A 54,374-nucleotide genomic window follows, 5' to 3' on the forward strand; every position below is an offset into this window, starting at 1 on the left:
TGTGACCCCGCCCTCAATACCTATGGCCCCCCGCCCCGGGCCTGACTATAGACCGACCCTGATTCTGACCCTGTCCCGTCTGCCCCGCCGAACAAAGGTGACCCAATGACCGACCAACCCGCCAACGAACAGTTCCACGCCTCTTCCTTCATGGAAGGCGAAAACGCGGAATATCTTGAGGCGATGTACGCCCGCTATGCCAACGACCCCAACACGGTCGACGAGGCATGGCAGACGTTTTTTGCGGCGATGGGCGATGACGCCGAAACCGCACAGGCCGAGGCCGCTGGCCCCTCTTGGGCGCGGCCCGATTGGCCCCCCGCCCCCCAAAGCGAGGTGATGGGCGCGCTGACCGGCGTTTGGCCCGAACCGACCGAAGCACAGGCCGCGGGCGACAAGATCAAGGCCAAAGCCGCCGAGAAGGGGGTTGAGGTTTCCGACGCACAGGTCAAACAAGCCGTACTCGACAGCATCCGCGCGCTGATGCTGATCCGCGCCTACCGCATCCGGGGCCACTTGTCCGCCGATCTCGACCCGCTGGGCATGCGCGACACTGGCAACCAGCCCGAGCTTGACCCGAAATCCTACGGTTTCACCGATGCCGACATGGACCGCCCGATCTTCATCGATCAGGTGCTAGGCCTCGAAGTGGCCACCATGAAGCAGATCGTCGACATCGTGCGCTCCACCTACTGCGGTACCTTCGCGCTGCAATACATGCATATCTCCGACCCTGAGCAGGCCGGTTGGCTGAAGGAACGGATCGAAGGCTACGGCAAGGAAATCCACTTCACCAAGGAAGGCCGCAAGGCGATCCTGAGCAAATTGGTCGAAGCCGAGGGCTTTGAGAAGTTCCTCCATGTCAAATACATGGGCACCAAACGCTTCGGCCTTGATGGCGGCGAAAGCCTTGTTCCCGCGATGGAGCAGATCATCAAACGCGGCGGCCAGTTGGGCGTCAAGGACATCGTTATCGGCATGCCGCACCGGGGCCGCCTCTCGGTGCTGGCCAATGTGATGCAAAAGCCCTACCGGGCGATCTTCAACGAATTCCAAGGCGGCAGCTTTAAGCCTGACGATGTGGATGGTTCGGGCGATGTGAAATACCACCTCGGCGCCTCGTCGGACCGTGAGTTTGATGGTAATTCTGTCCACCTGTCGCTGACCGCGAACCCCAGCCACCTCGAAGCGGTGAACCCCGTGGTTTTGGGCAAGGTCCGCGCCAAGCAGGACCAGCTGAACGACAAGGACCGCACCGCCGTCATGCCGATCCTGCTACACGGTGACGCGGCCTTTGCGGGCCAAGGCGTCGTGGCGGAATGTTTCGCGCTCTCGGGTCTCAAAGGCCACAAGACCGGCGGCACCATGCATATCGTGGTGAACAACCAGATCGGCTTCACCACCGCGCCGCATTTCTCGCGCTCCTCGCCCTACCCCACTGACAACGCGCTGGTGGTTGAGGCGCCGATCTTCCACGTCAACGGCGATGACCCCGAAGCCGTGGTGCACGCCGCCCGCGTAGCGACAGAGTTCCGTCAAAAGTTCCACAAAGACGTGGTCATCGACATCTTTTGTTACCGCCGCTTTGGTCACAACGAAGGCGACGAGCCGATGTTTACCAACCCGGTGATGTACAAGAGCGTCAAGAAACAGAAAACCACGCTCAGCCTTTATACCCAACGTCTGGTGGCCGACGGTCTGATCCCCGAGGGTGAGATCGAAGACATGAAGACCGCCTTCCAGAACCATCTGGGAGATGAGTTCGAGGCCGGTAAGGACTATCGCCCGAACAAGGCCGACTGGCTGGACGGCAAGTGGTCCGGCATGGACAAAAAGAACAAGTCCTACCAGCGCGGTAAAACCGCCATCGCGCCCGAGACGCTGCAAGACGTCGGCAAGGCGATCACCACCGCGCCGGACAAATTCCCGCTGCACAAGACCATTGGGCGTCTGCTCGAAGCGAAAAAGCAGATGTTCGAAAGCGGTGAAGGCTTTGACTGGGCGACGGCTGAGGCGATGGCCTTCGGTTCCTTGCTGACCGAAGGCTACAAAGTGCGCCTCTCGGGTCAGGACAGCACGCGCGGCACCTTCAGCCAGCGTCACTCCGCTTTCGTGAACCAAGACAACGAAGACCGCTACTATCCGCTGAACCATATCCGCGAGGGTCAGGCCGAGTATGAAGTCATCGACTCCATGCTCAGCGAATACGCGGTGCTGGGCTTTGAATATGGCTACTCGCTGGCCGAGCCGAATGCGCTGACGCTCTGGGAAGCGCAGTTCGGTGACTTCGCCAACGGCGCGCAGATCATGTTTGACCAGTTCATCTCATCAGGTGAAAGCAAATGGCTGCGCATGTCGGGCCTCGTTTGCCTGATGCCGCATGGCTATGAGGGTCAGGGGCCTGAGCACTCCTCTGCCCGTCTGGAGCGTTTCCTGACCATGTGCGGCGGCGACAACTGGATCGTGGCGAACTGCACCACGCCCGCCAACTACTTCCACATCCTGCGCCGCCAGCTGCACCGCAGCTACCGCAAGCCGCTGATGTTGATGACCCCCAAGTCGCTGCTGCGCCACAAGCTGGCCGTCAGCAAGGCCGAGGATTTCACCACCGGCTCCAGCTTCCACCGCGTGCTCTGGGATGACGCCGAGAAAGGCAATTCCGACACCAAACTGCTGGCAGATGACAAGATCAAGCGCGTCGTGATGTGTTCGGGCAAGGTCTATTACGACCTGCTGGAAGAGCGTGACGCCCGCGGCATCGACGATGTCTACATCCTGCGGTTCGAACAGTTCTATCCCTTCCCCGCGCAATCCGCGGTCAGAGAGTTGGAGCGTTTCAAAGGGGCCGAGATGATCTGGTGTCAGGAAGAGCCCAAGAACCAAGGTGCATGGTCCTTTATCGAGCCCAACATCGAATGGGTTCTGGGCCGCATCGACGCGAAACACGGCCGCGCCTCCTATGTGGGCCGCGCCACTTCGGCCTCGCCCGCGACGGGTCTGGCCAGCCAGCACAAAGCACAACAAGCCGCCCTCGTCGACGAGGCGCTGACCATCAAAGGAAACTAAGACCATGACAAGCGAAGTACGCGTACCCACGCTGGGCGAATCCGTCACCGAAGCCACCGTTGCCACATGGTTCAAGAAACCCGGCGATACCGTCGCGGTGGATGAAATGCTCTGCGAGTTGGAAACCGATAAGGTCACCGTCGAAGTGCCCAGCCCCGTAGCTGGCACCTTAAGCGAGATTGTTGCTCAAGAGGGTGACACCGTCGGCGTCGACGCCCTGCTGGCCAATGTCAGCGAAGGTGACAGCGGCTCTGCCGCCGCGCCCAAAGCCAAAGAAGCCGCAGAAGACCCCGATGCCGCCTCCCAGTCCGACCGTGGCGGCGATGCGCCCAAAGCCATCGACGCAGGCGCCGCCGAAGTCGCCGCCCGCGAAGGCGAAAGCATCGACGTACAGGTGCCTACTTTGGGCGAGTCCGTAACCGAAGCGACCGTAAGCACTTGGTTCAAAAAAGTCGGCGACAAGGTCGAAGCCGATGAGATGCTCTGCGAGTTGGAGACCGACAAAGTCAGCGTCGAAGTCCCCGCACCCGCCGCTGGTGTCTTGGCCGAAATCTTTGCCGAAGAAGGCAGCACGGTTGAAGCCTCAGCCACTCTGGCCGTTCTGACCTCCGGCGCAGGCGCTGCCGCTCCCAAGGGCGAGGACGCGAAATCCGGTGCTGGTGCTGCGCCTGAGACCAAGCCCGCCGACGGCAAAGATGTCGAAGACGCGCCTTCCGCCAAAAAGGCGATGGCCGAAGCGGGCATCAGCCGCGATCAGGTCACAGGCTCGGGCCGCGATGGCCGTGTGATGAAGGAGGACGTGGCCAAAGCCGTGGCCGCTGGCACCTCTGCCGCGCCCAAGGCCGAGGCCAAGCCCGCCGCACCGCGGCCCGCTTCCGCCCCCGACGATGCGTCGCGCGAAGAGCGGGTCAAGATGACCCGTCTCAAGCAGACCATGGCGCGCCGTTTGAAAGAGGCCCAGAACACCGCCGCGATCCTGACGACCTTTAACGAGGTCGACATGACCGAGGTCATGGCGCTGCGGAACACGTACAAGGCTGATTTCGAAAAGAAACACGGCGTGCGCATGGGCTTTATGTCTTTCTTCACCAAGGCCTGCTGCCACGCGCTGAAGGAAATCCCCGAGGTCAACGCCGAGATCGACGGCACCGACATCATCTACAAGAACTACGTCCACATGGGTGTCGCTGCAGGCACGCCCACGGGCCTTGTGGTGCCGGTGATCAAAGACGCCGACGCGATGTCCTTTGCCGAGATCGAAAAGGCCGTAAACGCCATGGGCAAAAAGGCCCGTGACGGCAAGCTGACCATGGCCGACATGACCGGCGGCACTTTCACCATCTCCAACGGCGGCGTCTACGGCTCGCTGATGACCGCGCCGATCCTGAACCCACCACAGTCCGGCATCCTCGGTATGGCGAAGATTCAGGACCGCCCGATGGCGATCAACGGTCAGGTCGTGATCCGTCCGATGATGTATATCTCGCTCAGCTACGACCACCGGATCATCGACGGCAAAGGCGCGGTCACGTTCCTCGTCCGCGTCAAAGAGATGCTCGAAGATCCGCGCCGTCTGTTGATGGATTTGTGATATGGTGGGCGGGGGGCAACCCCCGCCCTATCTACCTGTTGAACGATGGGGCGTTTCCCCGAAGTGAAAGGGCCAGATCATGACCGAAACAACCCTCCTCGCCGCCTATGGCCTTCTGGTCATGCTGACGATCCTGCTGCAAGTGCTGGGCGCGACCCGGCAGTTGTCGATGGGCTACCTGATGTCCTCGCGGGATGAGACGCGGACCACCACCGGCATGACGGCCCGTCTGGGCCGCGCGGTTGATAATTCCGTCGTGGCCATGGCGCTTTTTGCCCCCGCCGTGCTGCTGATCGAGATGCTGGGCCGCAACAACAGCGCCACGCTGCTGGCCGCGCAGGTCTTCCTGCTCGCACGCATTATCTACGTCATCGTCTACGCCCTTGGCGTGCCGACGATCCGCACGCTGGCATGGCTCGCGGGCTATGCCGCCACCGCCGTTCTCTATTTCCACGCGCTCTGAAAGGCACTCCCATGCAGATGATCTGCCACTTCGACGTTACCGACTTCGCCGCTTGGAAAGACGCCTTTGACGCCGATGCCGAGGCGCGTCGCAACGCAGGGCTTTCGGTGCTGCAAATCTGGAAACACGCCGACAGCAGCACCAAGGCTTCCGTCCTGCTTGATGTGAACGACCGCAAGAAGGCCGACGTCTGGCTCGCCCGCTCCAACGCGCTCAGCAGCGATGACAAGGGCACCGTGACCGGCTCCACCGCCTATTTCGTGAAATCCGCATGAGCGTCGAACTCACCGTCCTGACCCTTGCGGCCTTGCTGCAAGGGCTGCAATTCGTGCTCTACGCCGTCCCCGCAAACCGCGAGATCGGCCCCGGCTATACCATGTCGGCCCGCGACCGCGAGCCGAGCCGCAAGCTGTCGGACCGTACCGCCCGTCTGGGCCGCGCGCTTGATAACCATTTCGAAGGGCTGATCCTGTTCGGCATCGCCGTGGGCGTGGTGCAGATGTCGGCGCAGAACACCGCCTTCACTACCGCCTGCGCTTGGGTCTATCTGATCGCGCGTATCCTCTATGTTCCCGCCTATGCGCTCGGCCTGCGCCCGCACCGCTCGATCATCTGGATCATCGGCTTTGCTGCAACCATGTTGATGCTGCTGGCGGCCCTTATTTAACCCTTTCCCCCACACCCGCAGGCAGCGGCGCTTGCACCTGAAAACCGCGCCTCCTACCTTGCCTGTAACACCCGACTGCTAAGGAGACCCCCCATGTCGAGCTATGATGTCATCGTGATCGGCTCCGGCCCAGGCGGCTATGTCGCCGCCATCCGTTGCGCGCAACTGGGCCTGAAAACCGCCTGTGTCGAGGGCCGCGAAACCCTCGGCGGCACCTGCCTCAACGTGGGCTGCATCCCCTCCAAGGCCCTGCTGCACGCCACGCATATGCTGCATGAGGCCGAGCATAACTTCGAAGAGATGGGTCTGAAGGCCAAAGCGCCGACCGTCGATTGGGAGCAGATGCTGACCTACAAAGACAAGACCATCGAGACCAACACCAAGGGCATCGAATTCCTGTTCAAAAAGAACAAGATCGACTGGCTCAAAGGTTGGGGTTCGATCCCCGAGGCGGGCAAGGTCAAGGTCGGCGATGAGGTCCATGAGGCCAAGAACATCATCATCGCTTCCGGCTCGGAAGCGGCCTCCCTGCCGGGCGTTGAAGTCGACGAGCAAACCGTCGTCACCTCCACCGGCGCGCTGGAACTGGGCAAGATCCCTAAGAAGATGGTGGTGATCGGCGCGGGCGTCATCGGGCTGGAACTGGGCAGCGTCTACGCGCGTCTGGGGACCGAGATCACCGTCGTTGAATTCCTTGATGCGATCACTCCGGGCATGGACCCCGAGGTGCAAAAAACCTTCCAGCGGATGCTGAAAAAACAAGGCATCAACTTCGTCATGGGCGCCGCCGTGCAAAAGACCGAAGTCGCCAAGGGCAAGGCCACGGTCAGCTACAAGCTGCGCAAAGACGACAGCGAGCATGAGATTGAGGCCGATACCGTTCTCGTCGCCACGGGCCGCAAGCCGGTGATCAAAGGCATGGGGCTGGACGATCTCGGCATCAAGATGACCGAGCGTGGCCAGATCGCCGTGAACGAGCATTGGGAGACCTCCGTCAAAGGCGTCTATGCCATCGGCGACGTGATCGAGGGTCCGATGTTGGCCCACAAAGCCGAGGACGAAGGCATGGCCGCCGCAGAGGTGATCGCGGGCAAACATGGCCATGTGAACTACGGCGTCATCCCCGGCGTGATCTACACCCATCCGGAGGTCGCCTCCGTCGGTGAAACCGAAGCGACGCTCAAGGAAGCGGGCCGCGAGTACAAAGTCGGAAAGTTCTCCTTCATGGGCAACGCGCGGGCCAAGGCAGTCTTTGCCGGTGACGGTTTCGTCAAGCTGATCGCCGACAAGGAAACCGACCGCATCCTCGGCTGCCACATCATCGGCCCCGGCGCGGGCGACCTGATCCACGAGGTCTGCGTGGCGATGGAATTCGGCGCCTCGGCACAGGATCTGGCCATGACCTGCCACGCGCACCCGACGTACTCCGAAGCCGTGCGCGAAGCCGCACTGGCCTGCGGCGACGGGCCGATCCACATGTAAGACCGAGGGGGCGGGCCAAAGGGTCCGCCCTTTTTCGTTGCGCAGGGTGCGCGCGGCGAGCGCATCAGACGTTAACGCCCCTGCTCTACAACCTCCCCCGTCGCGACACACACGGAAGACGAGGCCCTTCGCGGGTCATGTCGATACGTAGAGACTGCAGGGTGACGCCTGTCTTTTCCACCTCCCCAAGGCGGCGGCGCCACTTTAACGGCTTCCTAAATATCTGAGATTGCGTCCCGCGAAGCCATCGTTTCAGTGGGCACTACGGCATGCCGATAAATCGCGAAGGGCAGCGCCGCCCCATGGGGGCCGGTCGGCGCTGCCCGGCCTGCGGCCGGGCGGAACATGTCAACTCTTGCTCTGCACAAACAAAAACGGCCCGCCTAGGTTAGGCAGGCCGCTCAAGACTGGCTGTATAAGCCGAAAGGTCTACTCAGCTTTCGCCGGAGCGACCCGCCGGAAAGTGATCCCGCAATTTTTCTGGATGCTCATTTTCTCCAAGGCTTCCAGCTCACCTTTCAGGCGCCCCAGTTCCGCCGCGGTTTGTTTGTCCCCCTTGATAAAGAAGGCGGCGGGCCAGAACACGACCAGCGCCACACCGGTGGCGACCGCGTCATCGCTGGCTTTTTTGTTTTGAACGCCAGAAAGTTCGCCCACCTTAGCGCTCACGCGGTTCGCTTCGGCCACCAATTGTTTGCAAGAGTAAGACTGGTAAGTCACTGGCGACACGTAGGACGGAGCAATGGTGTCGGCCTTTTGAGCACATGCGCCGACAGAAACCGCCGCCAAGGCAAGCGATGCTACAATTTTCTTCATTTTAAAGTCCTTAACGAAAAATACGCTTCTTCGTAGACTTATGAGCATGTAGATTCCAGAGAAAATTCAATCCAAACGCGAATTTCGTGGCGTCACCTATACGCCTACCCCGCCTCCGTAGGCCGCCACCCCGCCTCGCGCAGCAGCGCATCAGAATGGCTCTCCACCTCCTGCTCCAACCGCGCCATAAAGCTTCGCTTATCCAGCCCCGGCTCAATCGGCTCAAGAAACTCGACCACCGCCAAACCCGGTTTGCGGTAGAGCCCCCGGCGTGGCCAGAAGTGGCCCGCATTGGTCGCTACCGGCACACAGACTTGCCCCATCTGGTCATAAAGCACCGCCGTACCAACCTTGTAAGGTGCGCTGAGGCCCGGTGCCACGCGGGTGCCTTGGGAATAGATCACCAACTGCCCCGGCTCGACCCGACCAGCGTTCACGTCGGCCATCATCTTGGTGATCGCCTGCCCGCGCTTGCCACGGTTGACGGCAATCATGCCCATCCGTTTGGCGTATTGGCCAATCACCGGAGTCCAAAGCACCTCGCGTTTCATAATGAATTTTGCACGCGGCAAAGCGTGAAAGATCATCAAGATATCCAGAAACGATTGGTGTTTTGCGGCCACCAAAACCTCGCCATCCGGCACCGTACCACGCACTTCGCAGCGTAGGCCGATCAGCCAGCGGGCCGACCACATGGCCCAAGCGGCATAGGTCTTGCAGGCCCGATAGGCCCCGCGTTTCGAAAACATCGCCCAAGGCGCAAAGGCCAGCCCGAGCACCGGCATCGCCACGGTCACCTGCACGATATAGAGGATCGACCGGACCCATTGCAGCAGCTTCATGTCAGTTCCCTCAATGTACGCCGCGCGGCTGCCCCGGTTGCGGCAAAAGCCACCGCCCCGACCAAGATCGGCACCATAAGCGGCACCACCCAGTGCCAGCCGCGAAAGCCCAAGCCGGTCAAAAAGCCGCCCGCCTCGCCGGCATCGGGCAACAGAACGACCGCCACCATGCCAAGCACCGTGCCCGCCGCCGCACCCAAAAGCGCGCGCAGGGTAAAGCGCCGAATGAAGGCTCGGGCGATATAGTCATCGGTCGCCCCCACCAGCCGCAGCACCGCGATCACCTGCGCATTCGCCGCAAGGGCCGCCTGCGCGGCCAGCGTCACCATGGCCGCCACCGCAGCCCCGATCAGCAGCGTAGAAATCCAACCCAGCAGCCGCAACCGGCTTGCCGCGGCCACTAACGGCGCGCGCCAGCGGCTGTGGTCATCCAGCACCGCGCCCGGCACCTCGGCAGAGAGACGCAGGCGCAGGCCCACCGGGTCCAGCCCCTCGCCTTCCTCAACCACTTCGATCAAGCGCGGCACCGGCAGGCTCTCCATCGCCAGTTCAGGGCCAAACCACGGGGAGAGCAACTCTTCCTGCTCCGCATCCGTCAGCGCACGGGCCGAGGCCACGCCCTTGGTCGTCTGCAACACCTTCAACGCGGCCTCGGTCTGGGCCGCGCGTTGGTCCAATGGCGCGACGATGCGCACCGTCGCCGACTGCGCCAACTCCTGCCCCCAGACCTGCGCCAAGCGGCCCGAGGCGAGCGACAGCGCCAAAGCAAAGACCGCCAGAAAGGCCATTGCGGCCGCCGCAAACAAGGTCAGCTGCGCGGTGAACCCCGAGGGCGGCACCACGCGGTCTGCCTGCCTGTCGCCTTTGAAAATCGCGCGCAGCGCGCCGATGTCGAACCCCTTCACAAATCCGCCCCCGCCAATTGAATGCGCCGATTGACGATGCGCAGCACGCGGGCCTGCACATGCGCCTTGGTGGCGCGGATCAGGCCAAGATCATGGGTGGCGATCAACACGGTCTTGCCCATGCGGTTCAACTCGATCAACAGGCGGAGCAACCGTTGCGACATCTCCCAGTCGATGTTCCCGGTCGGCTCATCCGCCAAAATCACATCCGGCGACATGATCACCGCGCGCGCCAGTGCTGCCCGCTGCCGCTCCCCGCCCGACAGCTCAGGCGGCAGGGCGTCGGCGCGGTTGGTGAGCCCGACCCATGACATCAGCTCTTCCAGATCGGTGCCCCCCGCCTCGGCCTGACGGCCAGAGACGTTCAGCGGCAGCGCGATATTCTCGGTCAACGGCAGATGGTCGAGGAATTTCACGTCCTGATGCACCACGCCAACCCGGCGGCGCATCAGCGCGATGTCATCTCGGCCCAGCCCGCGCACATCGGTGCCAAAAATCCGCAGATGCCCCGCCGTGGGCAGCAAGGCCCCGTAGCAGAGCTTCATCAAGGTGGTCTTGCCCGCGCCCGAGGGGCCGGTGAGGAAATGAAACGATCCAGGGGCGAGTTTCAGCGTGATGTCGGACAGCAATTCGCCCCCGCCATAGCTGTAGGCCACATTTTCGAGCTCTATCACGCAACCACCTTAAAACACTTCGACCTGTTGTGCCTCAGCACCGGAAAGGATTCAATCACTCAGAACCCCAGCACCCTGCCCAGATATCACTTTTCCTACGTTATTCTAGGACATATGCTGTCCGTTACGATCCGAGAGCACCGAACGAACCCAGGAATGACCATGCGGCTGATCTGCCCCAACTGCGACGCGCAATACGAAGTCCCCGATGAGGTGATGCCGGTGGCAGGGCGTGACGTGCAATGTTCCAACTGCGGGCAGACGTGGTTTCAGCATCATCCCGACAATGCGCCCGAAGAGGACGACAGTGAATTCGACGACCCGGATTTCGATGACGACGTGATGCATATGAAGCAACGCGCGTCGGATGACACTGGCGAAGAGCAGTCCGCGGCCAATAGCCTGCCTGATCTCCAGCCCTTCGGGGATGAGGATTACGAGGACGAGGGCTTCGAAGACGACGGATTCGAAGAGGGCACATTTGGAGGGGGCAACTTCGAAAACGACGCTTCTGAAAACGACGCCTTCGAAAACGATGCCATCGCGCCGCAGGAGGAAAACGCGCGCCCGGCCCCCGCCGCCGCGCCCGTCAGACGCTCGCTCGACCCTGCCATCGCGGAAATCCTGCGTCAGGAGGCCGCGGCCGAGCAGGAAGCCCGCCGTCGCCGTCCGTCAGAGCCGTTGGAAAGCCAGCCGGACCTCGGTCTAGACGACGCGCCCCGTCCCGCGCCCAAACAAGCCCCCAGTCCCGACATCGCCGAAGATGACCACGTGACCGAGGACGAAGACGCCCGCCGCGCCCATGAGGCCCGTCTGCGCATGGCCAAAATGCGCGGAGAGCCGGTTCCCGAACGCGAGAATGACGCCTACGGCAGCGCGTCGCGCCGGGATCTGCTGCCCGATATCGAAGAGATCAACTCAACCCTGCGCCACGACCGCACGCAGGGCCAGCAGGCAGGGCCAACGCCCACCGCCGCGCTCGACCGCCCTGAAAGACCGCGCAAATCCGGGGGGTTCATGCGCGGCTTCACCGTGATGATCGCCTTGGCGGCCATTTTGGCGGCAGTCTATGTCTATGCGCCGCAGATCGCGCAATCCTTGCCGCAGGCCGATCCTTACCTATCGTCCTATGTGGCATGGATGGACGACGCGCGAATTTGGCTCGATGGGCAGTTGCAGGATCTGCTGGTCTGGCTCGACACCGTGGCGACCCAATCGCAGGGCTAACCCCGCCTAGAACCGATCCAACAGTCTGTTGAGGTAATCCCGCTCGACCTCTGGCCGCTCCGCCTCGCCCGAGCGGCGGCGGATTTCGTCCAACAGACGCCGTGCGCGGCCCTGATCGTCGGGCCCCTGCGCCAGCGGCGCGTCCGAGCTATTGGCCCCATTGCCGCCCTGCTCGCGCCCCAGCGGATCGCGCGCCTCGGCCCGGCGGTCGCCTTCGGCAGTGCCTTGACCGGGCTGGCCCTCGCCCTGTTCTTGCTCCATCGCATCGCCAAGCGACCGCATCCCTTCGCGCAATGCTTCCATGGCCTGTGCCTGATTGTCGATTGCCTCGGCCAACTCATCGCGGCGCAGGGCGTCTCCGGCACGGTCCATCGCCTCACCGGCGCGGTCCAGTGCATCACGCGCGGCATCCCCTTCGGGCGTGCCTTGCCCCGGTAGACGGCCTTCCTGACGGCGCAACTCATCGCGCAGCGCTTGCTGACGCCCGGCCAGCCCCTCTTCGGCGCCCTCTTCGCCGGATTGGCCGCCCTGCCCCTGCTGGCCCTCATGGCTCTGACCGCGGCCCTGACCGCCGTTGCGGCCTTCGTTGCCCTCATTCTCGCCCGCCCCGGTGCCGGGGTTGAACTGCTCTTGCAGGTCGCGGAAGGCCTGATCGCTCAGCCCCTGTTGCTCGCGCAGCGTTTCCGAGAGCCCCTCCATCGCCTGCTCACCCGGTGAATTGCCGCCCTCGCCGGGCTGGCCTTGGGTGACGCGCATGTTCTCCATCATTTCCTGCAACTGACGCAGCGCCTCTGCAGCCTCGGCCATGCGGCCCTGCTCCATCAACTCTTGAATGCGGTCCATCATGCGTTGCAGATCATCTTGCGTCATCTGCATGGACTCGCCTTGGGGCTGCTGGCCTTCGCCCTCGCCCCCCTGCGCCTGTTGGCGCTGGAGTTGCTCCAGATACTCTTCGGTGGCGCGGCGCAATTCCTCCATCAGCTCGGCAATCTCTGCCGACGAAGCACCGTTCTTCATCGCCTCGTTCAGCCGATCCTGCGCGCGGCGCATCCGCGCCAGTGCATCGGCCAGCACGCCTTCTTCCAGCTCGATCGCGAGCGCCCACATGTCTTCGGCCATCTCGGCCTGCACCTCTTCGTCCAACCCATAGCGCGCGCGGATTTCCAGACGGCGGATCAACTGCTTGAGCCGCAGAACCGTCACATCCGAGCGCAGATCCTCCCCCGGCGCATAGGTCACAGCGCGAAGCACCTGCGCGATGCGCGGCGCATTGGCCCGCGACCACAAAAGATCGCGGCGCATCTCGATGACTGCTGCCGCCGCGGGATCAAAAAAGCGCCGCCCCGGCAGGGTCAATTGGCTCACCTCGGTCACGGCTTGCTGTTCGGCAGCGTCGAGCACGGAAAGCTCTAGGGACACCGGCAGATTGGCCCAAGGGTGTTTCGAGAAATTCTCGATCAAGCTTTCTTCAAAATCGCGCCGGTCACCGGTGATCGGCATGGGCAGCGGCACGACGATCTCGGGCCGTGTGTCAGGGTCGATGGTCAACCCATAGCGCCGGTCGACAGAGGCCAGATCAAGGCTGATCCGCGCCTCGCCCGCTTCGACGCCGTAATCATCCCGCGCGGCAAACGGCAGGCTCATCTCGCCCAAGGCAGTCACCTCGGGCGGGCCCAACCGCTCAATCTGCGGGGCGGCGTCGGGCAGCATCGTGATCTGCCATGCCCGCGCGCCCGGACCCTCAATGCTGATCTCGCCGCTTTGGCGCAGGGTGAAATCCTGCGCGGGTTCTGACGACGCCGCCCCCTCCCGGCCCGAGACGTTTTCCGCGACCGTCAGCGCGCCCAACTCGCCGTAAAGCCGCAGGGTGATCAAGGTGCCCGCAGGCAGCGACAGTGCCCCGGCCTCAAGGTCGTTCAAATAAAGCGTTGGCTTCCCAGTATGGCGCGGCGGCTCGGCCCAGCCTTCCCAAACCAAGCCAGAGGCCAGCGCGCCGCCCGCCCCGCCGGGGGTCAGCTGCGTCACCTCACCCAGCCGCCAGACCGAGCCGAAGACCAGTGCAACGACGAAAGCCAGCAGCGCCACATAGCGCAGCGCATAGGGGTCAGCCCGCGACACACGCAGATCACCCTTTACCGGTTTGGCTGCCGCCGCCCGTGCCGCCATCCGTTTCTGATGGGCCTTCCAGACCGCCGCCGACGCCGCATCACCCGCGCCGATTGCCTGATCGTCCAACAGCGCCCGAATGGGCCGCCCCGGCAGGCTGGCATCCAGCCGGGCCAGCGCATCGGCGCGTGAGGGCACCCGAAAACGCCGCAGCGCAAACACCAAGGTGCCCAGAAATGCGATACCGAGAACGGCAAATACGGCCCAAAGCAGATTACCGGCCAGACTGTCTTGCGCCCCCATCATTAGCGCCGCGAGCACCGCCAGCGCCAGCGCCAGCATCGGCCAAAGCGCCTGCACCAGCGCCTCGGCCAGCATCCCCGCCCAAGTCAGCCGCAATGGCCCGCGCAATACGCGCAGCCCGTCTGCCTTGTCAGTAGATGTTTCCATGCGTCACGCTCCGGTGGCCCGGCGGCGGGATGCCGTCAGAGCCATTCAGGGATGGTATCGCGGTTTATCATTTCGTCAAAGCTTGGCCGTGGGCGGATAACCGCGAATTGATCGCCATTGACCAGCACCTCGGGGATCAGGGGCCGCGAATTATATTCGCTGCTCATCACCGCGCCGTAGGCTCCGGCAGAGCGGAAGGCCACCAGATCGCCTGACCCCAGCACCGGCATCATGCGTTGTTTGGCGAACGTATCGCCGGATTCGCAAACCGGGCCGACGATATCCACCGGACGCGGCTCGGCCCCCGGAGCGGGTTCTTTCAGCGGCACGATGTCATGCCATGCGTCATACATGGCGGGCCGGATCAGGTCGTTCATCGCGGCATCAAGGATCAGGAAATCGCGGCCCTCGCCGGATTTGAGGTAGATCACTTCGCTGACCAAGACACCCGCGTTGCCCGCGATCAGGCGGCCCGGTTCAATCTCGACCTCGCAGCCCAGATGCCCCAGCGTGCGCTGCACCATCGCGCCGTAATCTGTCGGCAATGGGGGGGCAGAGTTGGAGCGCTCGTAAGGGATGCCCAAGCCGCCGCCAAGGTCCAGCCGCCGGATGTTATGACCATCGGCGCGCAGCACTTCGGTCAGTTCCGCGACCTTGCCATAGGCCTGCTCAAAGGGGGCGAGATCGGTGAGTTGGCTGCCGATATGCACGTCGATGCCGACAATCTCCAACCCCGGCAGATTGGCCGCCATGGCATAGACCTCGCGGGCGCGGGCGATGGGGATGCCGAACTTGTTTTCGCTTTTGCCAGTGGCGATCTTGGCGTGGGTTTTCGCATCGACATCGGGGTTCACGCGGATGGTGATCGGGGCCACTTTGCCCAATTCACGCGCCACGATATCAAGCAGGATCATCTCCGGCTCGCTCTCGACGTTGAACTGACGAATGCCGCCCGTCAGAGCCAATTCGATCTCTTCGCGGGTCTTGCCGACGCCGGAAAAGACGATCCTGTCGCCCGGCACCCCTGCCGCCTTCGCGCGGCGGTATTCCCCGCCCGAAACCACATCCATCCCCGCGCCCGCCTGCGCCAGCGTGCGCAAAACGGCTTGGTTGGAATTGGCCTTCATCGCGTAGCAGACCAGATGATCCATGCCCGAAAGCGCATCGTCGAACAGGTGGAAATGGCGCAGCAGCGTCGCGCTGGAATAGACGTAGACCGGCGTGCCGACAGCGGCGGCGATCTCGACCAAGCTTACATCCTCGGCATGCAACACACCGTCTTTATAGAGAAAATGATCCATCTGCGCTTGGCCCCATGTCGTCGCCGCTTATCTGATCGGCGCTGTCCGCAGGAAAAGATAGAGCGGCAGGCCACAGCTCACCCCAATACAGAACGTGGCGGGAATGGCAATCAAGCTGAGGAAATTCCGGCGCACGGCGACCTCAGCGATAATCCAGATGGTCAAAGTCACGGCAGCGATGGTCAGGTCCCAGACCAGCCCGCTGGCGGCGGCATTGGCGTGCCATGCGTCCACCATGGCGCTCAGGCTCCAGCCTTCGGCGTTGAACCAAGTGATGAAGTAATACATCGGATGGATCGTGCCCCAGACCGCAAGGGCGAGGTAGAGCATGCGCAGCGGTGACATCAGAAAGTCTTTGCCACGCCGACGGTGGCATAGCCCGACAGGCTGATCCCCGGTTCGGCTGGCGGCGGCGCATCTTGCCGCGCCGATGGCTGCGGCGGGGTGCAGGCGGCCAAGCTAAGTGTCCCGACCACCAGAGCAATCTGCAAAAGCGGCCTCACGACCCGACCCCAAGCGCCAGCGAAAACGGCCCGCGGCGCAGCCCGACAGCGGTGCCGACCGACACGCCCGAAGACGACATGGTGATCGTGCTGCTGGCTGTCGGTTTCACAGGTTCGCCATCCGCGCCACAGGCGGCAAGGCTCAGCAAAGCAAGGGTCGCGAGGGCGCGTTTCACTTCAGGATTTCCTTCCAACGCTCGACTTGGGCACGCACCTGCGCAGGGGCGGTGCCGCCATAGGACATGCGCGAGTTTACCGAGTTTTCGACGCCAAGCACATCGAAAACGTCCTGCGTGATCTCGGCGTGCACCGATTGCATCTGTTCCAGCGTAAGGTCCGGCAGATCGCAGCCCTGCGCCTCGGCCATGGCGACCAGCGTGCCGGTCACATGGTGCGCGTCGCGGAACGGCAGGTTCGGCACCCGCACCAGCCAGTCGGCCAGATCGGTGGCGGTGGAGAATCCCGAGCCCGCCGCGGCGGCGAGGTTCTCGCGCTCAGCGGTCATGTCGCCCACCATCCCGGTCATCGCGGCCAGCGCCAGCATCAGGTTGTCCGCGGCGTCAAAGACCTGTTCTTTATCTTCCTGCATGTCCTTGGAGTAGGCCAGCGGCAGGCCCTTCATCACCATCATCAGCGCGGTATTTGCACCAAAGATACGGCCCACCTTGGCGCGGATCAGCTCGGCGGCGTCGGGGTTTTTCTTTTGCGGCATGATCGAGGAGCCGGTCGAGAAGCGGTCCGACAGCGCCACGAAACGGAACTGTGCCGACGACCAGATCACCAGCTCTTCGGCAAAGCGCGACAGGTGCATGGCACAGATGCTGGCCGCGCCCATGAACTCCAACGCGAAGTCGCGGTCGCTGACGGCGTCGAGACTGTTCGCAGCGGGGCGGTCAAAGCCGAGTGCTTCGGCTGTCATCTCGCGATCGATCGGGAAGGACGTGCCCGCGAGAGCCGCGGCCCCCAAGGGACATTCGTTCATCCGTTTGCGCGCATCGCGGAAGCGCGAGAGATCACGGCCAAACATCTCGACATAAGCCATCATGTGGTGGCCCCACGTCACGGGCTGCGCGGTTTGCAGATGGGTAAAGCCCGGCATGACCCAATCGGCCCCGGCCTCTGCCTGAGACAAAAGCGCGCGGATCAGCGCTTGGAGACCTTCATCAGCGGCGTCCAACTGATCGCGGACCCAGAGTTTGAAATCGGTGGCGACTTGGTCGTTCCGGCTGCGGCCCGTGTGCAAGCGGCCTGCGGGCTCACCGATCAGGTCTTTCAGCCGCGCCTCGACGTTCATGTGGATGTCTTCGAGGGCTGCCGAGAACTCGAACCGGCCCTCTTCGATCTCTGACAAGATCGTGAGAAGCCCTTCCCGTATCGCTTGCGCGTCGTTATCAGTCAGGATGCCCGTGGCTGCCAGCATGGCGGCATGGGCACGCGACCCACTGATGTCTTGTGCGGCCATCCGTTTGTCGAACCCGATCGAGGCGTTGATCGCCTCCATGATCGCGTCCGGTCCGGCGGCGAAACGGCCACCCCACATTTTGTTCGAGGTCGTGTCGGTCATGTTGAATACCCTTGGAGGGACGTATGAAAAATCTCGTGCTCGGCTTCGTTTATACGCTGCTTGTCGCAGGTGCAAACCCCGCCCTTGCCGGAACGGCTGACATCGCGGGGCTGCGCGACGGGGACATGAAGAAACTTGTGATCCATGACGCGCCACAAGCGGCCTCTGACGTGACCTTTGAGCGTGAGGACGATGGCGAAGCGATGTCGCTGGCGGATTACGAAGGCAAGGTCGTGTTGGTGAACTTCTGGGCCACATGGTGCGCGCCCTGCCGCAAGGAAATGCCGCAGTTGAACGCGCTGCAAAAGGAATTTGGCGGCGATGACTTTCAGGTGCTGACCATCGCTACGGGCCGCAACTCTGAAGAAGGGATCAAGCGTTTCTTCGAGGAAGCCGGCGTCGACAGCCTGCCCCGCCACCAAGACCCGAAGCAGAAGCTCGCCAGCCAGATGGGCGTGTTCGGCTTGCCGATCAGCGTGATCTTGGACCGTGAAGGGCGTGAGATCGCTCGGTTGCAGGGGGACGCGGAATGGGACTCTGAGAGCGCGCGGGCGATTATCGCAGCGCTGATCAAAGAAGACGCCGAGAGCTAAAGTTTAGCCGCAAGGTCGGGCGTCCGGGCCCGGCCCTTACGCCACATGCCGCAGGATCGCCGCCTCAGACGTGCTGAGATTGCGACGTGCGAAGCCACCGTAGCTGTGCGGATCAGCCGCCAACTGCGGATGCGCCGCAAGCAGACGCGCCCGGTCCTGCGCGCCAAGACTGGTGAGCGGGGCCGAGGCGGGATGAAAGCTCTCGGTCTCGACCCCATTGGCCCACATCACCTGATGCTCTGCCAGCAACACGTGGATATAGGTCACTTCGCGCAGAGACATATCGCTGGCCACGCTGCGCCCGTTAATCAGGTCTTTGGCCGCGACCAACACCTCATCACAGTTGAACAGATCACGAGCCTGCGGGCCTTGCAGCACGATCCGGTGATCCGGTGAGACCAGCAGCGGGGCATCGGGCCGTGCGATCCCCAAAGCGCCGGGGCGGAACCGCACGGGGCGCAGATGCGGCATGGCGTGGAGCCGTGCGCCGCTCATCCGGCGGCTGCCGATCCACTCCAGCGGCTGCGCGCCGTTGTCTTTGGTCTGGATCAGATCGCCCTCGCGCAGATCTTCGATCAGGGCGCTGCCCATGGGCGTGCGAATGCGGGTGCCGGGGGTAAAGCAGATGACACCGCCACTCTCGACCTCAAAGAGCCTATCACGCTGCGGTTTTATGGTGCTGTGCATCACCCAGAGTTCACAGTCACGCGGCGGCAATTCATCGACAAACATCAACAGCGGTGTGCGACCTTGGCCAGCGTCGATCAACGTAACCGTGTAGGTCCGCGCGCCGTTGGTGACCATGAAACTGTTGTCGAGCGGTGGGGCGGTATGGTCGTCACGCAAAGCTTTGGGAGGCATCACGCCACCCTCTTCCAGCGCCGCGCCGATCAAGCGCTGCACCTTGCGGGCCGCGCGCTTGCGCAGCTGCTCTGCCCCGTCCGCCATATCCAGCCGCAACACATCGTTCGGCCCATCCACACGGAGAGTGTCCCCGCGCCACGCCCAGGCCGCGCCCAGTTCGAGCGACTGCACCGGTGCGGCCTCCAGACCGTCGATCTCTGTTTGCGACCAGCTGATGACAAACGTGCCTCGAAAGCCCGTTTTCATTGCTGCTCTGCCTGCCTCACGTATTTTTATTAACCCCAGCCTACCAAAGCCGCTGCCCTCGCGAAAGATGGCATGAATGTGGCATTTCAATCTGTTGCAAATTGATCTTCATGCGCCACACGGACAAAGACACGCCGAACGCTTGTAAATCGCCAGCGTCTTGGTAACGTTATTCAGGTCAAACAGCCGGAGGCACCGCATGTCGGAAAAAATTCCCCCCACCCCGTCACGTCGCATCGTCTCTTCGCGCCACTTGGCCGAGGGCGACGGCTGGGAAGCCTCCGAACTCGAATACGGGATGATCATCGCCTATAACGCCTTCACCCGCTGGATGTCGCGTTGCATGGCGGCGGCGGGCAATGGGGATCTGACGCCGCTGGAAATCCTCGTGCTGCACAACGCCAACCACCGGGGCAGGGAGAAACGGCTGACGGATATCTGTTTTCTGCTGAACATCGAAGACACGCATACGGTGAACTATGCGCTGCGCAAGCTGGTGAAAGCGGAACTGCTGAGTGCCGAAAAACGCGGCAAAGAGGTGTTCTATCGCACCTCCCCCGCCGGGGCCGAGCTGTGTGAGGCCTATCGCGCGATCCGTCAGGCGTGTTTTCTGGATGGCTTGCCGCGCACCGATATCTCGGGCGAGGAACTGCGAAAGATTGCAGCGCAGCTTCGGGCGATGTCGGGGCAATATGACCAAGCGAGCCGCGCAGCGGCGTCGCTGTGAAGCGGAACGCGGGAGAGGTTCCCCCGCGTCCCAGCTAGCTTAGATCAACGCGGCAATCGCACGCGCGGTGTCGTTCATGCGGTTCGAGAAACCCCATTCATTGTCATACCAGCTGACCACACGGATCATGCCGCCATCGGTCACCCGCGTCTGTTCGGGCGCGAGGGTCGAGGAATGCGGATCGTGGTTGAAATCGGCCGACACCAGCGGCGCGGGTTCATAGGCCAGCACGCCCTTCAGCGCACCGTTGGCCGCCTCTTGCATCGCCGCGTTCACCGCCTCTGCCGTGGCGGGTTTCTTAGGCATGACGCAGAGATCAACGAGCGAGACATTCGCCGTCGGCACCCGCACGGCAGAGCCTTCGAGCACCCCTTTAAGATGCGGGATCACTTCGGAGATTGCGGCAGCAGCACCGGTTGATGTGGGCACCATCGACAGGGCAGCGGCGCGGCCACGATAGGGGTCGCGGTGCGGGCTGTCATGGGTCGGCTGGTCGCCGGTATAGGCGTGGATCGTGGTCATATAGCCAGTCTCGATCCCGAAGGTGTCGTCGAGCACTTTGGCCACCGGGGCGAGGCAGTTGGTGGTGCAAGAGGCATTGGAAACGATCACGTCTTCGGCGGTCAGATCTTGATGGTTCACGCCGTAGACCACGGTGCGATCCACGCCCTTGCCCGGGGCCGAGATCAACACCCGCTTGCTGCCGTTTTCCAGATGTTTCGCCGCCGCATCGCGCGTGGTGAAGAACCCGGTGCACTCATAGGCGACATCGACATCGCCCCACGGCAGTTTCGCCGGATCACGCTCTGCCGTCATGCGAATGGTCTGACCTGCGACATGCAGACTGCCGTCTTTCAATTCCGCGTCCGCGGTCAGGCGACCATGGACGGAGTCGTATTTCAGCAGGTGCAACAGGTTTTCGGCATCGGTCAGATCGTTGATGGCAACGACTTCGATCCCGTCAAAGCCGTTCTCGATCAGCGCGCGCAGCACGCAGCGGCCAATGCGGCCAAAGCCGTTGATGGCGATTTTTGTGGTCATGGTGAATCCTCCGGTGGCCCAGTTTCGGGCAGATTGGCGCGGTTAGCGCTAACATAACAGCAGGTGCAGAGGAGTTCAATCGGCCATAGAAACGAAAACGGCGCCCGCTGGGGGGCGCCGTCCTAGGTGTCGGTAAACGCTAGGTTTATGAATGTGCGCTATGGCGGCGGCGCACGCTGTCGGGCCGCCCGGGCAGGTTCAGCCGCGCGTCATTGCGGGACTGGCGTGAGATCACCCGCCCCTTGGCCACCACACAAAGCCGGTCGGGCCGCAGGCGCAGCGCCTCGATCGGGTTGCCCGCGTCCAGCACCACCAGCGAGGCGGTCGCGCCCACCTTGAGGCCGTAATCCTGCAAGCCGAGGATCCGCGCGTTTACATTCGTCACCATGTCAAAGCAGCGGTGCATCTCCTCGGGCGAGGTCATTTGCGCCACATGCAGCCCCATGAAGGCCACGTCGAGCATGTCGCCCGTGCCCATGGAATACCACGGGTCCATCACGCAATCCTGCCCCCATCCGACGTCGATGCCCATGGCCTGCATCTCCTTCACGCGGGTCAGACCACGGCGTTTGGGATAGGTATCGTGGCGGCCCTGCAGGGTGATATTGATCAGCGGGTTGGGGATCGCGGCGACTTGGGCTTCGGCCATCAGCGGCAGCAGTTTTGAGACGTAGTAGTTGTCCATCGAATGCATCGAGGTCAGATGCGAACCGGCCACCCTGCCCTGCAGCCCGAGGCGTTGGGTCTCAAAAGCCAGCGTCTCGATGTGGCGCGAATGGGGGTCGTCGGTCTCATCACAATGCAGGTCGACCATGAGGCCGCGTTCGGCGGCGAGTTCGCAAAGTGCGGTGACGGAAGCAGCGCCATCGGCCATGGTGCGTTCAAAATGCGGGATGCCGCCGACCACGTCGACGCCCATGTCGAGCGCGCGGATGGTGTTTTCATGCGCCGTCGGGTCGCGGTAGAGCCCATCCTGCGGGAAGGCCACGAGTTGCAGGTCGATGTAGTCCTTCACCGCCTCGCGCACGTCGAGCAGGGCTTCGACGCCCAGAAGCCGGTCGTCGCAGGTGTCGACATGGCTGCGGATCGCGAGAAGGCCCAGCGAGGCGGCCCAGTCGCAGTATTCTAGCGCTCGGGCTTTGACCTCGTCTTGGGTCATGACCTCTTTGAGTTCGCCCCAGAGGCCAATGCCCTCCAGAAGTGTGCCCGAAGCGTTGATCCGCGGGGTGCCGTAGCTGAGGGTGGCATCCATGTGGAAATGCGGATCGACGAAGGGCGGGCTGACGAGGTCGCCGCTGGCATCGATGGTCTCGCGGGTTTCGGCGGTAGAGAGGTCTTCGATGGCGGTGATTTTGTCGCCCTTGATGCCGATGTCGGTGCTGCGGCCGTCGGGGAGTGTGCCGCCTTTGATGATGAGGTCGAACATGGGTTACTCGTGTGTTTGATTTGGCCCGGCGAAGGGCGTGGAGGGAAGCGTCAACTCAGCGCTCCCCCTTGTTGAACGGCACCATCAGGGCCGCTGGCACCTGTGCCCGGCGGGACATCACGACCAGCGCGAGGATCGACAGGATATAAGGCGCCATCAGGAAGATCTGGTAGGGGATGTCAGCCCCGAGCGGCGTTTGTTGCACGCGGATTTGCAACGCATCAAAGGCCGCGAACAGTACCGCGCCGAGCAGCGTCTTGCCCGGTTTCCACGAGCCAAAGACCACCAGCGCGATGCAGATCCAGCCTCGGCCATTGACCATCTCGAAGAAAAACGAGTTGAAGGCCGACATGGTCAGAAACGCCCCGCCCACGGCCATGAACCCGCTGCCGACCATCACTGCGCAGATGCGGATGGCGGAAACGCTGAGGCCCTGCGCCTCGACCGCTGCCGGGTTTTCGCCCGCTGCGCGCAGGGCAAGGCCCATGGGCGTGCGGTAAAGGACCAGCGTCACGGCGACGACCAGCACGAAGGCGAGATAGGTCAGCGGCGTTTGGTTAAACAGCGCGGGGCCGATCACGGGGATGTCGGAGAGGATCGGGATTTCAAGCGGTTGGAAGGCTTCGATTTTCGGCGGCGAGGTGACCTCGGGCAGCGCCAGACGGTAGCAGTAGTAGGTGAGCGAGGTCGCCAGCAGCGTGATGCCAAGGCCGACGACATGCTGGCTGAGGCCAAAGGGCACCGTCAGCACCCCATGCACCAAGCCGAAGGCCATGCCCGAGAGCATCGCCACCGCCACGCCGAACCACAGCCCGCCGCCGAGATAGACGGTAAGCCAGCCGGCGAAAGCGCCGACGACCATGATGCCTTCGATGCCGAGGTTCAACACCCCTGCCCGCTCGCATATGAGCTCGCCCAGAGCGGCAAAGATCAGCGGCGAGGCGATGCGGATCGCGGCGGTCCAGAAGCTCGCCTGAAGTAGAATGTCGAGAATATCCATCAGTCGCGCCTCACCCGGAATTTGGTCAGCATGATCGCCAGCACCATCGCCAGAAGCGCCAGCGCCAGCATGATATCGGCAAGGTAGGTCGGCACGCCCGCCGCGCGGCTCATGCTGTCGGCGCCGACGAAGATGCCCGCGACGAAGAGCGCGGCGACCACCACGCCAAGCGGGTTCAGCAGCGCCAGCATGGCGACGATGATGCCAGTGTAGCCAAAGCCGGGCGAGATATCCAAGGTGAGGTTGCCCTTCAGCCCCGCCACCTCGGAAAAGCCCGCCAACGCAGCAAGGCCGCCCGACAGCAGCGCCGTCTTGATCAGCGTGGCGTTGACCGGAATGCCCGCGAACCGCGCCGCCGCAGGGTTCAGCCCAACAGCGCGCATCTCGTAGCCCAGCGTGCTGCGGCGCTGGATGACCCAGACGACGAAGGCCGAGATCAGCGCGAGGCCGAAACCCCAGTGCAGCCGCAGCCCCTCGGCGATGCGGGGCAGACGTGCCTCCCCGATCAGCCGGGCAGATTTGGGCCAGCCAAGGCCCATCGGGTCTTTCAATGACCCTTCGAGCAGCATAGACACCCAGAGCAGGACGACGAAATTCAGAAGCAGCGTGGTGACAACTTCATCGACGCCAAAGCGGGTCTTGAGGAAAGTCGGCACCAACAGCACCACGGCCCCCGCGAGCATCGCGGCCAGCGCAATGGTCGGCAGCAGCGCAAAGCTGGGCCAGGCCAGCGCACCGGTGCCCAGTACCACGGTGACCACCGCGCCCATGTAAAGCTGCGCTTCGGCCCCGATATTCCACAGCTTCGCGCGAAAGGCGACGGCGACGGCAAGGCCGGTGAAAATCAGCGGCGTAGCGCGGTTGAGGGTCTCCAGCGTGGCGAATTTCGAGCCGAAGGCGCCTTTGACGATCAGGCCCAGCACCGAAAACGGCTGCGCGCCGGCGACCATAGCTAGCAGCGAGGCCGCAACCACCGTGGCGAAAAGCGCCAGCGCTGGCAGGCCCAGCGAGCGGGTCCATGTGGGGTTGGCAATGGGTTCAAGCCGCATGGGGGGCCTCCTCGAAACCATCGCCCGCCATCCAGACGCCCAGTTCGGCGGGGGTGAGCGCGCCGCGGGCGAAGCCGGGCGAGAGACGGCCTTCGGAGATCACATGGATCACGTCCGACAGCGCCGTGACCTCGTCAAGGTCTTCGGAGATCAGCAGCACCGCCGCCCCCCGGTCGCGGGCGGCGAGCAGTTGTTCATGCACGTAGGTCAGCGCCCCGATGTCGAGGCCGCGCACCGGCTGGTTGGCCAGCACCACCGAAGGCGCGGTCTCAAGCACGCGCCCCAAGATCAGCTTTTGCATGTTGCCGCCCGAGAGCAGCCGGATGCGGGTTTCCGGACCGGGGCAGCGCACGTCGTATCCCTTGATGATCTTGGCCGCGAAGTCGCGCGCGGCGCGCCAGTTCATCCAGCCGTGGCGGGAGAAACCGGGGCGGGAGTAGAGTTCAAGCACCGCGTTTTCGGTGAGGTCGAAATCGGCGATGGTGCCGGTCTTGTGCCGGTCTTCGGGGATGCGGGCGATGCCTGCGCTGATGGCGGCATGGGGCGACCAACTGCGCGGGGCGTCGCCTTTCACGTGAAACGTGCCCGACGCGGGGCGGATCAACCCGCCGATCAGGTCGGCCAGCGCGGTTTGGCCGTTGCCGGAGACCCCGGCAAGGCCAGTGATCTGGCCCGCACGCAACTCAAGATCGACGTTCTTTAGCCCCGGTGCAGAGCCGATGTCGGGCGTAGAGACGCCTGACAGCGTGACCAACGCGGCACCCGGATCGGCACGGCGGACGACGGGGGCGGCGACTTCTGAGCCGACCATCATCTGCGCCATCGCTGCACGGTCAGTCTCGGCTGTCTTGCCTTCGGCCACGAGCTTGCCATGGCGCAGCACCACGACGCGCGATGAGATCGCCATGACCTCATGCAGTTTATGCGAGATGAAGATCACCGAGAGGCCAAGCGCCACGGCTTTGCGCATGGTGGCGAAGAGGTCGTCGGTTTCTTGCGGGGTGAGAACGGCGGTGGGCTCGTCCAAGATCAGAATACGTGCTTCGCGGTAGAGGGCTTTGAGGATCTCGACCCGCTGCCGCTCGCCCACGCTGAGGCTGCCGACCTGTGCGTCGGGGTCCACCCGCAGCCCGTAGTCTTCCATTAGCGCAACAATCCGCTGCCGCGCCTGCGCGCGGCCGAAACCGGGGCGCCAGATCGAGCGGGTGCCGAGCACGATATTTTCCAGCACGGTCATATTGTCGGCCAGCGTGAAATGCTGGTGCACCATGCCGACGCCCGCGGCCAGCGCGGCACGCGGATTGCCCGCAGGCAGACGTTGGCCGAAAACCTCAACATGGCCTTCGTCGGGGGTGTAATGTCCAAACAGGATATTCATCAGCGTGGTCTTGCCTGCGCCGTTTTCGCCTAGCAGGGCAATGACTTCGCCCTGCCGCAGATCAAAGCTGATCGCGTCATTGGCGGTGAGTTTGCCAAATCGTTTGGTAATATTATCGAGGCGCAGGACAACCTGCGCCTCGGATCTTGGATCGGTCATTAAGAGGACTTCGGTTCTTCGTCGTTGATGTCGACGGTGAAGGAGCCGTCCTTGATCGCCTGCTCGCGCTCTTTGACCATATCCAGCGCCTCTTGCGGGACTTTGCCCTCGAAGGTGCCAAGCGGTGCCAGCGAAGACCCGCCCTCAGACATGAAGGAATAGCGGCCATAGTCGTCGGCCATGAACTCGCCTGCTTTGACGGCGGCGATGGCGGCATCAAGGGTCGGCTCGAAATGCCAAAGTGCCGAGGCGACGACGGTTTCGGGGTACTCGGCTTGCGTGTCGATCACATTGCCGATCGCCAGAATGCCTTTTTCCTGCGCCGCGTCCGACACGCCGAACCGCTCAGCATAGAGTACGTCGGCCCCCTGCTCGACCATGGCGAATGCGGTCTCCTTGGCTTTGGGCGGATCGAACCAAGAGCCGATGAAGCTCACTTGGAACTTGATATCGGGGTTCATTTCCGCGGCACCCGCCATGAAGGCATGCATCAGGCGGTTGACCTCAGGGATGGGAAAGCCGCCGACCATGCCGATGTTGCCGCTCTCGGTCATGGCACCGGCGATGATGCCCGACAGATAGGCCGCGTCCTGAATGTAGTTGTCGAAGACCGCGAAATTGGGCAGCGCCTCGTCTTGCTTAAAGCTGGAGCCCATGAGGAAAGCCACATCCGGGTAATCGGCGGCAACTTCGCGCGCCTCGGCTTCGGCACCAAAGACTTCGCCGACGATCAACTGGTTCCCGGCCTCGGCATATTCGCGCAGCACGCGGGCGTAGTCGGTGTTGGAGACGTTTTCAGTGAAGGTATATTCGATGTCGCCGCGCGCCTGTGCGGCTTCGGCCGCTTTGTGGATGCGGCTGACCCATTGCTGTTCGACCGGCACGGTATAGACGCCAGCGACTTTAAGCGGCTCGGCAGCCAGCGCGCCCTGTGGCAAAAGGCTGGCCCCGGCCAGCATGGCCGCCGTGCCCAATAGGAAGCGGCGTGTGAGATTGCGTTGTGTCATATTATATCCCCCGTTGGTTAGGTATTTTACCGTTTGATAAAATAATTTACCTGTCAAGCTTCTCCTGACCCTAGGTCAGCCCAAGCTTTTCCGAATACGCGCGGTGTGCTGATTAATGTGGCAGTCAGCAAGCGAAGCGGTAAATAGGGTCGACCCCAAGGATCGGATTCTACGATGAGCCATGTATTGCACCGTAACTTGCGCGCCACGCAACCTGTGATCGTACGCGGAGAGGGAAATTTCCTTATTGATGACAAGGGGAAGCGCTATCTGGATGCCTGCGGCGGCGCTGCGGTGTCGAGCCTTGGACATGACAACGCCGCCGTGCGCGCCGCTGTCGCCGCGCAGATGGACCAGCTCGCCTTTGCGCATACCGGCCTCTTCACCAACACCCCAGCAGAGGCGCTGGCCGACCATTTGATCGCCCGCGCACCTGAGGGCACCGGCGAAGGGCGGGTGATGTATCTGGGCAGCGGGTCCGAGGCGATGGAAGCGGCGCTGAAGCTCGCGCGGCAGTATCATCTGGAGCGGGGCGACAAAGCGCGGGCGAAGATCATCGCGCGCAAGCCCAGCTATCACGGCAACACGCTCGGCGCGCTGGCGGTGGGCGGCCATGCCGGACGCCGCGCGCCCTTTGCGCCGATGTTGATGGATGTGGAGCATATCGACGCGGCCTATGCCTACCGCCTGCAACGCGAGGGCGAGAGCGAGGCGGATTTCGCGCGGCGCTTGGCGGATCAGTTGGAGACGCGGATCGTTGAGTTGGGGCCGGAGACGGTTGCCGCCTTCGTGGCGGAGCCTGTGGTGGGGGCCTCGCTCGGCTCTCAGCCAGCGCCTGTGGGGTACTTCAAGCGGGTGCGTGAGATTTGTGACCGCCACGGCGTGCTGCTCATCGCCGACGAAGTGATGTGCGGCATGGGGCGGACGGGAAGCCTTTTCGCGTTGGAGCAGGAAGGTATCTGTGCCGACATCACCACCATGGCCAAAGGCCTCGGCGCGGGCTACCAGCCCATCGCGGCGGTGATGGCCCGCGAAAGCGTGATCGACGCGATCATGGCGGGCAGCGGCAATCTGTGGAACGGGCATACCTATATGTCGCACGCAGTGGCGACGGCGGGGGCGCTGGCTGTGCTGCAAGAGGTCGAGAGCCGCGATTTGCTGAGCGCGGTGCGCGCGCGGGGGCGGCAGTTGGAAACGGCGCTGCGCGAGCGGTTCGGCCAGCATGCCCATGTCGGTGACATTCGCGGGCGCGGGTTGTTTTGGTCCATCGAACTGGTGGCCGAGCGTGACAGCAAGACGCCCTTCGACGTCAGCCGCAACCTTGCGGGCAAGATTCAACGCGCGGCGATGGAGGCGGGGATGATCTGCTATCCGTCGCAGGGCTGTGCTGATGGTACTGTGGGAGATCATGTGTTGCTGGCCCCGGCCTTCACCTCGCCGCCCGAGGAGATCGAGATGACCGTCGAAATGCTCGGCACGGCAGTGGATCAGGTGATCGCGGAGGGCTGAGCCCTCCGCCCGGTTACCGACCTTTGATCTGGATCGAGAAATTGCGTTGCGCCCCGGCGGGCGGGCGCGGGAAGGGTGCGGCCTGCCGGATGATGCCAAGCGCCGCTTGATCCAGCGCCGCCGACCCGGAACTGCGCGCCACCCGTGCGCCTGCCAACTGCCCGCCCCCGCCAATGGAAAAGGCGATCACGGCGGTCCCGCGTGAGCGAACACGCGGTTTGCCGACGCGGGCGATGCGGCTCATCACTTGGCCGGGATAGTTACTGGCCGCCGCATTGCCCGCAGGTGCTGCGGCCCGCTGACGGGTGCCGGACTGCGCGGCGTTGCCCGCACGGGCGGCGGTCTGCGCGCCCTTGGTGTTGTCGCGCTTCGCATTGCCGCGCGTGGTCTGCTTGGGCTTGGGTTTCGGCTGCGGCTTGGGCTTGGCCTTCTTGGCGGCCTCGGCGGCGCGCTCGGGGTCGCGGCGCTGCGGGCGCTGCGACAGGCGTGGCGCGTCATCCTCGGCCTCGGCGGTGAGGGTTTCGACCGGGGGCACCGGGGCCGCGGCTGTGATGGTCGGCGTGGCGCTGGTGGTCTCGGGCGGGGTTTCGACCGGGGTCAGGGCAGGCAAGACGGGTGTCTGCGCCGCAGTGGCGGGAGGTGGGGCCACAGGCATGGGCTCTGCCTTCACCGCTTGCATTGGCTCGGCGGCGGGCGTGGGCGTAACCGTTGGCGCGGAGGTCGGCGGCAGCGCCTCGGCGGCCTCCAAGGGTTCGGGCTCGGGGGTCGGCGTGATATCTTCCACCGGTTCGGCCTCTAGCGTGCCGACGGCCATATCCTCAAACCGGGTGCCAAGCTGGGCCGCGGCGGGCGCTCCGCCGCCCGCGATCTTGGCGCTGTCGTCAATTTGCGCCAGTTGCGACACGCCCACGACGAGGCTGGCCGCGACGCCGATGGAAAGTGTTTTAGCGAGACCAGAACGGGGGATCATTGCAGCGCCCTTTCGGTGACAAGCATGACGCGCTCTGCCCCCGCGCCACGCAGCTCGCGGGTCAGTTCCACAAGGCGGCGGGCAGGCAGCGCGCGGTCAGGCAGCAGCCGCACGGTATCGCGCTCTTCTTCGGGCAGCGCGTCGATGAATTCAGCCACGTTGGCGCGGTCTTGGCCTGCGAATGTCATGCGGCCATCGGCATGGACCACCAGCGCATTGGGCGGCGCGCGGCCCTCAAGCTCACGGGTTTCCACGAGGTTCAGATCGGAATCCAGCGGCTGCGACAGGGTGCCCGCGACCATGAAGAAGACCAGCATCAGAAAGACGATGTTGATCAGCGCGATGGTCGGTTCGCGTTGCGGTTTGGCCTTGGCGATGGGTCGCATGGTCAGCCCTCCAAAACCGAGACGCTGAGCCCCGGCAGGGCGCGCAGCGCGATGAGCAGATCGGCCAGCGCCTGCGCCTCGACCTCGGCCCCGAGCGAGACCAGTAGCGGCGTGCCCTTCTCGGCCTCGGCCAAGGGGCTGGCGGTCAGCGCGTCGAGCGCCAGCGCATCGCCGTTGAGGCGCAGCCCCTCGGTGGTCAGTTGCAGGAAATAGGGTTTCGCCCCCGTCTCGGCCCCTGCCCCGGATGTCGCTGCGGCCAATTCGATCTCGGCAAATTTTGAGAAGGTCGAGGTTAGCATGAAGAACAACAACAGCAGAAAGATCACGTCGATCAGAGAGGTCATGGAGAGGCGGTTGCGCCGCCGGCGTGGCCTAGCCATGGGCTGGCCGGGGCGCGGCGGCGGCAAATTGGGTCGCGGCAGGTGTGGCGGCGGGGGCCGCGTTCTGGCCGGGGTGCAGCACGGTGAGGATCGCCTTGTCGGCGATGACGCGCTCGGTCTCCATCCGCTGCTCCAGCCAGCTGAGCACCAGCGCGGTCGGCATGGCAACGACGAGGCCCACCGCAGTGGTCAGAAGCGCCACCCAGATGCCCCCCGCGAGGATCGAAGGATCCACCTGCGACCCTGCGTCTTGCAAGGCGCGGAAGGCTTCGATCATGCCCAGAACCGTGCCAAAGAGGCCCAAGAGCGGGGCAAGCTGCGCCACGGAATCGAGCAGGCGAAAGCCGCGCTCCAGCTTGGCAAAGCGCAACTCGGCCTCGGCCTGCAAGCGCGAAGCGCCCGCGTCGGGCGTAGACATGGCCAGTTCGATCACCGGGGCGAGGTAGCTTTTCGACCGGCCCAGCGCTGAGCGTGCAGCGGCGGCATCGCCGCGCTCCCAAGCATTTACCGCTTCTGAAAGCGCCCGGTGACGGCCCACGGCGGCGGCGCGGAACTGCCATGTTTTATAAAGTGCCACGGCGAGGGTCAGCACCGCCACGGCCATGAGGATTACCACAACCGGGCCACCGGTTTCGGCAATGCCCCGCAGAGGGGTCAGCAGTTCATCCAGTTGATTCATCAGCCCAGCACCTCGATCTCGGTCCGGGTTGCCGGGGCCAGCGCGTTTTCGCAGGTGCCCGCCGCGATCCCCGCGCCTTCGCAGCTTTGCGCACCGTTAAAGAGGATACGGCCAAGATTTTCGCAGGTGGTCTGCGGCACCACGAATTGGCGCACGCGCGGGCGGCCAACGGGCAATTGACCAAAGTCAAAAAGGGTCAGCCGGTTCACGGTGCCTTCGCGGTCGAACAGCACGGTTTCATAGACGGCTTTGTCCAAGGGCGCGGAGAGGTCGTTCGTAATGAGAAAGGTCAGCTTGCAATTGGCCTCCGTCGTGTCGGCGGCGTTCAACTCGACCTTGAGCGAGGGGGCCGCAGTCGCCGCTACGGCGGCAGGCGTCTCGGCGGCGGCGCCTTGGCCAAAGGACAGGGACAGGGCCGCGAGGAACGCGGAACGAAAATGCGGCATGGGGGTGGCTCCCGATGGATTTATCTTTGATCACGGCGCGCTGCTGGGGCGCCTGCCACGGCTGGGCAGAATCGTCAAAGCAGCTGTCACGCCAAGCGGAATTTCTTTGTGCTGCCTAGCAAAATCGGTCAGCGGTGACAATCCTGACTTTAATGCTCGGATAAAGCAATCCCTCGCTGCCCGCCTTCTGCGCAGGGAACAGTTGCGTCGATCTGGTGTTGTGCTGCTGAAACCATCGCGCGCGGCAATATCGCCCGCGCAGAGAAGGAGGCCAGAATGACCGACGACAGCCAAAAGATCGCGACCATCGACCCCGCCCATAACGTGGCCCTGTTCACGCCGGACGCCAAAGCACTGGAACAGGCGGCTTCGGCCGGGATGAAAACAGTGGTGAACTTCCGCGCCTCGGATGAAAAAGGCGGCCTCTCCCCCGATGAAGAGCGCTTGGTGGCCGAGAAGCTGGGGTTGAACTACCTGCACCATCCGGTCACGCCGGATACGCTTGGCCCCGAGACGGTGGACGAATTTCGCAAGTCACTGGACGACCTGCCGCAGCCGGTGTTCCTGCACTGCGCCTCGGGCAAACGGGCCGGGGCGATGACGCTGATGGCCCTTGCGGCAGACAAGGGATGGGACGGTGACACGGCCCTGCAAGAAGGCAAAGCGCGCGGCATTGACCTGACCGAAGAGAAGATCGGCCAGTTCGTCAAATCCTACGCGGATCGCAAAGCGTGAAAGAGGCGTCCGGTTTTACCGGGCGCATTATTTTTGCGCGCAGTAGAGGCCGTGCAGCGTTTCCAGAACGGCCACGGCCTCCTGCCCTTTGACCCGGTAAAAGATCGTCTGCCCCGCGCGGCGACTGTCCACAAGCCCCGCTTCTTTCAGCTTTTTAAGCTGCTGTGACATGGTGGATTGCGACAACCCGCAGGCCTGCGCCAAATCCCCAACCGAACGCTCTCCGCCCAGCAGCCGGCACAAGATCTGCAACCGCGCTTCCGATGCGAGCATCGTCATCAGGGCAGCCGCTCCGGCAATGTCACCGTCCAAGAAATCGTCCGAGTTTTTCATATTAGCATCATTGAATATTATGAATTGGTAATATATACTGAACAGCAGTCTGAGACAAGCCAGCCGCCAAGGCGGGCGCGTAAGGAGTTGAGAGATGGAAACCGAATTCACACCTTGGCTGTCGCTGGGCGGCGGCGCATTGATCGGGGCCTCGGCGGTGCTGCTGATGGCGACGAACGGGCGCATCGCGGGCATCAGCGGGCTGACCTCACGGCTATTTGCGCGCAGCAGTGACGGCGAAGCGCGGGGCGTTTCGTTCTTTTTCGTGCTGGGGCTTTTGCTGGCAGCGCCGCTTTGGTTGATTGTCTCGGGCGGCTGGCCGCAACAATGGGTGCCTTCGAACCCGCTTTTGATGGCTCTGGCCGGGCTGCTGGTCGGCTTTGGCGCGACCTATGGCAATGGGTGTACCTCGGGCCATGGGGTCTGCGGCATCAGCCGTGGCTCGGCGCGGTCGATCGTGGCAACGGTGACCTTCATGGCAACGGCCTTTGTGACGGTCTTCGTCATGCGGCATGTGTTAGGGGCGTGATATGAAACAGATATTCGCCCTCCTCTCCGGCCTCGTCTTTGGCATCGGCCTTATCGTCTCTGGCATGGCGGACCCTGCCAAGGTGCTGAACTTTCTTGATGTCTTTGGCACGTGGGATCCCAGCCTCGCCTTTGTCATGGGCGGTGCCATCGCCGTGACCGCACCGGGCTTTGCATGGCTGTTCCGCAGCCGTCAGACCCCCTATTTCGACAGCACATTCCGCGTCCCCACCCGCAACGATCTTGAGCCCAAACTGCTGACCGGTGCTGCGATCTTTGGCGTGGGCTGGGGCTTGGGCGGCTTCTGCCCCGGCCCTGCGCTGACCGCCTTGCCCTTGGCGGCCAGCGGCACGTTGATCTTTGTGCCCTTCATGCTGGGCGGCATGTGGATCGCCCGCCACACCCCTGATTTGATGACCAAAACCAAGAAAGGACCTGCCTGATGAGCGACCCTCTGAATACACCCGTCGTGCGCCATTCCCCTTCAACCGGTGCGGGCAGCCCCGATGTCTGGGGCATCTATGAGCCCGACACAGGCTCGATCCAATACATCTGCGCCGATCCGGCGACCAAGAAGGCCGCGCTGATTGACGTAGTCTGGAACTTTGACCCGAAGAACTACAAGTTCAGCACCGAAAGCATGGATCAGGTCTTGGACCTTGTGAAAGAGCACGGCCTGAGCGTGGAATGGGTGCTTGATACGCATCCCCATGCGGACCACGTCATGGCTTCTGCCCATCTGAAAGAACGAACTGGCGCGCCCAATGCCATCGGTGCGCTGGTGCCTGAGATCGCCAAGATTTGGGCGGACCTCTACAACCTGCCGAACGCCTTTGACCCCGACCGCGATTTTGATCATCTGTTTGAAGAAGGCGAGACGTTTAAGATCGGTGAATTGGACGCCAAAGTGATGCTGTCGCCCGGTCACACGCTGGGGTCGATCACTTACGTCTGCGGCGATGCGGCTTTCGTGCATGACACATTGATGCAGCCCGATGCAGGCACCTCGCGGTCGGATTTTCCGGGGGGCAAAACGGCAGAGCTTTGGGATTCGATCCAAGACATCCTCGCCCTGCCCGGCGACACACGGCTTTACATCGGCCATGACTATGGCACGGATGACCGCAAGGAACCGACGTGGGAAGCCACGGTTGATGAGCACAAGGCCAAGAACATCCACGTCAAGGACGGCACCAAGCGCGAGGACTATATCGAGCGCCGCCAGAAGCGAGACGCGACGCTTTCGCTACCCAATCGGATCCTTGCGGCCTTGCAGATCAACCTGCGCGGCGGGCGCCTGCCCGATGCCGAGGATGACGGCAACCACTACCTGAAACTGCCGGTTAACCGTTTCGACTAAACCAGACCGGGCGGCCCTTCGGGGCGGCCCCTTCCCCTTGACGGATTGCCTTACATGACCCTGCGGCCCCTTGCGCAATATCTGCCGATCCTCGACTGGGGGCGCCGCTATGACCGTGGCCAATTCACCAGAGATTTGGTGGCGGCGGTGATCGTCACCATCATGTTGATCCCGCAATCGCTGGCCTATGCGCTGCTGGCAGGGATGCCGCCCGAGGCTGGCATCTACGCCTCCATCGCGCCGATCGTGCTTTATGCCATCTTCGGCACCAGCCGCGCACTGGCGGTGGGGCCAGTGGCCGTGGTGTCACTGATGACAGCAGCGGCGGTGGGCAATATCGCCGAAGCGGGCACGGCGGGCTATGTCACGGCGGCGCTGACGCTGGCGTTTCTATCCGGCGCAATGCTGTTAGCGCTCGGGCTGTTCCGGCTGGGCTTTCTGGCGAATTTTCTGTCTCACCCTGTGATCGCGGGGTTCATCACTGCCTCGGGCATCCTGATTGCCGCCAGCCAATTGCGTCATATTCTGGGGATCGAAGGCGAAGGCCATACGCTGGTCGAAATCCTCGCCAGCCTTTGGGCGGATCTGGGGGAGGTGAACCCCATCACCCTTCTGCTGGGCGTTACCGCGACGGCTTTCCTGTTCTGGGTGCGGGGCGGGCTTAAGCCCTTGCTCTTGCGTATGGGGCTGGGGCCACGCTTGGCCGATATCGGAGCCAAAACGGGGCCAGTGCTGGCGATCGTCGGCACCACGCTGGCGGTCTGGGCCTTTGATCTGGGCAGCCGCGGCGTGGCCATCGTGGGCGAAGTGCCGCAAAGCCTGCCGCCGCTCACGCTGCCTTCCTTCTCGCCCGACCTGCTGTCGCAGCTGTTCATCCCCGCGCTGCTGATTTCGATTATCGGCTTTGTGGAAAGCATCAGTGTGGCGCAGACATTGGCCGCCAAGAAACGCCAGCGCATCGATCCGGATCAAGAACTCATCGGTCTGGGCAGTGCGAACCTTGGCGCGGCCTTCACCGGGGGCTTTCCGGTCACCGGGGGCTTCTCTCGCTCTGTGGTGAACTTTGACGCGGGGGCCGAGACGCCCGCCGCGGGGGCCTTCACCGCCGTAGGGCTCGCGCTCGCGGCGCTGTTTCTCACGCCGCTGATCTATTTCCTGCCCAAAGCCACGCTGGCCGCCACGATCATCGTCGCGGTGCTGAGCCTCGTTGATTTCTCAATCCTCAAACGCGCGTGGGCCTTCAGCCATGCCGATTTCGCCGCCGTGAGCGTGACGATCCTGCTGACGCTGGTCTTCGGCGTGGAAGCGGGCGTAAGCGCAGGGGTCATCACCTCGATCCTTGTGCATCTTTATAAGACCTCGCGCCCGCATATGGCCGTGGTGGGCCGGGTGCCGGGGACTGAGCATTTCCGCAATGTCTTGCGCCATGAAGTTGAGACCCAGCCCCATGTGCTGTCGCTGCGGGTGGACGAGAGCCTCTACTTCCCTAACGCACGCTACTTAGAGGACCAACTGGCACGCCATGCCGCCGAAAAGCCCGAACTGACCGATGTAGTCCTGATGTTCCCGGCGGTGAATGAGATCGACCTGTCGGCGCTTGAATCGCTTGAGGCGATCAATACCCGGCTGCGGGATGCCGATATACGGCTACACCTGAGCGAGGTCAAAGGCCCCGTGATGGACAGGCTGAAGCGCAGCCACTTCTTGGACGACCTCACCGGCAAGGTCTTTCTAAGCCAGCACGAAGCCGTTTGCGCCTTGGCAGAGCGGCGGTAGAGACTGTCGAAAATTCGGCGGAGCCTAGGGAACCGCCCTGCCCGTCGCGCGTTTGCCTGCCATGAACAAGATATTCGCGCGCGCCGCCGCCCTTTCCGCCTGCCTTTTCGCCACTGCCGCCCCTGCCGAACAGGTTGGGAACGTCGATGTGGACTGGTTGGGCAATGACATCATCGTCGAAGCCGTGGCCGACCCCAAGGTCAAGGGCGTGACCTGTCATCTGGCCTATTTCGAACGCGGTTTGATTGACCGGCTGCAAAAGGGCAACTGGTTCGAAGACCCGTCGAACTCCTCCATTTCTTGCCGCCAGACCGGCCCGATTGAAGTTGGCGATATCGAGATGGATGATGAAGGCGAGAATGTCTTTAGCGAACGCCGCTCGATCATCTTCAAAACGCTGCGGGTGAAGCGGATTTTCGACCAAGAGAACAATACATTAATCTACATCAGTCACAGCCAGCAGGTGCAGGACGGCTCGGCCAAGATGTCGATGTCGACCGTGCCCTTGTTCCAGCCCGGACAATAAGCCCAAGGGCCAAGGATTCCTCGGCGAAGCCTTGCCATCTTGGCGATCCCGCCTTGTCGGGTGACCTGCCTGCGATATGCTGCGAAAAACGCAACAATGCAGCGACAGGCAGGATTTATGAGACATTCACGCAGAACATTCGCATTCGGCCTCGCCGCTCTGGGGCTGACCTCGGCCTGCTCAACGGGAGGCGGGGCGCTTGGCCCTGCAGCGGCGGCGGGGGTGCCGGACGATCTGCGCCCGGTGCCCAATGCAGGCTATGATGCTTGGGTCGCGGCGTTTAAGGGCCGTGCCTCGGCACAAGGGATTTCCGCCAACACCTTGGCTCAAGGGTTTCGCGGCGCGGGCTACCTGCCCGGCGTCGTGAAACGGGACCGTAACCAGACAGAATTCAGCCGCAGCTTGGAAGACTACCTCGCCATCGCGGCCTCGGACGAGCGTGTATCAAAGGGGCGCGCAGCCTTTGCACGGCACCGCAGTACGCTGAGCGCGATTGAGAACCGCTACGGTGTGGCGGCAGAGATCGTCGCGGCGGTTTGGGGGCTGGAGAGCTATTTCGGGGAGCGGCGCGGGAATGTACCTGTCGTTTCGGCCACTTCGACGCTGGCCTTTGACGGGCGGCGCGGGGCGTTCTTTGAAAAGCAGCTGATCGCGGCGTTAAAAATCCTGCAAAACGGCGACATCAGCGCGGACCGCCTCACCGGGTCTTGGGCCGGGGCCATGGGGCATACGCAGTTTATTCCCACCTCCTATCAAGCCTTTGCGGTGGATTTCACCGGCGATGGCCGGCGCGACATCTGGTCGGAAGACCCCAGCGATGCACTAGCCTCGACCGCCGCGTATCTGTCGCGCAACGGCTGGACGCGCGGCGTGAAATGGGGCGGCGAAGTGGGCAGCATCCCCGCCAGCGCCGGGTCCGTGATCCAGCCACAGGCAGGCGGGCCGCAGTTTGTGGTAACCAGCAACTTCCGGGCACTGAAACGCTACAACAACTCCGACAGCTACGCGATTGGCGTGGGCCATCTGGCGGACCGCATCGCCGGGGGCGGACCGCTGCGCGGCAGCTTCCCCCCCGATGCAAACGGGCTGACCAAGGACGACCGTATGGCGCTGCAACAGCGGCTGACCGCGCGGGGGTTTGATACCGATGGCACCGATGGGGTGATCGGGCCAAACAGCCGCAAGGCGATCAGCGCCTATCAGGCCAGCGTGGGCCTGCCTGCGACGGGCGAGCCTTCGGTCGATCTGCTGCGTCGCCTGCAATAGGCGGTATCAGCCGGGGCTGATCCCGGCCCGGTCGAGCATCCCTGCCACCTCAGCAAATGAGGACTGCGGCGGGGTGTGCTCGGCCTTGCGCTGGCTAAGGAATGTCTCGCACGGCCCAGCGAATGCAATCGCGCGGTCCAGTTCGGGATTACTGCCGCTGCGGTAGGCGCCGATGCGGATCAATTCTTCCATATCGGCATGGGCCGCGAGCGCCTTATGGGCGGCGGTGAGCAACGTATACTCCACATCACTGTGGCAATCCGGCAACGTCCGCGAGACCGATGCCAACAGGTCAATCGCCGGATAGCGCCCCTTTTCAGCAATCTTGCGGTCCAGCACGATATGCCCATCCGTGATCCCGCGCACGGCGTCGGCGATGGGGTCATTCATGTCATCCCCATCCACCAGAACGGTGAAAATCGCGGTGATGTCGCCCTTGCCTACCGGCCCCGGCCCGGCGCGTTCCAACATCTGCGGAAGCTCCGAGAACACCGTCGGCGGATAGCCCTTGGCGGTGGGTGGTTCGCGCGAGGCGAGGCCGATTTCTCGTTGCGCCATGGCGAAGCGGGTTACGCTGTCCATCAAGAGCAGCACGTGCTGGCCCTGATCGCGGAAATGCTCGGCCACGGCCATGGCGGTCCAAGCGGCTTGGCGGCGGGTCAGCGGTGGCTCATCTCCGGTGGCGACCACCAGCACCGCTTTCTCCATCCCTTCGGGGCCAAGGTCGGTCGAGATAAAATCCTGCACCTCACGGCCCCGTTCGCCGACCAGCGCCATAACCACCACGTCACAGTCCGTATAGCGTGCCAGCATGGCCATCAGCGTCGATTTACCCACACCAGACCCCGCAAAAATGCCCAAGCGCTGACCTTGGCAAAGCGGGGTAAAGACATCGAGCGCGCGTACATGGGTCGCCAGTTTCGGGCCGATGCGTTTGCGGTCGAACGCACCCGGCGGGGCGGCGCGCAGCGGGCGGGGCTCGTTGCCCTCGGGCAGATGCCCCTTTCCATCAAGTGGTGCAGCAGAGGCGCTGATGACACGGCCCTTCCAGCTTTCGTCCGGGCGGATCACATCGCGGCCAACCGCGACCTCCACCCGGTCGCCCGCCGCCACCCCGCGCCATGAGCCGAAGGGGAGCAATTCGGTGCCATGGGTGCCAAGGCCCACGACCTCGGCATGAACCGGCCCGTCAGAGCCATGCACGATGCAGCGCTCGCCGATGCCCAGCACCCGCTCCAGCCCCACGGCGGTCAGGGTAATGCCGGTGATCGCGCGCACTTCGCCGGTGATCTCGGCCTCGCCCGCTTCGCGGGCAAAGCTTGTCAGCTCGGAAAAGAGTGTCTGCATGGATAAATTTCCTCTAGGAGAGCAAGCTAATATTTACTATACAAGGATTAAACAGGCTATAGGCAAAAAAATGAACTTGTCTAATCTTTCTATTCTTGGACTCGCTTCGGACCGGATGCAGTGGCTTTCGGCCCGGCAAAAGGTCGTGTCTGAAAACGTCGCCAATGCGTCGACACCGAACTTCAAAGCACGGGATGTATCGTCCTTTGAATCGATGCTGAGCGGAGAGCTGTCGCGCGATAAAGGGCTGGTGACGACCCATGACAAGCATTTCACCGGTGTCGCCCAAGGAACGCCCGGCGTGCGTGAGGTGACGGATCGCAGCGCCATTGGCACCACGCTGGATGGCAATACCGTAAACCTCGAAGAACAGGCCGTGAAGGCCGCCGAGATCGGTGACCATTACAGGTTGGCAGCACAGCTTTACCGCAAAAGCTATGACTTGCTCACCATGGCCGTCACCGGGAACAGGTAAGGAAAACGCATGGATCCGCTTCAGTCTATCGCCAAAATCGCCGCCAGCGGGATGACCGCGCAGACCGCGCGTTTGCGGGTGATCTCGGAAAACGTGGCCAACGCCGATTCCACGGGCACCACGCCGGGCGCCGACCCGTTCCGCCGCAAGACCATCAGCTTTTCCGAGTTGATTGACCGTAACGGCGGCGGATCACTCGTTGAGGTTGACCGCATCGGGCGCGACCAATCCCCCTTTCGCCGCGATTATGACCCGTCGCATCCAGCAGCGGATGACACCGGCTATGTCAATCGGCCCAACGTCGATCCCATCATTGAGATGGCCAACATGCGCGAGGCCTCGCGCAACTACGAGGCCAATATGAACATGTTCGAGTCAGGCCGCCGGATGCGCGGTCAGATGCTCGACCTGCTGAAGTGAGGTAACCTGAGATGAGCGATCCCGCCTCCCTGATCTCGACCGCCGCGGTTCGCGGTGCCTATCGCACCTCGCAATCGCTGACCGGCCAAAAGGGCGAAGCCATCGCCGAAGAGGCGGGCGCCAGCGCCAATAGCTTCACCAATATGGTGCAGCAAGCCTCGGAAAACGCGCTGGAAACAGTGCGCGAGGGCGAAGCCGTGGCCCAGGCCGGGCTGCGCGGTGAGGCGGATACCCAGCAGGTGGTCGAAGCCATGTTGGCGATGGAATCCACCGTCAAAGTCGCCGTGTCGGTGCGCGACCGCTTTGTCGAAGCCTATCAGGAAATCTTGCGGATGCCGATCTAGGCCATGACCGAAACCCAGACCTATGACATCATCTCTGCTACCGTCTGGGCCGTGCTTTTGGCCTCGGGTCCGGTGCTGGGGGTGGCGCTGGCGATTGGTCTGGTGATCGCGTTTTTCCAAGCGCTCACGCAAATTCAAGAAATGACGCTGACCTTCGTGCCCAAGATCGTGATGATCTTTGTCACCCTGCTGGCCGCGACGCCGTTCATGTATGCCACGCTGAAGAACCTGTCAGATACGGTCTTTGACCTCGTGCAGAACGGTGGGCTGTGAGAGCGCTTTGGCATATGGCCCGTGCGGCGCTGCTGGGGGCGGTGCTTGCGACCCCTGCCCTCGCCCAAGGCTGGGGGTCGTTCTATGAGCCATCGCAGAAAAACGCGGTGACCAAGACAGCCCGGACGCTGGCCGCCAAAGGCGGGCCCGAAGGCGTCTGCATCCGCGAAATTCTGGCGGCGCAAACGCGGCATGGCATTCCAGATAACCTGCTGCTGGCCATCGGCCTGCAAGAGGCGGGCACCCGGCGCAACGGGCATTTCACCGTCTGGCCCTACGCGGTCAACGCGGCGGGCGAAGGGCGGCTGTTCGACAGCCGCAACGCCGCGCTTGATTGGATCGCAGAGCGGCAGGCGAGTGGCATCCGCTCTATCGACGTGGGCTGTATGCAGATCAACATGCGCTGGCACCCGGATGCTTTCGACAACCCCGCCCAAGGGTTCGATCCGCGCGTGAACGTAGATTACGCCGCGCGTTTCCTCAAACGGTTGCACCGCCGCACGGGAAGTTGGATGCAGGCCGCGGGGTCGTACCATTCATTCGAGCCTGAGTACCGCGACACCTACCTTGACCGTCTGCAAAAGAACATCTCTGCCGCCAATGCGCGGCTGCCGGAGTTTCAGGCGCTGGCCAGTGCCAGCCCCGTCGCATCGCGTCCGCGCAAGACGCCCCGCAGCACCTCGGGCAGCTATGACCGGTTGGCGGCCAAGGCCACTTGGGGTGCGCAGATCGGCGGGGCCGAGAACGCGCGCCGGTCGCTTTATTCAGCCCATGAGATGCAGCCCGTCCTGCCACAGTTCACCACCGTCCACGCGGAGGATGCGGGATGAGCACGAAACCGAACTCCATAATGCCGCAATGGCGCATGTTTGGCGCAAATAAAGACGTCAGCTTTGCCGTTGGCATGGCGCTGGTGCTGGCGGTTCTGTTCTTGCCGCTGCCGCCGATCTTGCTCGATTTCGGGCTCGCGCTATCACTGTCGCTGAGCGTGCTGATTTTCATGGTGGCGCTCTGGATCCCCTCACCGTTGCAGTTCAACTCCTTCCCGACGCTGCTGCTGGTCACGACCATGTTACGCCTGTCGCTCAACGTGGCCTCAACCCGGCTAATCCTTAGCGAAGGCCATGCCGGTCTGCACGCCGCGGGCGATGTGATCCAGGGCTTCTCCAAGTTCATCGTGGCGGGCAATTTCGTCATCGGCGTGGTGATCTTTGCCATCCTCGTGATCATCAACTTCGTCGTGATTACAAAGGGTTCGACCCGTATCGCCGAAGTCGCCGCCCGCTTCTCGCTGGATGCAATGCCGGGCAAGCAGATGGCGATCGATGCCGATATGGGCGCGGGGCTGATCGACGAGGATGAGGCCCGTCGCCGCCGTAAGGAACTGGAAGACGAAAGCGCGTTTTTCGGGGCGATGGACGGTGCCTCGAAATTCGTGCGCGGCGATGCGGTGGCAGGGCTCATTATCACGCTGATCAATGTCATTGGTGGCATCTTGATCGGTGTCGTGCAGCGCGGCATGGGCGTGGGCGATGCGTTTAACGTCTTTACCTCGCTGACCATCGGGGACGGGCTGGTGAGCCAAATTCCGGCGCTGGTGGTGTCGCTGGCGGCCGGTCTGATCGTGACCAAAGGCGGCACGCGTGGCGCGGCGAACGAGGCGGTCTTTGACCAGCTGTCGAACTTCCCCAAGGCGCTTTACATGGCGGCTTTGCTGCTGTTCGGCATCGGCCTTTTGCCGGGCTTTCCGCTGCTGGTCTTCGCCCTTCTGGCCGCTGCCATGGTGGGCTTGGGCGTGGTGATCCAGCGCGGCGCGGCAGAGGCGGCAGAGGCCAAGGCGCAGGCTGATGCAGAGGCACAGAAAAAGCAGGACATGCCGGAGGTCGATGCCAACCCCATGCACCTCGACGAGTTGCGGCTGGTGCTGGGCGAAGGCCTGGTGGCGCTGGCCAACCGCCCCGACGCGGTGCTGCCGAGCAAGATCAAATCCCTGCGCAAACATTTCGCTGAAGAGTTCGGTTTCCCCATGCCCTCGGTGCGGATCAAGGATGACGTGAGCCTGCCGATCAACAGCTACTCTTTCCAAATCCACGGCGTTGATGTGGCCAAGGGCGACATCCGCGCCAATCAGATGATGGTGATCAACCCCGAAGGCGCGCCACTGCAACTGCCGGGCGAGGCCACGCGCGAGCCGACCTTCGGGCTGGACGCGCTTTGGGTCGACAGCAAGGTCGCCGATCAGGCCGAGGCGCAGGGTTATACGGTGGTGGACCCCGAAAGCGTGATCACCACGCATTTGACCGAAGTGGTCAAGGAAAACATGTCCGAACTGCTCACCTACGGCTCGGCAAAAGAGGCGATTGAGGGGCTGGACCGGAACTATCAAAAGCTGGTCAACGATCTACCCGTCCCCTCCCCCGCCATTCTGGTGCAGCAGGTCTTGCAGGAACTGCTGCTGGAGCGTGTGTCGATCCGCAACCTGCCTCTGATCGTTGAGGCCATGGCCGAGGCCACACGACAGACTAGCAAGCCCGCGCTGGTGCTGGAAAACGTGCGCCGCCGCCTGTCGAGCCAGATTTGCCAAGGCCTGTCCGATGGTCAGGGATTTGTGCCCGTCATCACCCTGTCGCCGTCATGGGAGGCCGAATTCATTGACGCGGTCAAGATGGTCGGTGATGACCGCACATTCGTCATGTCCCCCAAACGGGTGCAGGAATTCGTGCTGCAAGCCCGCCAGCAGATCCAGCGCTTCGCCTCTGAGGACAGCTGGCCCGCGCTGATGGTGAACCCCGAGGCGCGGTCCTATGTGCGCTCCATGTTAGAGCGGGTCAGCCCGATGACGCCGGTCATTTCCAACGCCGAAATCCACCGCAAGGTGTCACTGCGGACCGTCGCCACCATCGGGGGCTAGAGATGGACCTCTCTGCCCTTTTGACCGACGCGCTGATGGGATACTTCGTCGTCTTCGCCCGCATCGGCAGCGCGCTTTTGTTCATGCCGGGTTTTGCGGAAACCTCTGTCCCGACGCGGCATCGGTTATTCTTTGGTCTGATCCTGAGTGCTGCACTTTATCCGGTTACGGGCCTTGGCCCGGTGGCCGAAGATCGCCCCGGTGCCCTGTTGTTGATCTTTGGCTCGGAAATCACCGTGGGGCTGTGGATCGGGCTGGTGGCGCGCACGCTGCTCTCGGCGCTGCAATTTGCAGGCTATCAGATGGCCTTGATGTCGGGGCTGGCCAACGCCTTGGCACCCAACATTGGGGCCTTTGAGGGGGCAACGAGCATGGCCACGATGCTGCTCATCGGGGCCACGGCGCTGATTTTCATCACTGACCTGCACCACCTGATTATTGAATCGCTTCTGATGTCCTATCAGGTTTTCATCCCCGGCACCTTCATGCTGGCCGATCTTACCGATCAGTTTGCCCGCGCGACGCAGGTCAGCCTGTATCTTGGGCTGTCCATCGCCGCGCCTTTCTATGTGGCGGGTCTGGTGCTGAACGTCGGGATGGGTCTGGCGAACCGCATGATGGCGAGCCTTCAGGTCTTCTTTATCGCGCAGCCTTTGCTGATCGCCGCCGGGCTGGCCTTGATGGTGCTGGCGGTTCCGACCATGATGCGCGGGTTTTTGGAGCCATTCGCGGAATGGCTCACCACCTACGGGTTCTAGGCCATGTCGGAAGAGGACAAGAGCAGTAAGACCGAAGAGCCGACGGAGAAAAAGCTCCGCGACGCGCGCAAGAAAGGCGACGTGCCCCAATCGCGTGAGACCGGCACGGCGATGCTGGTTTTTGCCCTGCTGATGATCCTGATCTTCGTGCTGCCCAGTTCGATTGGCGGCATTGTCGACGCGCTGCAACGCCCGCTTCTGGGCGCAGGTGTGACAGCGATCGGCACCGGCGGCACCGGATTGGTTGAAGCCGGCGGTGTCCTTAAATCGCTGGGCTTTACGGTGGGGCTGGCGATGATGCCCGTAGTCGGAATTATGGTGTTGGCAGCGCTTTTCGGAGTGCTGATTCAAGGCGAGACGGTGGTTTCAGCCGAGCGGATCAAACCGAAGATATCGAAACTAAACCCCCTCTCGGGCTTCAAGCGCCTGTTCTCCGCCGATGCCTTTGTCGAATTCGCCAAGAACACCGCCAAGGTGCTGGTGATCGGCTTTATCACCGTCTGGGCCGTGCGGGATATTGCGCAGTCTCTGGGTCAGACGCAGGCCTTTGTGCCTGAGACTTTACTTGATGCCACTTTGCAAAAGGTGCGCTGGATTTTCCTTGTAACGACCACCTTCCTCGTCCCCATTGCCATTGCCGACATCATTTGGAAACGCGCGCAGTGGAAGAAGAAGCAGATGATGAGCCTCAAGGAAATCCGCGACGAGCATAAGGACAGCGAGGGCGATCCGCAGATCAAAGGCCGCCGGGCCGAATTGCGCCGCGCTCGCGCACGCCAGCGCATCGCGCAGGCGATCCCGGGCGCCAGCGTGGTCCTGACCAACCCGACCCATTACGCCGTAGCGCTGAAATATGAACAGGGCGTGGATGATGTGCCGATCTGCGTGGCCAAGGGCGCCGATGTGATGGCCCACCGCATCCGCGAACTGGCCAAGGAGCACGATATTCCGATGATCGAAAACCGCCCGCTGGCCCGCGCGCTTCACGCGGCGGTAGAGGTGGATGACCGTATCCCGATGGAGCATTGGCAAGCGGTGGCCGAGATCATCGGCTTTGTCATGGACCTGCGCCGCAACGTGCGCCGCAAACCGCCGGCAGGGTCGTCGATCCGCGAAGATTAACCCGTCTGCTCAGCGCAGGCGCAGCCCTTCGAGGTTGCGGTCGGCGGGGAGTTTGGAGCGTTCCAGCAGGATTTTGGTGATCAACCGTGCGCGGACAAGGCTGAACGAGCCCATGATCTGCGCGGCGTCCCGTTCGGGCATGGCACCGATCACCTGCACAGCGGTTTCCACGTCGATTTCATCCATGATGCCTGCCGCCACCTGCGGCTTCATGTTGCGGTAGAGCTCGACCAGCTTGGTCATGTCCTGATTGTTGGCCTCTTCGATCACCTTCAACTGCGCGCCGATTTCATCGCGCAGGCTGGCAAGTCGGGTCTGCTCGGCCTTGAGGCTTTGCTCGGCCAGCGCCAGCTTGGCTTCACGGTCGGCAATCGTGTCGCGTTGGTCTTTGAGCAGCGCACGCTCTTCGGCGATGGCCTCGGCGATCAGGTGGCTCGGCTCGCACATGCCGCTTTCGCCCGGGGCGCTGGCGTCATAGCTGGGCGGCGCGGGGGCTGCGGCAAGCTCGACCGGCACCGGGGGTGTGTCACTGGGCGTCTCGGCGATAGCCATCATCGGCATGAACTCAACCGTGAGTTTGAGCACGCCAGCGACGCCAAGGCCAAACAGTGCGATCTTTGGTAGGGAGATACGGCTCATTCCTTACGCTCCTTGGTGATGTCGAAAAAGGTGCGGACCAGTTCGGATTTGCCCTGCACCGCCGCCTGCCCGCGCACTTGGGAACGCCCCTTCAGGCGCGCGGCGCGCATCTCTGCCGGGCTTTGGCCTGCCGGAGTAGGTTCAGCCGCGGCGGCTTTGCGGTGCTGTGGGGCGTCACGCTGCACAGGCGGCTCGGCGCGTTGAACCCTTGTGCTGAGGTCGCGCAGGTCTTCGACCGACCGGGCCGATTGATCGACGGCGCTCGAAAAAGCCCCGACCATCGGCTCCATCTCTTTCAGGGTCGCCATCAAGGCGCGAACCCGACGATCAAGGATAAAGGCATAGACCAGCGTGCCGACCAGCAGCACGATGATGAGGATATCAATCAAGGCCGGCATCATCGTCGCTGTCCTCCTGACTTTCCTTGGGCAGCAAGGACTGGATCACCCGCAGCGCCAAAGCGCCATTGCTGCGCTGGCCAAATGCGGCTTGAAACATCGGCTGCGCGTTCACCATGCCAACCACGGGAGTATCGACCGTCATGCCCAGATCAATCACCTGACCGGGCTTCCATTCCAGCACCTCATGCAGCGGGATCGTCACCTCTTGGAGCACGCCGGTGATGGTGACCGTGGTGCTGGAAATCTGGCTGTTCATATCCTTGCGCGCGTTGCTGTCGGTGGGCGAACGCCCGCCAAGGAACGGCTGCGCCAATTGCGCGCTGACCTCATCCAGCGTGCCATAGGGCAGCACCAAGGCCATATGGCCGCTGCGGTCTTCGAACTGCAGATGCATCCGGACCAGCACCGTCGCGGTGCGCGGGGCCGCCAGCATGACCGACCGGGGATTGGACTCCAACGATTGGATGTCGAATTGCACCGGGCTGACATCATGCAAGCAATGCGCCAGCCCTTTAAGCGACAGTTCCGCCAGTCTGCGGCCCAGTTTCTGCTCAATCGCGGTCAACCCGCGGGGCTTCCACTGTTGGCTCGTGGCGCGGCGGCCGCCCAGCATGATCTCTAGGACCGAAAACAGCAGGTCCGGCTCGACCACACAGGCGATCTGGCTGCCCCAGCCTTCGGCATTGGCGATGGCGATGAGCGAGGGCGCCTGAATGCTCTCCATCGCGTCCTCATAGGGCATATATTCCAGCGAGCTCAGCTCGATCTCTGGCGCTACGGTGCAATAGGATTTGAGGTCGGGCACCAAAGCCAGCAACAGACGGTCGATGATGATCTCAAGCGTGGGCAGGCGCTGAAAGCTTTCGCGCGCCTGACGGATCATCGTCTCTTCGAGGCTCAGCGCATCGGAGGAATCCGCTATCGTCATTGCACCACCATATCGGCAATCAGTATTTCATGCGGCGCGTCAGTGTGGCCCACCGCCCGCGCCCGGCGCAGCAGTTCGGCCTTCAGCATCGCCAGCCCATAGCTGCCAGTCAGGTCGCTGACATGCAACTGCCGCAGGAAGTCTTGGAAGCTGTCACGCAGGTAGATCTCACGCGCGATCAGGCGGTCCGCGCCCTCGGCGGTTTCGTCATAGACCATCAGCATGTTGAGCTTGAGAAACCGGCTGGTCTGCCCGCCCTGCGGCCCGGTATCGGTGACGTTCACGATGATCTCGGGGAAAGGCATGACCGGCATCTTGATCTCGGTCTTTGGCTTTTCGCCATGCGCGTCTTCGCTGCCTTCCTCACCATGGGCATTGTCAGCGGTCTCAACCGTATCCTCGACGGTTTCATCCCCGCCGAGCCCCACCATTTTCAAAAGCCCCGAAGGGCCGATGGCAAGCGTCACCCCACCGACGCCAGCAAGAAGGCAGAGCAAGACGACAGCAAGGATAGCAAGAGGCTTTTTCATTCTTCAACTCTTAATCGGATCCTGCGCGGAGCGCCATATGCAAGAACAAATACATCCCCAAACAAGCTTTATTGCAACAGAAACCTGTTTATTTTTTGGATCGGGCAAGTATAAACCGATATATGCTTGCATAGTGGCGACCGAGCGGGGAATGCTCGGACTATCCAATCGAGTGAGGGCCCGTGAATCAGATCGTTGAAAACCTTAAGGATTTAGGCCCAAAGCGGCTGGCTCTTCTGGGCGGCATCGGTCTGGCGATCACCGCGGCCATCTTTATCGGCGCGCGGACCATCCTCGCCCCCACCTATGTTCCGGTTTACAGCCAGCTTAGCCCCGGCACCGCGTCGCAGATGATGCAGACGCTGGAACAGGCGGGGCTCACGGTCGATCTGTCGCGCAATGGCGATACCATTTCGGTGGCCGAGACCGATATCGCGCGTGCCCGCATGGCGCTGGCCGATGCGGGGCTGCCGGGCGAGGGCGTGCCGGGTTGGGAGATTTTCGACAATATGTCCGGCATGGGGATGAACTCCTTCATGCAAAAGGTGAACCGGCTGCGCGCACTGGAAGGCGAGCTGGCCCGGTCGATCCAAACCATCAGCGGCATCAAAGCCGCGCGGGTGCATCTGGTGCTGCCCGAACGCGCCGCCTTCTCGCGCAGCCGGGCCGAGGCCAGCGGCTCGGTCATCGTGCGCTCGCAGGCCAACGCCAGCATGACCCGCAGCCAAGCGCAGGCGATCCAGGCTCTGGTGGCCTCTGCCGTAGCAGATTTGGAAGCGCAGAACGTAACCGTCCTGTCGGCCTCGGGTGAGACGATCTTGGCCAAGGATGAAGGCGGCAGCTCTGACTTCTCCCTCCAAGGTCAGCGCAGCATGATCGAAGAGCAACTGGCGCAAAAGGTTGAATCCATTCTCAACGCCCGCGTCGGGCCGGGCAATGCCCGCGTGCGGGTCAGTGTCGATCTGACGACCGAGCGTGAGGTGCGTGTGTCCCGCACGTTTGATCCCGCCCAGCAGGTGGCGCGGTCGATCGAAACCCGCGTGCGCAACTCCAATGAAACCGACCCGGCGGCGGCGACGGTGGATGTGGCCAATAACATCCCCGATGAGCTGCGCGACGATGCGGGCGGCGGCGCGGGGCAGTCCACCCGCTCCGAGAACGACGAGATCATCAACTACGAAATCGGCTCGGTCCAGAGCGAGCTTGTGCGCGAGCCGGGCGATATCGAGCGTATCTCGGTCGCTGTTCTGGTGAACGGCAGCTATGGCACCCTGCCCGACGGGTCCGAGGGCTATATCGAGCGCAGCCCCGAAGAAATGCAACGTCTGAGCCAACTGGTCAGCACGGCCATCGGTTTTGATCAGGGACGCGGCGATCAGGTGCAGGTCGACAGCCTTCAGTTCCTTGATTTCGATTCCGAGTTCAGCAGCCCCGCAGGCCGTGGCTTGGGCGCGGTGCTGGCCGATAACGCCATGACCATCCTGCGCTCGCTCTTTGCCTTGGCGCTGGTGGCGATCATCATGGTGCTGGGCGCGCGCCCGCTGCGCATGGTGTTGGATGCCACCCTGCCCAAGCCCGCGCTGGCCGGTGCTGGCGCAGACGCGGGCCTGCTGGACGGTCCTGAGCAGAATAACGCCCCCAAAGCGTTGACCGGCGGCACCCAGAACGAGACCCCGCCAAACCGCCTGCCCACCCCGGCGGGCGTCCAGACCGGTGCGGTGCTCGGCCCAATGGACGAGATGCCCCGCGACATGGTGCAACTTGCTTCGGTCGAGGGCGCGGTGCAACACAGCCAATTGCGCGCCGTGGCCGAACTGGCCGAAGACAACACCGAAGACGCCCTGCGGGTTCTGGGCCAATGGCTGTCGGAAGGGGATGATCTGTGATCACAACCCTCAAGCTGCAAAACTTCGACGAAGACGGCAAGAGCAAGCCGCAGGATCCGGCGCTGCCCACGCCCGAAGAAATTGAAGCGAAGATCAAAAAGGCCCATAAGCAAGGCCATATCGAAGGCTATCTGGCCGGGGCCGACGCGGGCCGGGCCGAGATGCATCAGACCATGCAGGCCGAACATGCCGTGATGGCTGAAAAGCTGGCACAGGAACTGGCGCGGCTGTCGCAGGCGATGCAGGCCCATCAAGAGGCGCTGATGGCGCAGATCGTGGGCTTTACCCTGCAAACCTGCGAGATCGTCCTGCCCGAGGTGATCGAACGCCTGTCGACCGCGCGGGTGAAAAAGACCGTGACCCAATCGCTGAAAATGGCCATCGGGTCGAGCCAGATCAAAGTGCGCCTGTCGCCCGCCACGCTTGACCAGATTGGCCCAGACCTGCGCCAACGCGCTGTGTACTACAAATGCGACGGCGTGCTGGACCTGCGCGCCGATGCCGGCCTGCCCGATGGGGATGCCCGGATGGAATGGGATCACGGCAGCCTTGATTACGGGTTCAAAAAGATTTGCGACCGCCTGCTCGCCGAATTGCGCGACACCCATGCGCGGGCGCTGAAAGCACAAAAGGAGAAGGACGGAAATGGATAAGCCTGACCTGCAATCGCCCAAAGATGACAACAACGCCGCGAAAGGCACCCCGCCCGACGCCACACCCGGCGCGCAAGAACAGCCGCGCGCTGACGCCTTCGGCAATACCGCCAGTACAGGCAGCGATGACGTGGGCGTCTTCCCGCAACTCGACACTGAAGACTCGCGCAACGCCCTTGCCCCCCGCCCCGAGGCCGGTGGCGCTGGCATCAACGCCATGCTGAACGTCGGCCTAGATGTGCAGATCGTGCTGGGCCAAGCCCGCATGCCGATTTCGCGCCTGCTGGAACTCACCCGAGGCTCCATTGTAGAGCTGAACCGCAAAATCGGCGCGCCGGTCGACCTCATGGTCTCTGACCGTCTGGTGGCGCGCGGCGATCTTGTGAAGGTCGGCGAAGACCGGCTTGGCGTGTCCCTGACCCAGATCGTCAAGGACTATGTCCCTGACTGACCTTCCCTCTCTGCGCGGCTATGCGTCGGGCCGCATGGGCCTTGCCCTGCTGGTGCTTCTCGCCAGCGGCGGCATGGCCATGGCCCAAGACGGCGGGTTTCTCTCCACGCTGTCGGATGTGATTGGCGACACCGCGCCCGGCAGTGACGAAAACGCCAATCTGTCGGGCCGGATCGTTCAGTTCATCGCGCTGGTCACCGTGCTTAGCATCGCGCCGGGGCTCTTGGTGGTGATGACCAGCTTCACGCGCTTTGTCATCGTCCTGTCGATGCTGCGCTCGGCCCTTGGCCTGAACCAGACCCCGCCCAATATCGTGCTGACCTCGCTGGCGCTGTTCATGACCTTCTTCGTCATGCAGCCAGTGTTCGAGGACGCCTATGAGGCCGGAATCGAGCCGCTGCTGGAAAACGCCATCGGCGAAGAACAGGCGCTGGAGCGGATCGCGGCCCCGTTCAAAAACTTTATGTACGTCAACACCCGGCCCGAGGATTACGCCCTGTTCCTGCGCATTGCCCCGGCGGATGAAGAGGCCGAAGAGACCCCCCTGCCCGCCTCGGCAGAGGAGGCCACCTTTCGCCATCTCGTTCCGGCCTTCATGATCTCGGAACTGCGCCGCGCCTTTACCATCGGCTTTCTGATCTACCTGCCCTTTGTGGCCATCGACCTTATCATCGCCTCGGTCTTGATGAGTGCGGGCATGATGATGCTGCCCCCGGTGTTGATCTCCTTGCCGTTCAAGGTGATCTTCTTTGTGCTGATCGACGGTTGGTACATGCTGGCAGGATCGTTGATCGAAAGCTATGTGCCGCTTGCCGGTGGCTGACCTGCACCGAAAGGATTTATCTATGTCGACCAATGCCCTTTCCAAAACCCGCAGAAAGCCCATCACGGTGGAGGATCTGAACGGTCCCACCAAGGCGGCCATCACCTTTCTCTGCCTCGGAGAGCAGACCGGTTCGGAACTCATGCAAAAGCTCGGCACCGCCGAGATTGAACGCATCACCAGCGCCATGAGCCGCCTTGGCCCGATCCCCGCAGAGGTGGTGGAACATGTGCTTAAAGAGTTCACTCAAAAGGTGGTCAGCGGCACAGGATCGGTCGTAGGGTCGCTGTCGACGGCAGAGTCCATGCTGCGCAAGTTCATGCCCGAAGAACAGGTGACCAGCATCATGGCCGGGCTCAAGGACAGCGAACGCGAGAACGCCATGTGGCGCGGCTTTGGCGCGCTGGATGAGACGGTGATCGCCAACTATCTCAAGGGCGAGCACGACCAGACTGCGGCGGCGATCCTCAACAACGTCGACACCAGCGTGGCCGCCAAAGTGCTGCCGCTGCTCGGCCCTGAGCGGATGCAAGACATCGCCGAACGCATGATCGCGATGGAGGCCGTGCCGCTGCACATGATGCAGCAGATCGAAGAGACGTTGAAACAAGACATTCTGTCGAACGCGATGCACACCAATTCGGTCGAGACGCATCAGCGCATGGCAGATCTGTTCAACCAGTTGGATGTGCAGGCCTTCGAAGAGCTTTCCGGTGCGCTGGACGCGCGTATTCCCGACGCCTTCCAAGCCATCAAACAGCGTATGTTCGTCTTTGACGATCTGTTCAAACTGCCGATGCAGGACTTGGCGCAGGTGATGCGCGGGCTGGATGGGGCCACCCTGCCCATGGCGATGCGCGGAGCCAAGAAAGAGCAGCGCGATCACCTAATGGAATGTCTGCCGCAACGCTCGCGTCAGATGCTGATGGACGAGATGGCCGCCACCGGTCCGGTCCGGGGCCGCGACGTGCGCGCCGCACAGGCCGCGATGGTGGAATATGCCAAGACCCTCGCCGACGAGGGCGTGATCGAACTGCCCTCGGCAGCCGATGACGACGAATTCATCGAATAAAGAGGGTTAGCGGTAGGCGCTCGACGCGCTGTAGCCGCCGGTGATCGTGGGGATGTCGATGGTGATGGCCGTGAAGGTGCTGCCCTGCCCGATAGAGACGGCCCCCTGCATCAGCGAAAGCACGGTGCTCGACGATGACGAGACGCCCTCTACCGCATCGTAAATCGCCGAGAACCGCGAGACGAGCTTGTCGACCTCGGCGGGGTCTTTCAGCTTTTCGATGTCAAACTTCTGCTCAAAAAGCGCGATCTGGCGGTCGAGATCGACCCCAATCGCCTCATCCGGTACGCCAAGTGCACGGCGCATGAAACTACCGAGGTCTTCGTCTTTCAACACGTCGAGCCAAGTGTTGATTTCAGAGGCTCTGGATTTGAACTCCAAGGCAATCCGGGCGCCTTCGTTGTCTTCCCCGGCGGCATTCAACACGAAACGCTCTTTGAAACGGTCGATCATCTCGGCTTGCCAGTCGAGCTTATCAAGGTTCGCGCTGCTCCCCCCCCCGGGGGTGAAACCCAAAGTCTGATACATGTCCCGGATCTTGGGGTCGCTGAGGCGGTTCACCAGTGCGGAACTGTCGGTGATATCGCTTTCCAGCGTCTTACGGATCATCGCCTTGCCAAAGATCTGATCTTCGAGGTCGAAGGCCCGCATGACGAAAGTATAGACTTCCGTATCGGCAATCAGTTCCTGCGGGGAAGAGATGCTGCCGATACGTTCTTCAAAAGCGGCGATTTGCCGAGCGTTCAGGGCGTTGCTGGCGGCAAGGTCGAGCTGTTTGTCGCGCGTTGCGTCAAACAGCTTAACCGCCACCTGCGTGCCAATGCCGCCCAGCGAAATCATGCGTGCGCGGCCTCATGGTTAGGCGCCGGAGGGGCCGGGCGAAGCTGCATCAGCTCGGTCTCGTATTTGAGCACCGCGCGCAGCTCGCTCATTGCTTTGTAGAAGTCGGCCATAGAGACGAAGTTCGCCGCTTCCATGATGCGAATACGCATTTCAGTGCCAAAGCAGCAGGCCAGATCGGCCAAGCCTTGCTGGATCATCGGCAGGATTTGATCGCGTGTATCGGGACGGATCAGCGCCGTTTGCACCAAGAAATAGACCTTGGAAACAGGCGTGGATTCCGCATCCGGCTTCAACAGATCGGACTCGCGCACAATGTCGGCGCGGTTTTCGACCGTCAGCGCCTGACGGCGGTCGCCGTTGCGGATGACGCAGCCGTTCACGACGACACGCTCACGGGGGCGAAGGGTGAGTTTCAGCATCTTACACCTCCTGCATCTGCGGCGCGGCCTGCCCGGCC

Annotated in this window: 61 protein-coding genes (1 of these 61 running past the window's edge); 30 read left to right on the forward strand and 31 right to left on the reverse strand. The window is 62.8% G+C overall.

All coding sequences use genetic code 11. The features are described 5' to 3' along the window. Positions 1-105: 105 nt before the first annotated feature. The 6 genes from A3722_RS19825 to lpdA all read left to right on the forward strand — a co-directional run bounded on the left by A3722_RS19825 (position 106) and on the right by lpdA (position 7,269). Complete coding sequence (locus A3722_RS19825; RefSeq protein WP_067623197.1) at positions 106-3,066, forward strand: 2-oxoglutarate dehydrogenase E1 component; 2,961 nt, start codon at positions 106-108, stop codon at positions 3,064-3,066. Positions 3,067-3,070: 4 nt separating this feature from the next. Then, positions 3,071-4,657 carry a 2-oxoglutarate dehydrogenase complex dihydrolipoyllysine-residue succinyltransferase gene (odhB, locus tag A3722_RS19830; protein ID WP_067623196.1) on the forward strand — a complete coding sequence of 529 codons (1,587 nt, stop codon included), beginning with the start codon at positions 3,071-3,073 and terminating at the stop codon, positions 4,655-4,657. Between the two features lie 79 nt (positions 4,658-4,736). Next, positions 4,737-5,120 (forward strand): MAPEG family protein, encoded by a 384-nt coding sequence (locus A3722_RS19835; protein WP_067623194.1) that lies wholly within the window; start codon positions 4,737-4,739, stop codon positions 5,118-5,120. An 11-nt stretch (positions 5,121-5,131) separates the two neighbouring features. Then, on the forward strand, positions 5,132-5,395 hold the full coding sequence (locus tag A3722_RS19840; protein ID WP_067623192.1) for a hypothetical protein: 264 nt from the start codon (positions 5,132-5,134) through the stop codon (positions 5,393-5,395). Beyond that, on the forward strand, positions 5,392-5,787 hold the full coding sequence (locus A3722_RS19845; protein ID WP_067623190.1) for an MAPEG family protein: 396 nt from the start codon (positions 5,392-5,394) through the stop codon (positions 5,785-5,787). The genes A3722_RS19840 and A3722_RS19845 overlap by 4 nt, the downstream gene beginning before the upstream one ends. A gap of 93 nt (positions 5,788-5,880) precedes the next feature. Then, positions 5,881-7,269, forward strand: coding sequence for a dihydrolipoyl dehydrogenase (lpdA, locus tag A3722_RS19850; RefSeq protein ID WP_067623188.1), 1,389 nt, complete (start codon positions 5,881-5,883; stop codon positions 7,267-7,269). Positions 7,270-7,698: 429 nt separating this feature from the next. Here the strand turns inward: lpdA and A3722_RS19855 are convergent, their stop codons facing one another. The 4 genes from A3722_RS19855 to A3722_RS19870 all read right to left on the reverse strand — a co-directional run bounded on the left by A3722_RS19855 (position 7,699) and on the right by A3722_RS19870 (position 10,506). Beyond that, a complete protein-coding gene (locus tag A3722_RS19855) occupies positions 7,699-8,085 on the reverse strand; it encodes a hypothetical protein (protein ID WP_067623186.1) in 387 nt (128 codons plus the stop codon). Between the two features lie 104 nt (positions 8,086-8,189). Then, positions 8,190-8,927, reverse strand: a complete 738-nt coding sequence (locus A3722_RS19860; RefSeq protein ID WP_067623184.1) for a lysophospholipid acyltransferase family protein — start codon at positions 8,925-8,927, stop codon at positions 8,190-8,192. Further along, positions 8,924-9,832 carry a cell division protein FtsX gene (locus A3722_RS19865; protein WP_067623181.1) on the reverse strand — a complete coding sequence of 303 codons (909 nt, stop codon included), beginning with the start codon at positions 9,830-9,832 and terminating at the stop codon, positions 8,924-8,926. The genes A3722_RS19860 and A3722_RS19865 overlap by 4 nt, the downstream gene beginning before the upstream one ends. Continuing rightward, positions 9,829-10,506, reverse strand: coding sequence for a cell division ATP-binding protein FtsE (locus tag A3722_RS19870; protein ID WP_067623179.1), 678 nt, complete (start codon positions 10,504-10,506; stop codon positions 9,829-9,831). Before A3722_RS19870 ends, A3722_RS19865 begins: the two co-directional genes overlap by 4 nt. Positions 10,507-10,662: 156 nt before the next feature. Here A3722_RS19870 and A3722_RS19875 point away from each other — a divergent pair, with 156 nt between their 5' ends. Beyond that, entirely contained in the window at positions 10,663-11,733 is a 1,071-nt protein-coding gene (locus tag A3722_RS19875; RefSeq protein WP_236627478.1) for a zinc-ribbon domain-containing protein, read from the forward strand. Between the two features lie 6 nt (positions 11,734-11,739). Here the strand turns inward: A3722_RS19875 and A3722_RS19880 are convergent, their stop codons facing one another. From A3722_RS19880 to argH, 6 genes are read right to left on the reverse strand one after another with little or no spacing between them, the layout of a single operon-like run. Further along, positions 11,740-14,289: a DUF4175 domain-containing protein gene (locus A3722_RS19880; protein WP_067623177.1), complete on the reverse strand. Its 2,550-nt coding sequence runs from the start codon at positions 14,287-14,289 to the stop codon at positions 11,740-11,742. 35 nt (positions 14,290-14,324) lie between these two features. Continuing rightward, positions 14,325-15,590, reverse strand: a complete 1,266-nt coding sequence (gene lysA / locus A3722_RS19885) for a diaminopimelate decarboxylase (RefSeq protein ID WP_067623175.1) — start codon at positions 15,588-15,590, stop codon at positions 14,325-14,327. 27 nt (positions 15,591-15,617) lie between these two features. Further along, positions 15,618-15,935 (reverse strand): DUF2834 domain-containing protein, encoded by a 318-nt coding sequence (locus tag A3722_RS19890; protein ID WP_067628457.1) that lies wholly within the window; start codon positions 15,933-15,935, stop codon positions 15,618-15,620. Further along, a complete protein-coding gene (locus A3722_RS24430; RefSeq protein ID WP_161487440.1) occupies positions 15,935-16,093 on the reverse strand; it encodes a hypothetical protein in 159 nt (52 codons plus the stop codon). Before A3722_RS24430 ends, A3722_RS19890 begins: the two co-directional genes overlap by 1 nt. Further along, the gene (locus A3722_RS19895) at positions 16,090-16,269 is read right to left on the reverse strand and encodes a hypothetical protein (protein ID WP_067628460.1); all 180 of its coding nucleotides are present in this window, start codon (positions 16,267-16,269) and stop codon (positions 16,090-16,092) included. The genes A3722_RS24430 and A3722_RS19895 overlap by 4 nt, the downstream gene beginning before the upstream one ends. After that, the gene (gene argH, locus A3722_RS19900) at positions 16,266-17,657 is read right to left on the reverse strand and encodes an argininosuccinate lyase (RefSeq protein WP_067628462.1); all 1,392 of its coding nucleotides are present in this window, start codon (positions 17,655-17,657) and stop codon (positions 16,266-16,268) included. The genes A3722_RS19895 and argH overlap by 4 nt, the downstream gene beginning before the upstream one ends. A 23-nt stretch (positions 17,658-17,680) precedes the next feature. Here argH and A3722_RS19905 point away from each other — a divergent pair, with 23 nt between their 5' ends. Then, complete coding sequence (locus tag A3722_RS19905) at positions 17,681-18,250, forward strand: TlpA family protein disulfide reductase (RefSeq protein ID WP_067628465.1); 570 nt, start codon at positions 17,681-17,683, stop codon at positions 18,248-18,250. A gap of 36 nt (positions 18,251-18,286) precedes the next feature. Here the strand turns inward: A3722_RS19905 and A3722_RS19910 are convergent, their stop codons facing one another. Then, the gene (locus A3722_RS19910; protein WP_067628468.1) at positions 18,287-19,360 is read right to left on the reverse strand and encodes a Hint domain-containing protein; all 1,074 of its coding nucleotides are present in this window, start codon (positions 19,358-19,360) and stop codon (positions 18,287-18,289) included. Between the two features lie 199 nt (positions 19,361-19,559). Between A3722_RS19910 and A3722_RS19915 the strand changes: the two genes are divergently transcribed. Further along, the gene (locus A3722_RS19915) at positions 19,560-20,087 is read left to right on the forward strand and encodes a winged helix DNA-binding protein (protein WP_067628469.1); all 528 of its coding nucleotides are present in this window, start codon (positions 19,560-19,562) and stop codon (positions 20,085-20,087) included. A gap of 39 nt (positions 20,088-20,126) precedes the next feature. Here A3722_RS19915 and gap read toward each other — a convergent pair whose 3' ends face one another. The 6 genes from gap to A3722_RS19945 all read right to left on the reverse strand — a co-directional run bounded on the left by gap (position 20,127) and on the right by A3722_RS19945 (position 27,147). After that, positions 20,127-21,128, reverse strand: a complete 1,002-nt coding sequence (gap, locus tag A3722_RS19920; RefSeq protein ID WP_067628470.1) for a type I glyceraldehyde-3-phosphate dehydrogenase — start codon at positions 21,126-21,128, stop codon at positions 20,127-20,129. Between the two features lie 145 nt (positions 21,129-21,273). Then, positions 21,274-22,554 carry an amidohydrolase family protein gene (locus A3722_RS19925; RefSeq protein ID WP_067628473.1) on the reverse strand — a complete coding sequence of 427 codons (1,281 nt, stop codon included), beginning with the start codon at positions 22,552-22,554 and terminating at the stop codon, positions 21,274-21,276. A gap of 55 nt (positions 22,555-22,609) precedes the next feature. Next, positions 22,610-23,554 carry an ABC transporter permease gene (locus A3722_RS19930; RefSeq protein ID WP_067628475.1) on the reverse strand — a complete coding sequence of 315 codons (945 nt, stop codon included), beginning with the start codon at positions 23,552-23,554 and terminating at the stop codon, positions 22,610-22,612. Further along, positions 23,554-24,603, reverse strand: coding sequence for an ABC transporter permease (locus A3722_RS19935; protein WP_067628477.1), 1,050 nt, complete (start codon positions 24,601-24,603; stop codon positions 23,554-23,556). The genes A3722_RS19930 and A3722_RS19935 overlap by 1 nt, the downstream gene beginning before the upstream one ends. Then, positions 24,593-26,140, reverse strand: a complete 1,548-nt coding sequence (locus A3722_RS19940; RefSeq protein ID WP_067628479.1) for an ABC transporter ATP-binding protein — start codon at positions 26,138-26,140, stop codon at positions 24,593-24,595. Before A3722_RS19940 ends, A3722_RS19935 begins: the two co-directional genes overlap by 11 nt. Beyond that, on the reverse strand, positions 26,140-27,147 hold the full coding sequence (locus A3722_RS19945; protein WP_067628481.1) for a BMP family protein: 1,008 nt from the start codon (positions 27,145-27,147) through the stop codon (positions 26,140-26,142). The genes A3722_RS19940 and A3722_RS19945 overlap by 1 nt, the downstream gene beginning before the upstream one ends. 174 nt (positions 27,148-27,321) lie before the next feature. Here A3722_RS19945 and A3722_RS19950 point away from each other — a divergent pair, with 174 nt between their 5' ends. Next, complete coding sequence (locus A3722_RS19950) at positions 27,322-28,656, forward strand: aspartate aminotransferase family protein (protein ID WP_067628483.1); 1,335 nt, start codon at positions 27,322-27,324, stop codon at positions 28,654-28,656. 13 nt (positions 28,657-28,669) lie between these two features. On the opposite strand, the gene A3722_RS19955 is transcribed toward A3722_RS19950, so the two are convergent. The 5 genes from A3722_RS19955 to A3722_RS19975 are packed head-to-tail and all read right to left on the reverse strand — an operon-like array spanning position 28,670 to position 31,517. Beyond that, positions 28,670-29,626, reverse strand: coding sequence for an energy transducer TonB family protein (locus tag A3722_RS19955; RefSeq protein WP_067628485.1), 957 nt, complete (start codon positions 29,624-29,626; stop codon positions 28,670-28,672). Next, positions 29,623-30,012 carry an ExbD/TolR family protein gene (locus A3722_RS19960; protein WP_067628487.1) on the reverse strand — a complete coding sequence of 130 codons (390 nt, stop codon included), beginning with the start codon at positions 30,010-30,012 and terminating at the stop codon, positions 29,623-29,625. Before A3722_RS19960 ends, A3722_RS19955 begins: the two co-directional genes overlap by 4 nt. Positions 30,013-30,014: 2 nt before the next feature. Beyond that, a complete protein-coding gene (locus tag A3722_RS19965) occupies positions 30,015-30,392 on the reverse strand; it encodes a biopolymer transporter ExbD (RefSeq protein WP_082849554.1) in 378 nt (125 codons plus the stop codon). Next, positions 30,385-31,071, reverse strand: a complete 687-nt coding sequence (locus A3722_RS19970; RefSeq protein ID WP_067628491.1) for a MotA/TolQ/ExbB proton channel family protein — start codon at positions 31,069-31,071, stop codon at positions 30,385-30,387. Before A3722_RS19970 ends, A3722_RS19965 begins: the two co-directional genes overlap by 8 nt. Then, positions 31,071-31,517: a hypothetical protein gene (locus A3722_RS19975; protein ID WP_067628493.1), complete on the reverse strand. Its 447-nt coding sequence runs from the start codon at positions 31,515-31,517 to the stop codon at positions 31,071-31,073. Before A3722_RS19975 ends, A3722_RS19970 begins: the two co-directional genes overlap by 1 nt. A 276-nt stretch (positions 31,518-31,793) precedes the next feature. Between A3722_RS19975 and A3722_RS19980 the strand changes: the two genes are divergently transcribed. Next, complete coding sequence (locus A3722_RS19980) at positions 31,794-32,252, forward strand: beta-lactamase hydrolase domain-containing protein (protein WP_067628495.1); 459 nt, start codon at positions 31,794-31,796, stop codon at positions 32,250-32,252. 27 nt (positions 32,253-32,279) lie between these two features. Here the strand turns inward: A3722_RS19980 and A3722_RS19985 are convergent, their stop codons facing one another. Then, positions 32,280-32,585, reverse strand: coding sequence for an ArsR/SmtB family transcription factor (locus tag A3722_RS19985; RefSeq protein WP_067628498.1), 306 nt, complete (start codon positions 32,583-32,585; stop codon positions 32,280-32,282). A gap of 94 nt (positions 32,586-32,679) precedes the next feature. On the opposite strand from A3722_RS19985, the gene A3722_RS19990 reads away from it, so the two are divergent. From A3722_RS19990 to A3722_RS20015, 6 genes are all read left to right on the forward strand, one after another. Continuing rightward, a complete protein-coding gene (locus A3722_RS19990; RefSeq protein WP_067628499.1) occupies positions 32,680-33,114 on the forward strand; it encodes a YeeE/YedE family protein in 435 nt (144 codons plus the stop codon). Between the two features lies 1 nt (position 33,115). After that, positions 33,116-33,556 (forward strand): YeeE/YedE family protein, encoded by a 441-nt coding sequence (locus A3722_RS19995; protein ID WP_067628501.1) that lies wholly within the window; start codon positions 33,116-33,118, stop codon positions 33,554-33,556. Beyond that, positions 33,556-34,473, forward strand: coding sequence for an MBL fold metallo-hydrolase (locus tag A3722_RS20000; protein WP_067628503.1), 918 nt, complete (start codon positions 33,556-33,558; stop codon positions 34,471-34,473). Before A3722_RS19995 ends, A3722_RS20000 begins: the two co-directional genes overlap by 1 nt. A 54-nt stretch (positions 34,474-34,527) precedes the next feature. After that, positions 34,528-36,249, forward strand: a complete 1,722-nt coding sequence (locus A3722_RS20005; RefSeq protein ID WP_067916394.1) for a SulP family inorganic anion transporter — start codon at positions 34,528-34,530, stop codon at positions 36,247-36,249. 61 nt (positions 36,250-36,310) lie between these two features. Continuing rightward, positions 36,311-36,775, forward strand: coding sequence for a CreA family protein (locus A3722_RS20010; protein ID WP_067630416.1), 465 nt, complete (start codon positions 36,311-36,313; stop codon positions 36,773-36,775). A gap of 117 nt (positions 36,776-36,892) precedes the next feature. Next, positions 36,893-38,041 carry a lytic murein transglycosylase gene (locus A3722_RS20015; protein WP_067630413.1) on the forward strand — a complete coding sequence of 383 codons (1,149 nt, stop codon included), beginning with the start codon at positions 36,893-36,895 and terminating at the stop codon, positions 38,039-38,041. Between the two features lie 6 nt (positions 38,042-38,047). Here A3722_RS20015 and A3722_RS20020 read toward each other — a convergent pair whose 3' ends face one another. Continuing rightward, positions 38,048-39,388 (reverse strand): FliI/YscN family ATPase, encoded by a 1,341-nt coding sequence (locus A3722_RS20020; protein WP_067630410.1) that lies wholly within the window; start codon positions 39,386-39,388, stop codon positions 38,048-38,050. A gap of 70 nt (positions 39,389-39,458) precedes the next feature. Here A3722_RS20020 and flgB point away from each other — a divergent pair, with 70 nt between their 5' ends. Genes flgB through flhB form a run of 8 tightly spaced genes read left to right on the forward strand, consistent with a single transcriptional unit; the run spans position 39,459 to position 45,691 of the window. Beyond that, positions 39,459-39,863 carry a flagellar basal body rod protein FlgB gene (gene flgB, locus A3722_RS20025; protein WP_067630407.1) on the forward strand — a complete coding sequence of 135 codons (405 nt, stop codon included), beginning with the start codon at positions 39,459-39,461 and terminating at the stop codon, positions 39,861-39,863. Between the two features lie 9 nt (positions 39,864-39,872). Next, positions 39,873-40,283, forward strand: coding sequence for a flagellar basal body rod protein FlgC (gene flgC / locus A3722_RS20030; RefSeq protein WP_067630405.1), 411 nt, complete (start codon positions 39,873-39,875; stop codon positions 40,281-40,283). An 11-nt stretch (positions 40,284-40,294) separates the two neighbouring features. After that, the gene (locus A3722_RS20035; protein ID WP_067630402.1) at positions 40,295-40,627 is read left to right on the forward strand and encodes a flagellar hook-basal body complex protein FliE; all 333 of its coding nucleotides are present in this window, start codon (positions 40,295-40,297) and stop codon (positions 40,625-40,627) included. A 3-nt stretch (positions 40,628-40,630) separates the two neighbouring features. Further along, positions 40,631-40,900 (forward strand): flagellar biosynthesis protein FliQ, encoded by a 270-nt coding sequence (gene fliQ, locus A3722_RS20040; protein WP_067630399.1) that lies wholly within the window; start codon positions 40,631-40,633, stop codon positions 40,898-40,900. Further along, entirely contained in the window at positions 40,897-41,730 is an 834-nt protein-coding gene (locus A3722_RS20045; protein WP_067630397.1) for a lytic transglycosylase domain-containing protein, read from the forward strand. The genes fliQ and A3722_RS20045 overlap by 4 nt, the downstream gene beginning before the upstream one ends. Further along, a complete protein-coding gene (gene flhA / locus A3722_RS20050; protein ID WP_067630394.1) occupies positions 41,727-43,811 on the forward strand; it encodes a flagellar biosynthesis protein FlhA in 2,085 nt (694 codons plus the stop codon). The genes A3722_RS20045 and flhA overlap by 4 nt, the downstream gene beginning before the upstream one ends. A gap of 2 nt (positions 43,812-43,813) precedes the next feature. Beyond that, positions 43,814-44,569: a flagellar biosynthetic protein FliR gene (locus A3722_RS20055; protein WP_067630390.1), complete on the forward strand. Its 756-nt coding sequence runs from the start codon at positions 43,814-43,816 to the stop codon at positions 44,567-44,569. 3 nt (positions 44,570-44,572) lie between these two features. After that, the gene (flhB, locus tag A3722_RS20060) at positions 44,573-45,691 is read left to right on the forward strand and encodes a flagellar biosynthesis protein FlhB (RefSeq protein WP_067630387.1); all 1,119 of its coding nucleotides are present in this window, start codon (positions 44,573-44,575) and stop codon (positions 45,689-45,691) included. A 9-nt stretch (positions 45,692-45,700) separates the two neighbouring features. Here the strand turns inward: flhB and A3722_RS20065 are convergent, their stop codons facing one another. Genes A3722_RS20065 through A3722_RS20080 form a run of 4 tightly spaced genes read right to left on the reverse strand, consistent with a single transcriptional unit; the run spans position 45,701 to position 48,189 of the window. After that, positions 45,701-46,330, reverse strand: a complete 630-nt coding sequence (locus tag A3722_RS20065) for a MotE family protein (protein WP_067630385.1) — start codon at positions 46,328-46,330, stop codon at positions 45,701-45,703. Beyond that, positions 46,327-46,731: a hypothetical protein gene (locus A3722_RS20070; protein ID WP_082849555.1), complete on the reverse strand. Its 405-nt coding sequence runs from the start codon at positions 46,729-46,731 to the stop codon at positions 46,327-46,329. The genes A3722_RS20065 and A3722_RS20070 overlap by 4 nt, the downstream gene beginning before the upstream one ends. Further along, positions 46,712-47,659, reverse strand: a complete 948-nt coding sequence (locus A3722_RS20075) for a flagellar motor switch protein FliM (protein ID WP_067630383.1) — start codon at positions 47,657-47,659, stop codon at positions 46,712-46,714. Before A3722_RS20075 ends, A3722_RS20070 begins: the two co-directional genes overlap by 20 nt. Continuing rightward, positions 47,656-48,189: a flagellar basal body-associated FliL family protein gene (locus A3722_RS20080; RefSeq protein ID WP_067630380.1), complete on the reverse strand. Its 534-nt coding sequence runs from the start codon at positions 48,187-48,189 to the stop codon at positions 47,656-47,658. The genes A3722_RS20075 and A3722_RS20080 overlap by 4 nt, the downstream gene beginning before the upstream one ends. Positions 48,190-48,371: 182 nt before the next feature. On the opposite strand from A3722_RS20080, the gene fliF reads away from it, so the two are divergent. From fliF to A3722_RS20105, 5 genes are read left to right on the forward strand one after another with little or no spacing between them, the layout of a single operon-like run. Then, positions 48,372-50,075 (forward strand): flagellar basal-body MS-ring/collar protein FliF, encoded by a 1,704-nt coding sequence (gene fliF, locus A3722_RS20085; RefSeq protein WP_082849556.1) that lies wholly within the window; start codon positions 48,372-48,374, stop codon positions 50,073-50,075. Continuing rightward, the gene (locus A3722_RS20090; RefSeq protein WP_067629206.1) at positions 50,072-50,728 is read left to right on the forward strand and encodes a FliH/SctL family protein; all 657 of its coding nucleotides are present in this window, start codon (positions 50,072-50,074) and stop codon (positions 50,726-50,728) included. The genes fliF and A3722_RS20090 overlap by 4 nt, the downstream gene beginning before the upstream one ends. Continuing rightward, a complete protein-coding gene (locus tag A3722_RS20095; RefSeq protein ID WP_082849557.1) occupies positions 50,721-51,179 on the forward strand; it encodes a FliM/FliN family flagellar motor switch protein in 459 nt (152 codons plus the stop codon). Before A3722_RS20090 ends, A3722_RS20095 begins: the two co-directional genes overlap by 8 nt. Next, a complete protein-coding gene (fliP, locus tag A3722_RS20100; RefSeq protein WP_067629208.1) occupies positions 51,166-52,002 on the forward strand; it encodes a flagellar type III secretion system pore protein FliP in 837 nt (278 codons plus the stop codon). The genes A3722_RS20095 and fliP overlap by 14 nt, the downstream gene beginning before the upstream one ends. 22 nt (positions 52,003-52,024) lie before the next feature. Continuing rightward, entirely contained in the window at positions 52,025-53,074 is a 1,050-nt protein-coding gene (locus tag A3722_RS20105) for a flagellar motor switch protein FliG (protein ID WP_067629210.1), read from the forward strand. 6 nt (positions 53,075-53,080) lie between these two features. Here the strand turns inward: A3722_RS20105 and A3722_RS20110 are convergent, their stop codons facing one another. The 3 genes in view from A3722_RS20110 to flaF are tightly spaced (at most 1 nt apart) and all read right to left on the reverse strand, a layout consistent with a single transcriptional unit that may run on beyond the window. Further along, positions 53,081-53,914: a DUF1217 domain-containing protein gene (locus tag A3722_RS20110; protein WP_067629212.1), complete on the reverse strand. Its 834-nt coding sequence runs from the start codon at positions 53,912-53,914 to the stop codon at positions 53,081-53,083. Then, positions 53,911-54,336, reverse strand: a complete 426-nt coding sequence (locus A3722_RS20115) for a flagellar biosynthesis repressor FlbT (protein ID WP_067629214.1) — start codon at positions 54,334-54,336, stop codon at positions 53,911-53,913. Before A3722_RS20115 ends, A3722_RS20110 begins: the two co-directional genes overlap by 4 nt. A gap of 1 nt (position 54,337) precedes the next feature. Continuing rightward, on the reverse strand, positions 54,338-54,374 hold the 3' portion of the coding sequence (flaF, locus tag A3722_RS20120) for a flagellar biosynthesis regulator FlaF (protein WP_067629216.1). 368 nt of this gene lie beyond the right edge of the window; 37 of the gene's 405 nt are visible here — the last part of the coding sequence; the start codon falls outside the window, past its right edge; it ends in the stop codon at positions 54,338-54,340.

Source organism: Sulfitobacter sp. HI0027, from assembly GCF_001634775.1.
Classification (GTDB): Bacteria; Pseudomonadota; Alphaproteobacteria; order Rhodobacterales; family Rhodobacteraceae; genus Sulfitobacter.

Excerpts from the sequence above, each read along its gene's own strand:
- A3722_RS19825 (WP_067623197.1), top strand. The coding sequence starts at position 106 with ATGACCGACCAACCCGCCAACGAACAGTTCCACGCCTCTTCCTTCATG.
- odhB (WP_067623196.1), top strand. The coding sequence starts at position 3,071 with ATGACAAGCGAAGTACGCGTACCCACGCTGGGCGAATCCGTCACCGAA.
- A3722_RS19835 (WP_067623194.1), top strand. The coding sequence starts at position 4,737 with ATGACCGAAACAACCCTCCTCGCCGCCTATGGCCTTCTGGTCATGCTG.
- A3722_RS19840 (WP_067623192.1), top strand. The coding sequence starts at position 5,132 with ATGCAGATGATCTGCCACTTCGACGTTACCGACTTCGCCGCTTGGAAA.
- A3722_RS19845 (WP_067623190.1), top strand. The coding sequence starts at position 5,392 with ATGAGCGTCGAACTCACCGTCCTGACCCTTGCGGCCTTGCTGCAAGGG.
- lpdA (WP_067623188.1), top strand. The coding sequence starts at position 5,881 with ATGTCGAGCTATGATGTCATCGTGATCGGCTCCGGCCCAGGCGGCTAT.
- A3722_RS19855 (WP_067623186.1), bottom strand. The coding sequence starts at position 8,085 with ATGAAGAAAATTGTAGCATCGCTTGCCTTGGCGGCGGTTTCTGTCGGC.
- A3722_RS19860 (WP_067623184.1), bottom strand. The coding sequence starts at position 8,927 with ATGAAGCTGCTGCAATGGGTCCGGTCGATCCTCTATATCGTGCAGGTG.
- A3722_RS19875 (WP_236627478.1), top strand. The coding sequence starts at position 10,663 with ATGACCATGCGGCTGATCTGCCCCAACTGCGACGCGCAATACGAAGTC.
- A3722_RS19880 (WP_067623177.1), bottom strand. The coding sequence starts at position 14,289 with ATGGAAACATCTACTGACAAGGCAGACGGGCTGCGCGTATTGCGCGGG.
- lysA (WP_067623175.1), bottom strand. The coding sequence starts at position 15,590 with ATGGATCATTTTCTCTATAAAGACGGTGTGTTGCATGCCGAGGATGTA.
- A3722_RS19890 (WP_067628457.1), bottom strand. The coding sequence starts at position 15,935 with ATGTCACCGCTGCGCATGCTCTACCTCGCCCTTGCGGTCTGGGGCACG.
- argH (WP_067628462.1), bottom strand. The coding sequence starts at position 17,657 with ATGACCGACACGACCTCGAACAAAATGTGGGGTGGCCGTTTCGCCGCC.
- A3722_RS19905 (WP_067628465.1), top strand. The coding sequence starts at position 17,681 with ATGAAAAATCTCGTGCTCGGCTTCGTTTATACGCTGCTTGTCGCAGGT.
- A3722_RS19910 (WP_067628468.1), bottom strand. The coding sequence starts at position 19,360 with ATGAAAACGGGCTTTCGAGGCACGTTTGTCATCAGCTGGTCGCAAACA.
- A3722_RS19915 (WP_067628469.1), top strand. The coding sequence starts at position 19,560 with ATGTCGGAAAAAATTCCCCCCACCCCGTCACGTCGCATCGTCTCTTCG.
- gap (WP_067628470.1), bottom strand. The coding sequence starts at position 21,128 with ATGACCACAAAAATCGCCATCAACGGCTTTGGCCGCATTGGCCGCTGC.
- A3722_RS19925 (WP_067628473.1), bottom strand. The coding sequence starts at position 22,554 with ATGTTCGACCTCATCATCAAAGGCGGCACACTCCCCGACGGCCGCAGC.
- A3722_RS19930 (WP_067628475.1), bottom strand. The coding sequence starts at position 23,554 with ATGGATATTCTCGACATTCTACTTCAGGCGAGCTTCTGGACCGCCGCG.
- A3722_RS19935 (WP_067628477.1), bottom strand. The coding sequence starts at position 24,603 with ATGCGGCTTGAACCCATTGCCAACCCCACATGGACCCGCTCGCTGGGC.
- A3722_RS19940 (WP_067628479.1), bottom strand. The coding sequence starts at position 26,140 with ATGACCGATCCAAGATCCGAGGCGCAGGTTGTCCTGCGCCTCGATAAT.
- A3722_RS19945 (WP_067628481.1), bottom strand. The coding sequence starts at position 27,147 with ATGACACAACGCAATCTCACACGCCGCTTCCTATTGGGCACGGCGGCC.
- A3722_RS19950 (WP_067628483.1), top strand. The coding sequence starts at position 27,322 with ATGAGCCATGTATTGCACCGTAACTTGCGCGCCACGCAACCTGTGATC.
- A3722_RS19955 (WP_067628485.1), bottom strand. The coding sequence starts at position 29,626 with ATGATCCCCCGTTCTGGTCTCGCTAAAACACTTTCCATCGGCGTCGCG.
- A3722_RS19960 (WP_067628487.1), bottom strand. The coding sequence starts at position 30,012 with ATGCGACCCATCGCCAAGGCCAAACCGCAACGCGAACCGACCATCGCG.
- A3722_RS19965 (WP_082849554.1), bottom strand. The coding sequence starts at position 30,392 with ATGGCTAGGCCACGCCGGCGGCGCAACCGCCTCTCCATGACCTCTCTG.
- A3722_RS19970 (WP_067628491.1), bottom strand. The coding sequence starts at position 31,071 with ATGAATCAACTGGATGAACTGCTGACCCCTCTGCGGGGCATTGCCGAA.
- A3722_RS19975 (WP_067628493.1), bottom strand. The coding sequence starts at position 31,517 with ATGCCGCATTTTCGTTCCGCGTTCCTCGCGGCCCTGTCCCTGTCCTTT.
- A3722_RS19980 (WP_067628495.1), top strand. The coding sequence starts at position 31,794 with ATGACCGACGACAGCCAAAAGATCGCGACCATCGACCCCGCCCATAAC.
- A3722_RS19985 (WP_067628498.1), bottom strand. The coding sequence starts at position 32,585 with ATGAAAAACTCGGACGATTTCTTGGACGGTGACATTGCCGGAGCGGCT.
- A3722_RS19990 (WP_067628499.1), top strand. The coding sequence starts at position 32,680 with ATGGAAACCGAATTCACACCTTGGCTGTCGCTGGGCGGCGGCGCATTG.
- A3722_RS19995 (WP_067628501.1), top strand. The coding sequence starts at position 33,116 with ATGAAACAGATATTCGCCCTCCTCTCCGGCCTCGTCTTTGGCATCGGC.
- A3722_RS20000 (WP_067628503.1), top strand. The coding sequence starts at position 33,556 with ATGAGCGACCCTCTGAATACACCCGTCGTGCGCCATTCCCCTTCAACC.
- A3722_RS20005 (WP_067916394.1), top strand. The coding sequence starts at position 34,528 with ATGACCCTGCGGCCCCTTGCGCAATATCTGCCGATCCTCGACTGGGGG.
- A3722_RS20010 (WP_067630416.1), top strand. The coding sequence starts at position 36,311 with ATGAACAAGATATTCGCGCGCGCCGCCGCCCTTTCCGCCTGCCTTTTC.
- A3722_RS20015 (WP_067630413.1), top strand. The coding sequence starts at position 36,893 with ATGAGACATTCACGCAGAACATTCGCATTCGGCCTCGCCGCTCTGGGG.
- A3722_RS20020 (WP_067630410.1), bottom strand. The coding sequence starts at position 39,388 with ATGCAGACACTCTTTTCCGAGCTGACAAGCTTTGCCCGCGAAGCGGGC.
- flgB (WP_067630407.1), top strand. The coding sequence starts at position 39,459 with ATGAACTTGTCTAATCTTTCTATTCTTGGACTCGCTTCGGACCGGATG.
- flgC (WP_067630405.1), top strand. The coding sequence starts at position 39,873 with ATGGATCCGCTTCAGTCTATCGCCAAAATCGCCGCCAGCGGGATGACC.
- A3722_RS20035 (WP_067630402.1), top strand. The coding sequence starts at position 40,295 with ATGAGCGATCCCGCCTCCCTGATCTCGACCGCCGCGGTTCGCGGTGCC.
- fliQ (WP_067630399.1), top strand. The coding sequence starts at position 40,631 with ATGACCGAAACCCAGACCTATGACATCATCTCTGCTACCGTCTGGGCC.
- flhA (WP_067630394.1), top strand. The coding sequence starts at position 41,727 with ATGAGCACGAAACCGAACTCCATAATGCCGCAATGGCGCATGTTTGGC.
- A3722_RS20055 (WP_067630390.1), top strand. The coding sequence starts at position 43,814 with ATGGACCTCTCTGCCCTTTTGACCGACGCGCTGATGGGATACTTCGTC.
- flhB (WP_067630387.1), top strand. The coding sequence starts at position 44,573 with ATGTCGGAAGAGGACAAGAGCAGTAAGACCGAAGAGCCGACGGAGAAA.
- A3722_RS20065 (WP_067630385.1), bottom strand. The coding sequence starts at position 46,330 with ATGAGCCGTATCTCCCTACCAAAGATCGCACTGTTTGGCCTTGGCGTC.
- A3722_RS20070 (WP_082849555.1), bottom strand. The coding sequence starts at position 46,731 with ATGATGCCGGCCTTGATTGATATCCTCATCATCGTGCTGCTGGTCGGC.
- A3722_RS20075 (WP_067630383.1), bottom strand. The coding sequence starts at position 47,659 with ATGACGATAGCGGATTCCTCCGATGCGCTGAGCCTCGAAGAGACGATG.
- A3722_RS20080 (WP_067630380.1), bottom strand. The coding sequence starts at position 48,189 with ATGAAAAAGCCTCTTGCTATCCTTGCTGTCGTCTTGCTCTGCCTTCTT.
- A3722_RS20095 (WP_082849557.1), top strand. The coding sequence starts at position 50,721 with ATGGATAAGCCTGACCTGCAATCGCCCAAAGATGACAACAACGCCGCG.
- fliP (WP_067629208.1), top strand. The coding sequence starts at position 51,166 with ATGTCCCTGACTGACCTTCCCTCTCTGCGCGGCTATGCGTCGGGCCGC.
- A3722_RS20105 (WP_067629210.1), top strand. The coding sequence starts at position 52,025 with ATGTCGACCAATGCCCTTTCCAAAACCCGCAGAAAGCCCATCACGGTG.
- A3722_RS20110 (WP_067629212.1), bottom strand. The coding sequence starts at position 53,914 with ATGATTTCGCTGGGCGGCATTGGCACGCAGGTGGCGGTTAAGCTGTTT.
- A3722_RS20115 (WP_067629214.1), bottom strand. The coding sequence starts at position 54,336 with ATGCTGAAACTCACCCTTCGCCCCCGTGAGCGTGTCGTCGTGAACGGC.